This is a genomic window from Micromonospora aurantiaca ATCC 27029, assembly GCF_000145235.1.
Lineage (GTDB): Bacteria > Actinomycetota > Actinomycetes > Mycobacteriales > Micromonosporaceae > Micromonospora > Micromonospora aurantiaca.
Genome location: NC_014391.1, coordinates 894,353 through 951,510 on the forward strand (window position 1 = coordinate 894,353; position 57,158 = coordinate 951,510).

Below are 57,158 nucleotides of genomic sequence, written 5' to 3' on the forward strand. Positions count from 1 at the left end.
CGGCCCCTGCGTGGACGTGCCCGCGGTCCAGTGAGATGAGCGCCGACGAGATCACTGTGCGCCGGGCCCGCACCACCGACGTCCGCGGCATCCGGCGGCTGGTGGACACCTACACCGACGACCGGCGGCTGCTCAGCAAGGCGACTGTGACGCTGTACGAGGACGTGCAGGAGTTCCGGGTCGCGGTGACGTCTGACGGCACGGTGGTCGGCTGCGGCGCGCTGCACGTCATGTGGGAGGACCTGGCCGAGATCCGGACGGTGGCGGTCGACCCGTCCTGCCGGGGCCACAAGATCGGGCACCGGATCGTCGGCGGGCTGATCGACGCGGCACGGGAGCTGGGCATCGCCCGGATCTTCGTGCTGACGTTCGAGACCGGCTTCTTCGGCTCGTTCGGCTTCCGCGAGATCGACGGCGCGCCCGTGCCGCAGCCGGTGTACGAGCAGCTCCTGCGCTCGTACGACGAGGGTGTCGCGGAGTTCCTGGACCTGGAACGGGTCAAGCCCAACACCCTGGGCAACACCCGCATGCTGCTGCGCCTCTGACCGTGCGCGGGCTGCCGTAGGGTGGGCGCCGTGAGTGCGCGTGTGGCCGCCATCGACTGCGGGACCAACTCGATCCGACTGCTGATCGCCGACCTGCCCGAGGCGTCGGCCGGGGACTCGTCGCCGCTGCGCGACGTCAGCCGGCGGATGGAGATCGTCCGACTGGGGCAGGGCGTCGACCAGACCGGCATGCTCGCGCCGGAGGCCATCGAGCGGACCCGCGTGGCGCTCGCCGACTACGCGGCGGAGATCGAGAAGTCCGGCGCCGAGCGGGTACGCATGTGCGCCACCTCGGCCTCCCGCGACGCCTCCAACGCCGCCGACTTCCGCACCATGGTCGAGCGCACGCTCGGCGTACCGCCCGAGGTGGTGACAGGCGACGAGGAGGCACGCCTGTCGTTCACCGGCGCGGTGCGCGGCCTGCCTGCCGATGCAGAGCCGCCGTACCTGGTGGTCGACATCGGCGGCGGTTCGACCGAGTTCGTCGTCGGCACCCGCGCCGACGGGGTGCGCGGCGCTATCTCGGTGGACATCGGCTGCGTCCGGATGACCGAACGGCACCTGCACGACGATCCGCCGACAGCGGCGCAGATCGCCGCCGCCGAGTCCGACATCGCCGCCGCCGTCGACCGCGCGCTCGCCGCCGTGCCCGGCCGCGAGGCCGCCACGCTGGTCGGGCTCGCCGGTTCGGTCACCACAGTGGTCGCCCTGGCGCAAGGGCTCCGGGAGTACGACCCCAGCCGCATCCACCACGCCCGCGTCTCGTACGAGCAGGTGGCCGAGGTGACAGCCGACCTGCTCGGCAAGAGCAGTGAGCAGCGGCTGGCGTACCCGGTGATGCACCCCGGGCGGGCCGACGTGATCGGCGCCGGCGCGCTGGTGCTGCGAGTGATCATGGAGCGGGCCGGGATGCCGTCGGTGGTCGCCTCCGAGCACGACATCCTCGACGGCATAGCTTGGAGCCTCGCCTAGCCCTCATCTTCTCGCCCGCCCCTTCGGCGGTGATCAAGGAGTTTGTGTCAGATCCGGACGCCTCCGGGTACGCAAAGTCCTTGGTCGACGGGACGGGCGGGGTTAGTCCGTCGCCAGGTCGGGGCGGTGTTCCCTGATCCACTTCTCGACGTCGGACTTCCGCCAGATCTGGCCCATCCGGAGCACCTGATAGGGCGCGGGGAAGTCGCGTCGCGAAGCGACCACTGACGCGCGGGCACGCGAGACGCCACCGAGCATGTCTCGGATCTCAGCGATTCCCACGAACTCGACCACCTCTTGACGGTAGGTAGCAGCGATTGACTCGCGATCGGTAACAGCGATCGGAGTTGACGATCGGTAACAGCGCGAGCACGATCGGGGGATGACCGTGAGGAACTGTTCTCCCGTACCCGATCGCAGTCGCCGTGTCGTGCGGCCGCACGTGCCGATGCGGCCCCTCTGGTTGTGCCGGGTGTGCGCGGCACCCTGGCCGTGCCAGCCGGCCCGCCTGTTGCTGCTGCTGGACTACCGGCGCGACCGCGTCGCCCTGTCCATCCACATGGCGGGCTGCCTGTTCGACGCCACCGCCGACCTGATGGCCGCCAACCCGAACCCGGCCGACCTGTTCGACCGTTTCATCGGGTGGACCGCCCGTCCTTCCTCCCGGTGAACAAGGCCGGGCAAAGTGCTGTGTGATTGACGGTAGTGTGGATTGCGCACTAGTGTGCGGAGCGTGGATACCACGCAGCTCCTCAAGGGCGTGCTCGACCTGGCGGTGCTCGCCGTGCTCAAGGACGAGGACGGATACGGCTACGACATCCTGCGGCGGCTGCGTGAGGCCGGCCTCACCGAGGTCGGCGACGCCTCGGTCTACGGCACGCTGCGCCGGCTGTTCGCCGCAGGCCTGCTCACCACGTACGTGGTGCCGAGCGAGTCCGGGCCGCACCGCAAGTACTACTCGCTGAACACGGCCGGGCGTGACCAGCTCACCCGCTCCGGCAAGACCTGGCGCTCGTTCGCCACCACCATGGACGCACTGCTCGACGATCGGGGGATGGCGGCATGACCGTCACTGGGCAGGAGATCACGGACTACGTCGACCGGGTACGCGCGGCGCTCGCCGACCTGCCGCCGGGGGTCCGCGACGAGCTGACCGAGGACCTGCCGGAACACCTCGCCGAGGTGGCCGCCGAGGGCGAGGGCGCGCTCGTGGACCGGCTGGGCACCCCCGAGGCGTACGCGGCCGAACTGCGTGCCGCCGCCGGCGCCGGGGAGGGGCGGCGACCGGCGCGCTTCCACCGCCTGGCCGAGGCGCGGGATCAGGCGGCCACTCAGATACGTCTGCTGGATCGTCAGCTCGGCCCGGTGCTGGGGCACGAGACGGTGAGCGACTTCCTGCGCCCGCTGCGCCCGGCCTGGTGGCTGGTGCGTGGCTGGCTGGCCGCGCTGCTGATCAGCGTCATGGTGGACGGTGGCCGGCCCGGTCTGCTGCCCCGGCCGAACGACAACGCGTCGGCCGGCCTGCTGCTGCTCATCGGCGCGGTGGTCGCGTCACTGTGGCTCGGCCGCCGTTCCGCGGGCTTCACCGGCTGGCCGCGCCGCCTGCACCGGCTGGGTACGGCCGCGCTGCTGCTCTTCGGCTTCGCGGTGCTCGTCGATGTGGACCGGAACGCCAGCTCCGACGTCTACAGCGGCTACGAGCAGACGTCGGTGGACCGGCGGTACGACCGGATCGAGGACGTCTTCGTCTACGACCAGCAGGGGCGGCTGATCCGCGACGCGCAGCTGTTCGACCAGAACGGCGTGCCGATCCGGCTCGGCTGGCCGAACTGCCTGGACTCGTCCGGCGCCGTGCCCGCGCCCCGCAACGCCTACCCGTACTGCCCGGAGCTGGCACCGTTCGGCGCACCGGCCTCCCCGTCGATCGCCCCGCCCGCACCCGCACCCACAGGCAGCGCCACCCCGACCGCGCCCGCCACGCCCGCGCCCAGCACCAGCGCTTCCCCGGAACCCACGTCAACGCGATAGAGCGCGCGCGATCCCGCGAGATCTTGGTACGAAACGGCCCTCATAGGGGCCGGAATCCTCCAAGATCTCGCGGGATCCGCTGTCAGGCGATGGCGGCGATGTCACCGTCGTCGAAGTAGATCGCCTGGTGGAGCCGGCCACCCAGCGCCGCGGCGAACCGGGCCACCACTTCCTGTCCGGAGATCTTTCCCTGCTCGATCTGGGAGACCCGTCCCTTGGTGACGCCCATCCGGTCGGCGACCTGCTGCTGGGTCAGGCCGCGCGCTCGCCGTACCTCCGCGAGGCGGTGACCGATGACCTCGGCGAGGAGTTCCTGCTTACCCGCGTCGACCGCATCTTCCCCGCCGACCCGGGCGACGTGGTCGGCGCGGATGTCCTGCCACCGGGAGTAGTCGCTCATGCCTTCCCCTCCTCTCGTGCCCGGTCCTTGAGGTAGAGCTCGTAGCGGTGCTCGGCGACGGGAATGGCCTCCTGATACCACGTCTTCCACCGGCCGGACTTGTCGCCGGCGACCAGGAGGATGCTCGAGCGCCACGGGTCGAACGCGAAAAGGATACGCACGGTGCCCGGCCGGAGCTCCTTCAAGTTCGCCATCGACGAACCGTGGATGGTGTCGACAAGGGGTCGTCCGAGTCCTGGTCCGTGCTCGGCCAGGAGGTCGATCGCCTGCACCACTCGCGCATGGGCGGACGCGTCGAGAGTGTCGAGCCACTGCCGCACCTCGTCGACCAGGTAGACGTCCCAGTCTCCAGCCACCACGGGGCTAGTTTAGCAATCGCTATACCCAGCGTGTGTGCCTGTCCGGCGGTTCAACAGGAGGTGAATGCCACTGTTGTTCCGTCTTCCCCGCGCCGGTGACCGCGTGGCACGCTACCGGCACGTATCAGCCAACTGGGCGACCAGCCAATGATGACTGACCGCTAGGAGGACGGGCCCATGGGCGAGATGGTGAGCTTCACCGGCAACGGGGGGACGAGCGAGGGGTATCTCGCGATACCCTCCGGCGGTGCGGCCAGCCCGGCGGTCATCGTCATCCAGGACTGGTGGGGACTGGTGCCCCACGTCCGGGCCGTGGTGGACCGCTTCGCCGAGGCCGGCTTCGTCGCCCTCGCGCCCGACTTCCGGCACGGCGGGCCGGCCGTGAAGCCGACCGAGCCGCGGCTGATGCTGAACAGCTCCCAGATGGACGAGGCGGCCAGCGACATCGCCGCCGCCGCCGAATACCTGGCGAGCCGGTCCGAGGTCGCCGGCAAGGTGGGCTGCGCCGGGTTCTGCGCGGGCGCCAGCCTGGCGCTGTGGTCCGGCACGTTCTCCGAGCGCATCGTGGCCACCGCCGGGTTCTACCCGCGCCTGCCCTGGGAGGGCATGGCCACTGGCGCGGCGGACAACGCCGGCCGCACGGGCGCGGCGGACAACGCCGGCCGCACCGGCGCGGCGGACAACGCCGGCCGCACCGACTGGGCCGGCTACGCCGGCAAAGCCGCGCTCATCCACTGCTCCGAGGCGGACGGCCTGTCCGCCGCCGACGGGGTGCAGAGCGTACGCCGGTCCATCGAGTCCGCCGGTGGCACCTGCCAGACGTTCGACTACCCGGGCACCGCGCACGCGTTCTTCAATGAGGACCGGCCCGAGCACTTCGACCAGCGGGCGGCCGCCACCGCCTGGGCCCGCACGCTGGAACTGTTCCGGGCGAAGCTTGGCTGAGTCGCGTACCCCGCAGGACGTGGTCGCCCGCGCCGCGCGGGCGGCCGACCTGGCCGACCTCGACGGCGCGGTCAGCGACTGCTTCGCCTGCCCGCGCCTGGTGGCCTGGCGGGAGGAGGTCGCCCGGGTCAAGCGGGCCGCGTTCCGCGACCAGGACTACTGGGGACGGCCGGTGCCCGGCCTCGGGCCGGCGGACGCCCGCATCGCGATCCTCGGTCTGGCGCCGGCCGCGCACGGCGGCAACCGCACGGGCCGGATCTTCACCGGGGACCGGTCCGGTGACGTGCTGTTCGCCGCGCTGCACCGCGCCGGGCTGGCCAACCAGCCGACGAGCGTGTCCGCGGACGACGGCCTGACGCTGCGCGACACCCGCATCTTCGCGGCTGTGCGGTGCGCGCCGCCGGACAACAAACCCACCCCGGACGAGCGGGACACCTGCGCGCCGTGGCTGCACCGCGAGGTCGAGCTGATCCGGCCCACGCTGCGCGTCGTGGTCGCGCTGGGCGCGTTCGCGTGGGCCGCGTGGTGGCCGGTGCTACGCCAGGTGTACGGGCAGCGACCGCCCACACCGCGACCGGTGTTCGGTCATGGGGCACACTGGTCCGGCGAGTCGGTGCCGGCGTTGCTGGGCTGCTATCACGTCAGCCAGCAGAACACGTTCACCGGCCGGCTCACACCGGCGATGCTGGACGACGTGTTCACCCGGGCGAAGGACCTGGCCGGGGTGGACTGAGGAACACCTGAGGCGGTGGGATGGATTTCGGCGTACTGCGCAGGTGGTGGCCGGTCGCCGCGGTGACGGTGCTGCTCGCGCTCGCCGCGTTCGCCGCCGGTCACTCCGCCATCGGGGCCAGCCGGATCCCGCCCGCCGCCGACACCATCCCGTACGTGCCGGACTACCCGTCGCCCGAGGCGGTGCCGTCGATCCCCGTCGAGCCCCGGGACGTGGGCGAGTCCACCTCGGGCGGTGTGCCCGGCTGGCTGGCCACCGCCGCCGTGGTGTTGCTGTCCGCGGCGGTGCTGGCCGCCGTCGGGTACGTCCTGTGGAACGTGCTGCGGGGCGCGCTGCGGCGCACCACTCGCGCGGTGCCGGTGCGGCGCACCAGGCGTACCGCCGAGGGGACCGCCCGCGAGGTGGTGGCCGCGCTCGACGCCGGGCTCGTCGAACTGGACGACCGCTCCACCGACCCGCGGACCGCTGTGATCGCCTGCTGGGTACGCCTGGAGGAGGCCGCCGAGGACGCGGGTGTGCCCCGGCACACCGGTGACACCCCGACCGACCTGGTGGGCCGGCTGCTGCGCGGCGACCCGGCGGCGGGCATCCCGGCGATCGCCAGCGCCGACGTGCTCGACGGTTTCGCGCACGTCTACCGGGAGGCCCGGTACGCCACGCACCCGGTCGACGAGCACACCCGGGACCAGGCCCGCGCCGCGCTGCGCCGGTTGCGCGGCGAGCTGACCAGCCTGGCGGGGGAGGTGTCGTGAGCACCAGCATCGACGACCTGCTGTCGTTCGGTGAGGAGCCCGCCGGGGAGGACGTCCGGCCCTCGGGCGGCGGCCGGGCGCGCCTGCTGCTGCGGACCGCCGCGGTCACCGCCGCCGTCGTCGTGGTGGTCGTGGTCGGGCTGCGCGCGGTCGGCCTGAAGGTGCCGATCTGGATCATCGTGGCGGGGGTGCTCGCCGTGCTCGCCGTACGCCGGGTCACCACCGCGCTGTCACCCCCGCCGCCGCCCCGCGCGGGTGCCCGGACGCCCGCCGGTGAGGAGCCCGGCACCTGGAACTGGTCCGCGCGGGACGCACTGCGCACCGCGATCAACGGCTGGGAGCGCCCGCTGGACTGGTGCGCCGGCAACCAGGAGCGGTTCACCGAGCGCATCCTGCCCCGCCTCGGCGAGCTGGCCGACGAACGGCTGCGCCAGCGCCACGGCGTCACCCGTGAGTCCGACCCGGCCCGCGCCCGGGCGGTGCTCGGCGAGCCACTGTGGACGTTCCTCGCCACCCCCGCCCGCCGCCCTCCGTCGCCGCGCGACCTCGCGGCGATCGTCGCCGAACTGGAGAAGATCTGATGAACGACGTGGACCGGAGCATGGCCCCCGCCGAGGTGGGCCGGCTCGCCCGGGCCGTCCTGGAGGCGGTCGGCACCGTCGTGGTCGGCAAGCGGGACGCGCTGGAGCTGGTGCTGGCCGGCATCCTCGCCGGTGGTCACGTGCTGCTGGAGGATCTGCCCGGCCTGGGCAAGACGCTCACCGCGCGCTGTTTCGCGCAGGCGCTCGGACTGGACTTCCGGCGGCTCCAGTTCACCCCGGACCTGCTGCCCGCCGATGTGACCGGCTCGTTCCTCTACGACCAGAGCAGCGGTGACTTCGCCTTCCGGGCCGGCCCGGTGTTCACCAACCTGCTGCTCGCCGACGAGATCAACCGGACGCCGCCGAAGACGCAGTCGGCGCTGCTGGAGGCCATGCAGGAGAAGCAGGTATCGGTCGAGGGCGTGACCTACCGCCTGGACGAGCCGTTCCACGTGCTCGCCACCGCCAACCCCATCGAGTACGAGGGCACGTACCCGCTGCCGGAGGCGCAGCTCGACCGGTTCCTGCTGCGGGTGTCGTTCGGCTACCCCACCCACGACGAGGAGTGGGACGTGCTGCGGCGCCGGATCGCCCGCCGCCGCGAGGAGGCGGAGATCAAGCCGGTGGTGGACGCCGCCACGCTGCGCGCCATGCAGGCCGCGCTGGAGGACGTGGTGGTCGAGGACTCGATCGGCCGGTACATCGTGGCGCTCACCGCTGCCACCCGGGAGCACCCGTCGGTGCTGGTCGGCGCGTCCCCGCGCGGCTCGCTGGCGCTGCTGCTGCTGTCCCGGGTGCGGGCGGTGCTCGCCAACCGGGACTACGTGGTGCCGGAGGACGTCAAGGCGGTGGCGGCGCCCGCGCTGGCGCACCGGATCACGCTGCGGCCGGAGATGTGGCTGCGCCGCGTCGACCCGTCGTTCGTGGTCGGCGAGGTGCTGGAGTCCACGCCCGCCCCGGCGAGCGGCGCGCTGCCCAGCTACGCCGCCGGACGCTGATGGACCGGGCCGACGCGGCAGGCGGCTGGGCGCCCACGTGGGCGCTCGGCCGGGCCGTGCTGCTCACCGGTGTGCTGCTCGTCGCCGCCGTCCTGCTCGGCCGCATCGACCTGGTGGTGCTCGCCACGCCGTTCGCGCTCGGGACCGCGTACGCGCTGCGCCGCCGCCCCGCCGCGCTGCCCGAGCTGGAACTCGGCGTCGGGGACACCCACCTGGTCGAGGGCGCGCCGCTGGCCGCCACCGTCGCGGTGGCCAACCCCGACCTGGTCGGGTACGACCTGGCGGTGGTCCGGACCCGGATGTCGCGCTGGCTGCGGGTGGAGCAGGTCGGCTTCGGCGGCACCGGGCTGGACGTGAGCCGCTCCGGCGGGGCGGACCGCCCGTTCGTCACGTCCGTACCCCGGGGCAGCGCCGTCGACCTGGAGCTGACCGGCACCGCCCTGCGGTGGGGACGGCACCCGATCGGGCCGGCCGGGGTGCGGGTCGCCGCCGCCGACGGGCTGCTGGTCTCCCGCGCGGTGATCACCGACCCGATCCGGGCCCGGGTCTATCCGCGTACCGAGCCGTTCGACGCGGTCGAGGCGATGCCGCGGGCCGCCGGGCTGGTCGGCGCGCACCGCTCGCGGCGGCCGGGCGAGGGCGGCGAACTGGCCGGGGTACGCGTCTTCGCGCCCGGCGACCGGCTGCGCCGGATCGACTGGCGGGTGTCGCTGCGGGCCCGCCAGCTGCACGTCGCGGCGACGCTCTCGGACCGGGACGCCGAGGTGGTGGTGCTGCTGGACGTGCTGGCCGAGGCGGGCCGCTCCGGTGGCGTGAACGGGACCGCGTCGGTGCTGGACACCACCGTGCGGGCCGCCGCCGCGCTCGCCGAGCACTACCTGCACCGCGGCGACCGGGTGTCGATGCTGGAGTACGGGCCGGCCGCTCGCCGGCTGCGTCCGGCCACCGGGCGGCGGCAGTACCTGACAGTGCTGGAGTGGCTGCTCGACGTGCAGGCCGAGTCGTCCCCGCACGAGCCGTACGACCAGGTCTTCGGCCCGCAGGTGCTCTCCTCGGACGCGCTCGTGGTGGTGCTCACCCCGCTGCTCGACGAGCGGTCCGCGCAGATGCTGGCCCGGCTGGCCCGGGGCGGGCGGTTCGTGGTGGCGGTGGACACGTTGCCGGCCGAGCTGCCGGTGCCGAAGGAACGCGGCTGGGCCGAGGTGGCGTACCGGCTGTGGCGGCTGGACCGGGACACGATGATCGGCCAGCTCCGCGAGCACGGGGTGCCGGTGGTGCGCTGGGCCGGCGCGGGCAGCCTGGACGAGGTGCTGCGCGACGTGGCCCGGCTGGCGACCGCCCCGAAGGCGGGCATGAGATGACGGACGCCCTGGTGGAGCGGGTGCGGGCGCTGCGGTTCGCCGCCGCCCGGGTCAGCCCGCTGCCGCTGCTCGTACGCGGCGGCATCTTCCTCACCGTGCTGGCCGGTTTCCTGCTCGCGTACCCGGTGCAGGCCCTCACCCCGCGCTCGCTGCTGGCCATGACGGTGGCCGCGGTGCTCCCGGCGGCCGGGCCGCGCCGGATCTGGCCGACGTTCACCGCGCTGGTGACAGTCGGCGGCTGGCTGCTGGCCACGCTCGGCTTCGACCGGCCACCGGCGCTGTGGCGGCTGCTCGCCGTGGCGACGCTGCTCTACCTGGCGCACTCGCTGTGCGCGCTCGCCGCGCTGCTGCCCTACGACGGGCTGATCGACCCGGACGTGGTGCTGCGGTGGCTGGGCCGGGTGGGTGGCGTGGTGCTCGCCAGTGCCGTGCTCGGCGTGGTGCTGGCGTGGCTCGGGGGAGTGGGCGGCACCGACGGCTCACAGGCCGCGACTGTGGTGGGACTGCTGGTGGCGGTGGGTCTGAGCGCCCTGCTGGGCTGGCTGCTCCGGCGCAGGTGACGCACCGTTCCGGGGACGTTGCGCAGGTCACACGGGTTGTGCTCCGTCACAGAAGGGGGTCTCGCGCGGGATTACCCGAAGCACCCGGGGAAAGATAGATGACGTGAACCCGAAGCGGATCCTTGTCGTGGGTGCCGGTCACGTGGGCCTGTACGCCGCTCTGCGCCTGTCCAAGAAGCTGAGCAGGCGTGAGGCCGAGGTCATCGTCGTCGACCCGCAGCCGCACATGACGTACCAGCCGTTCCTCCCGGAGGCATCGGCGGGCAACATCTCCCCTCGGCACGCCGTGGTGCCGCTGCGGCGGGAGTTGCGCAAGTGCACCGTGGTGGCGGGCACCGTCACCCGGATCGACCACGACCGCATGACCGCCGTGGTGCAGCCGATCAGCGGCCCGGCCCGGGAGATCCAGTACGACCACGTGGTCGTCGCCCCCGGCTCGGTCTCCCGCACCCTGCCGATCCCCGGCCTGCACGAGAACGGCATCGGGTTCAAGACCATCGGCGAGGCCATCTTCCTGCGCAACCACGTGCTGGACCGGCTCGACGTGGCGGCCTCCACCACCGACCCGGCGGTCCGCAGCCGCGCGCTGACGTTCGTCTTCGTGGGCGGCGGCTACGCCGGCATCGAGGCGCTCGCCGAGATGGAGGACATGGCCCGGGACGCGCTGCGCTACTACCCGGAGCTGAAGCCGGAGGACATGCGCTGGGTGCTCGTCGAGGCGACCCAGCGGGTGCTGCCCGAGGTCGACCGGGACATGGGCGCCTACACGGTGCAGCAGCTGATGAAGCGGGACATGGACATCCGCCTGGACACCCGGCTGGAGTCCTGCGTCGACGGCGTGGTGAAGCTCTCCGACGGCGACAGCTTCCCGTCCGACACCATCGTCTGGACCGCCGGCGTGAAGCCGTCGCCGATGCTCGACGCGACGGACTTCCCGCGTGACGAGCGCCGCCGGGTCACCTGCCGGCCGACGCTGCAGATCGTGGACGGCGACCGGGTGGTCGAGGGCGCGTGGAGCGCCGGTGACTGCGCCGCCGTACCGGACCTGACCAAGGAGCCGGGTAACTTCTGCTCCCCGAGCGCCCAGCACGCGGTGCGGCAGGCGGCGCGGATGGCCGACAACATCGCCAACGTGATCCGCGGGCGCGAGCCGGTCGACTACAAGCACAAGCACGCCGGCAGCGTGGCGAGCCTCGGGCTGCACAAGGGCGTGGCGCAGGTCTACGGCATCAAGATGACCGGCTGGCCGGCGTGGTTCATGCACCGGACGTACCACATGTCGCGGATCCCCTCGTTCAACCGCAAGGTGCGCGTGGTGGTCGACTGGACGCTGGCGTTCTTCCTCAAGCGTGAGGTGGTCGCGCTGGGCCAGCTGCACGACCCGCGCGAGGAGTTCGCCGAGGCGTCGGCCCCGCCGGTCGCCGCGCGCGTCTGACGCGTTTCGCGTAAGGGCCCTTCCCGTACGGGAGGGGCCCTTTCGCCGTGTCCGGCGGCGGAACCGGTGTCCGGCGCCTCAGAACCGCCAGGTCCAGGCGTCGGCGAGCCGCACCCCCGGCCGCCCGTAGAGCTGCTCCAGGGTGCGCCGCAGCATCTCCGCGTGCGGCGTGTCGTCGGTCACCGCCATGCACGAGGCGCGCCAGAACTCGACGTCCCGGGCGGCCTGGCGGCGTTGCCGGTCACCGATCGCGGGTGCCACGCCGCGGCGGGCCACGTCGGCGAGCAGCGCCGAGGTGGGACGCTGCCAGGTGCCCATGGTGGCCGAGCCGTGCGGGCCGTACGGGCCGATGAAGAAGCCCTCCGGCATGGCGAACGCGACGCCGGTGGCGGTGGCCCAGCGCATCGGCCAGGGATCCTGCGGGGTGGCGGTGGGCACCGGTACCAGCACCCCGCCGGGGCGTACGCACCGCTGCCAGTGGCCGCCGGTGACGAACTCGGGCAGCGGCGGCCGGTCCATCGTGGGCAGCGGTGTGGGGAAGACGCTGAGCAGCGCCGCGCCGACCGCGAACGGGACGACCCGGCGGGCCCGGCCGGGTTCGGCGAGCGCCCGGTGCACGGCGAGCGTGAGCACTGTGCCGACGAGCGGCAGCACCGCCAGCGCGAAACGCGTCGGCAGCGCGCCGTCCACCACCGGGAGCCCGGCCAGCAGCGCGTACGGACCGGGGATCCCGGTCCGCTCACCGCCGGCCACCACCTCCGGGCCGAGCGCGAGTGCGGCCATCGTCAGCGCGGCGGCCACGACCGCCACCACCGGGGCGCGCCGGCCCAGCCGGACCGCGCAGGCGGCGGCTACCAGCAGCAGCGGCCAGCCCAGGAAAGTGGTGAACTCGGACGGACCGGTGGTGAGCCGTACCGCCTCCGGGCTGCCGAACACCGTCAGCGCGGACAGGCGGGTCCAGGCGATCAGGTCGGCGGAGAAGTAGGCGGGTGGGAAGATGCCGTCCGCGACGCCCTGCGGGCCGGCGAACTGCACCCACAGCGGGTACGCCAGCACCGGCAGCGCCAGCCCGGCGGCGACGAGCAGACCACCGGCGAACCCGGAACCGGCCCGGCGCAGCAGGCCCCGGTCGGCCAGCCCGTACGCGACGGCGGTCACCGCCAGGGTGAGCGCGGCGAGGAACAACACCTCCTCGCCGACGAATACCTGCACGGTGACGACCGCGGCGAGCCCGGCCGCGGAGGAGGCCGTCCGGCGGCGGTCCGGGCCGTCCGGCCGACTCGCCGGGTCGGCGGCGCGCAGCAGCCGGAGCACGAGCCAGACCAGCACCGGGACCAGCCACTGCGCGGTCATGTGCAGGTGGCCGTTGCTCTGCGAGACCATGCCCGGCCCGAAGCCGCAGAGCGCCGCGCCGAGTACGGCAGCGAGCCGGCGGGCCCGCAGGACGCGGGTGAACAGCAGGTACCAGGCGAGCGCCGTACCGGCCATGTTCGCGGCGACGAGCAGGGCGAACGTCACGGGCGCCCCGAACGCCAGCGTGACCGGGGCGAGCAGCACACCGAGCGCCACGATCGACGTGTTGGCCATCAGGTTGACCCCGTCCGGCGCGTTCAGCCGGCCGGTGACCAGGCTCAGCTCGCCCCGCAGGGCACGCGCGTCCAGCGCCAGGAACCACTCGTACAGCGTCTGGTCGGCCGGGTTGAGGGCGAGTGCGCGCGTGCCCGGCGCCGGCCAGAGACCGTGGGTGAGCCATCCGGCGAGCGCGACGAACGCCAACCCGGCGAGCAGGTCCGCGCGGTGCCGCCGGACGGCGGCCGTCACCCGCCGCGTGACCGCCGCCGGGCGGGCCGCCCGGGCGTGATCGGGCCCGGGTGCCGTGCGGGCGGCGCTGGTCACGGCCTCGACCATAACGGCCGCACCCGTCGGGGTACGCCGCGTCGCGGCCGAGCCGCTACGGTGAGATCTGCACCGCCGCGTGTCGACGCGCCGGTGTCACCCGCCCGGGTGGTGGAACGGCAGACACGGCCGCCTTAAAAGCGGCTGCCGCAAGGCGTGCGGGTTCGACCCCCGCCCCGGGCACGTGAACTCTCAGCTTTCCCACAGCTAGCCGTAGCACGCGCGATTGCGGCCACGTCTACCCTGGAGTAGCACGTCTACGTGCGATCGACCCCCTGAGGGAGGCCTGAGAAGTGAAGACCTCGAACCCGGTGCTCGCCCGGCTCGGCCAGGCGGCAGAGCGTGAGCGGGCGGCCGGGTACGCCCAGCCCGGGCCGTACGGTCAGCCCGGATACCCCCAGCAGTACCCGCAGCAGCAGTACCCCCAGCAGCCCTACGCCCAGCCCTACCCGGGCGGCTACGGCCAGCCGGTGGCCCCGCCCACCGTGACCCCGATGACCCTCGACGACGTGGTCGTCAAGACGGTCCTCATGCTCGCCATCCTCGGCGCCTCGGCCGCGGCGGCCTGGGTGCTCGTGCCGGACTCGCTCGTCGGCGTCGCGTGGATCGGCGCCGCGGTCGTCGGCCTGGTGCTCGGCCTGATCATCTCGTTCTCGCGGATGGCCAACCCGGCGCTCGTCGTGGCGTACTCGGTCATCGAGGGCGTCTTCGTCGGCATGGTCAGCAAAGCGTTCGAGTCGCTCTACGACGGCATCGTGCTCCAGGCGGTCGTGGCCACGTTCGGCGTGTTCTTCCTGATGGCGATGATCTACAAGGCGCGGATCATCCGGGCCACGCCGAAGTTCGCCCGGATCATGGTGGCGATCATGGCCGGCCTGTTCGGCGTGATGCTGGTCAACCTGGTGCTGGCGCTGTTCGGCGTGAACACGCACCTGCGTGACGGCAGCCCGCTCGCGATCGGCTTCAGCCTGGTCTGCATCGTGGTGGCGTCGCTGAGCTTCGTGCTCAACTTCGCCGACATCGAGGAGGGGGTCCGGATGGGCCTCCCGCAGCGCTACTCCTGGACCGCCGCCTTCGGCATCGTGGTCGGCCTGGTCTGGCTCTACATCGAGATCCTGCGGCTGCTCAGCTACTTCCAGGGCGACGACTGACATCACGCCCTCCCCGACGACGCCCGCCTGCCGCATCCGCGGCGGCGGGCGTCGCCGTTTCCCCGTCCCCGCCGGACCGCCCGGGGCAGAGTGGGATCCGGGTACGTGGGCGGGAGGTGGTCACGGTGCGCAGTGCCAACCCGGTGCTGGACCGGCTGGACGACGTCGGCCGCGCCGAGCGGCAGGTGCTCGGCGTTGGGACCGCCGACACGATGACGGTGGCCGACGTGATCAGCCGGACCGTGGGACTGCTGCTGATCACCGGCGTCACGGCGGCGGTGTCCTGGGTGGTGGTGCCGCAGGCCGCGTGGATCTCCGCCGCGCTCGCCGGGAGCGCGCTGGCCAGCCTCGCCCTGGTGCTCGTCATCTCGCTGAAGCAGATCACCAGCCCGCCGATCATCGTCGGGTACGCGGTGCTCCAGGGCCTGCTGCTCGGGGTGGCCAGCCGCGCCTTCGAGATGGTCTACCCGGGCATCGTGGCGCAGGCGGTGATCGGCACGTTCGGCGTCTTCCTCGGCATGGCCGTGCTCTACCGGGCCCGGCTGGTACGCGCCACCCCGCGCCTGGCCCGGCTGGTCATCGGCACGCTCGTCGGGATCGTGGCGATCGGCCTGGTCAACCTGGTCGCGTACCTGTTCACCGGGCGGCAGGGGGTGGTCGTCTACAGCCTCAGTGACCGGGTGGGCTGGTTGCCGTACCTGTTCTCGGTGGTGGCGATCATCGCGGGCGCGCTCAGTTTCATCCTCGACTTCGACCTGGTCGAGCGGTCGGCCGCGAACCGGCTGCCCCGCCGCTACGCCTGGTACTGCGCCTTCGGTCTGCTGGTCGGGCTGATCTTCCTGTACTGGCAGATCCTCCGCCTGCTCAGCTACGTACGCCGCTGACGTCGGCTGAGCACGCTCCGGCCTGGTGTCGCCGTAGACTCGGCGGCGATGAGCGCAGCGGAACTGGACCGGGCGGTGACCCTGCTGGTCCGACAGGTCGGGCACTGGCAGCAGCCGCGCTGGTCGGCCAAGGCGGACGGCGGCAACGTGTCCCGCGCCGACCTGGTGCACAAGCTGGTCCAGGAGATCGCCAACCTGGCCGCCGACGCGGCCGGTGAGCCGCGCCGCGAGGTGCCCCGCCTCCCCAGCGACCTGGCGCTGCCCGACCAGCTCCGCGTGGTCACCGCCGACCTGACGCTCGCCGACCCGCCCGAGCCGGTGCTCACCGAGGCCACCGCCCAGGTAACCCGAACCCGCACCGCCCTCTGACCCCCGCCCTTAGCCGGGTTGATCATGAAGTTGGCGGCGACAAAACGGACGCGGATCCCCGTCAACTTCATGATCGACGGAGTGGGGGACGGTCAGGGCTTCAGCCAGCGGCGTACCTTGCGGTGTCTTGACCGGTCGCGGGCCCGCAGGACCGCCGGGCGGTCGTGGCCGGCGGCCTCGGCCTGCCTCGCGTGCAGCAGGCCGTAGGTGAACGTGTTCTCGCCGTCGGCGTACGCCTGGAGCGCCTGCCGTCGCAGCACCTCCCGCGTGACCACCGAGTCCTGGTGGGTGCCGAGCAGATCCTGGAGCGCCTTGAACCGCTTCACCAGCCGGGCGGCCCGCTTGCCGGCGGCCGGCTCGCGCACCTCCACCGCGTAGCGGGCGGCCTTGAGCTTCTTGCGTGCCTCGTGCAGCGCGGCGTCCCCGTCCGGCCCGGTGGTGGCGAGCGCCCGGTCCAGCCGGGTGTCGGCGCGGCGCACCGCCTTGCGGATCCGGCGGTCCGTCCAGCGCCGGCCGACGTCGGCGGGCGGGGCGTCGGCCAGCCGGTCGAGGCGGGTCAGCAGGGCGGGATAGCGGTCGGAGTCCAGCGCGGACCGCAGCGCGGTGGTCGCCTCGGCCAGGTCGGCGGCGAACCGTTCGCCGATCCGCGCCGCGACCGGGCCGAGCACCAGCTCGTCCGGCAGCTCGTGCACCGCCTCGGTGAGCCGGGCGGCCATCACCTGGGTGTCGCGGACCCGGCCCAGCTCGCCGCCGAGGCGGCGCAGCTCGGCCCGGACCGCCTCGCTCTCGCGGCGGTCCCACAACCCCCGGAAGGTACGCAGCGTCGCCCGCAACCGGCGGGTCGCGACGCGCATGTCGTGGACCGCGTCCTCGTTCCCCTGGTACGCGGCCGCGTGGTTGCCGACGATCGCGTCCCGCTGCACCCGGACGTACGCGAGGACCGGCGCCGCCGGGCCGTCCGGTTCCCGGTCGTCGAAGCGCTCGATCCGGCCGGCGACGGCCCGGTGCGACTTGCTGACCGTTACCTCGCGGGCGCCTGCCGCGCGAAGCTGCTCGCCGAGCGCGTCGAGCAGCTCCTCGTCGCCCTCGACCAGCTCGATCTCGATCTCGTGCCAGGTCCGCGCGGTGCCGTCCACCAGGTCCTCGGATCGGACGTCGTCCTCGGCCACCTCGGCAAGCACCCGGCCGTCCGCGTCGAGCAGCCGGTGTTCCCGGCGGCGGTTGACGACCCGGGCCGCCGGTGCCACAGGCCGGCCGCGCGACGCGCCCCGGATCAGCGCGACCAGCTCGGGCGGCGGGCCGTCGTCGGACGCCCCGGCCGGGAACTGGTGCTCGACCCGGGCGCCACCGACCGCGCCCACCTTGAGGTGCCAGCCCGCGTCGTGCCCACCGGTACGCCGGCGCAGCGCGTGCCCGCTGCGCAGCAGGAGCAGGTCGTCGGTGTCCCAGTAGACGGCGTCCAGATCCGAGACGGTGGCGTCGGACATGGTCACGACGCCACCGCACCCGGTCAGGTCGGGCAGCCGGAAACCCTCGTCGCCGGAGTACTTGCGCTCACGTTCCACGACGGTCGCCATGCGGCCTCCCGTACCCGGCCCGCGCACCGGCGAACCGGTCTCAGCTCAGTCGTTCGAGCACCATCGCCATGCCCTGGCCACCGCCGACGCACATGGTCTCCAGGCCGATGGTCTTGTCGTGCCACTCCAGCGCGTTGAGCAGCGTGCCGGTGATCCGGGCACCGGTCATGCCGAACGGGTGACCGACGGCGATCGCGCCACCGGCGACGTTCAGCTTCTCCTCCGGGATGCCGAGCTGCCGGTACGAGGGGATCACCTGGGCGGCGAACGCCTCGTTGATCTCGACCAGGTCGACGTCGTCGATGGTCATGCCGGCCCGCTTGAGCGCCTGCTTCGACGCCTCGACCGGGCCCAGACCCATGATCTCGGGGGAGAGCGCGGTGACACCGGTGGAGACGATCCGGGCCAGCGGGGTGAGCCCCAGCTCGGACGCGCGCTGCGCGCTCATGATCACCACGGCGGCGGCGCCGTCGTTGAGCGGGCAGCAGTTGCCCGCGGTGATCCGGCCGTCCGGGCGGAACACCGGCTTCAGACCGGCCACCGCCTCCAGTGTCACACCGGCACGCGGGCCGTCGTCGGTGCTGACCACCGTGCCGTCCGGCGTGGTGACCGGGGTGATCTCACGGGCCCAGAAGCCGTCAGCGATCGCCTTCTCGGCGAGGTTCTGGCTGCGGACGCCGAACGCGTCCATGTCCTCGCGGGTCACGTCGTACGCCTGGGCCAGGTTCTCCGCGGTCTGCCCCATGGCGAGGTAGATGTCGGGGAGCTGCCCGGCCTCGCGCGGGTCGGTCCACACCTCGGAGCCGCCCTGGGCGCGGGCCGCGGAACGCTCCCGGGCCTCGGCGAAGCGCGGGTTCTCCCAGCCGCCGCCGACGAGGGCCTGCGCCTCCGGCGGCAGCGTGTCCGAGTTGCCCCGCGCGTACCGGGAGACCATCTCCACACCGGCGGAGATGAACACGTCACCCTCACCGGCCCGGATCGCGTGCATCGCCATCCGGGTGGTCTGGAGCGAGGACGCGCAGTAGCGGGTCAGCGTGGCGCCGGGCAGGCCGTCCAGGCCCATCAGGGTGGCGACCACCCGGGCCATGTTGAAGCCCTGCTCGCCGCCGGGCAGACCGCACCCGAGGTAGAGGTCGTCGATGGTGGTGGGATCGAGCGCCGGGACCTTGTCGAGGGCGGCCTGGACGATGGTGGCGGCGAGGTCGTCCGGGCGGACCTCGCGGAGGGAACCCTTGAACGCGCGGCCGATGGGGGACCGGGCGGTGGCGACGATGACGGCGTCGCGGGGCGACTCAATCGGCATGAACCAACGTTAACGCGCGAGTAACATGCCCGGGAAGCCGCGAGGCGGGCGGGAAATGTCACCCCGTGGGCGGTCGCCGGTGGTGCCGGAACGCGACGGCCGCCGCGGCCTCGACCGCCGGGAGCAGGGCGTGCGCCCAGACCCGGTACCCGTCGGCCGACGGGTGGAAGCCGTCGTGGCAGAGCGTGCCCGCGTCCGCGCGGAACACCGGACCGGTCTCGGTGCCCAGGTCGACGACGGTGCCGCCGGCGTTCAGCACGGCCGCCGTCTGTGCCCGCGCCATCCGCCGCCCGGACCAGCCGAGCACCTGACGCAACGGTGCGGCGACCGCGCGTACCGCGCCGAGATCGGGGCACGTGCCCACCACCACCTCGACGTGCGCCTCCCGCAGACGGCGTACCGCCGAGCCGAGATAGGCCGCCGCGTCGCCGGGCCGGGACATCGCGGTGGCGTCGTTCGCCCCGATCAGCACCACAGCCACGTCCGGCCGCTCACCGAGCAGCGCCCGGGCCACCTGGGTGGCCAGGTCGGTGGCGCGCGAGCCGGAGACCCCCACGCTGGACAGCTGCACCCGGCGGCCGGTCGGCCCCTCGGCGAGCAGGTTGGCGAGCTGACCGCCGATGGTGTCCTCGAACCGGTCGACGCCCACGCCGAGCGCCGACGAGTCACCCAGCAGCACCAGCCGCAGCGGCGGCGCGTCGGCGCGACCGACCGTCGCGCGCAGCACCAGACCCAGCTCGGGCTGGGCGTACTCGCGGGTGCGGGCGGCGATGGCCTGGCCGGCGAGGACCGCCGCGCCGCCCACCGTCCCGGCCAGCAGCGACAGGGCCGCCGCCCGGCCCCACCGGGCCACCTCGTTCCGCTCGCTCATGACGTCACTCCGCTTCGCTCCGTGCCGCCATGAGGCACCTTCGCGCTGAGCCGGCTGATTCGCTCGCTGCGCTCGCTCATGACGTCACTCCGCTTCGCTCCGTGCCGCCATGAGGCACCTTCGCGCTGAGCCGGCTGATTCGCTCGCTGCGCTCGCTCATGACGTTCCCTCCAGCGTTGCCGAGTCGGCGGCGCTGCCGGTCGGTGGCACCGCGCCGACGCCGAAGAAGGCCCGCCGGCGAAGCTGCGCCCACCGCCCGCCCGGTCCGCGGTCGCGACCCCGGAGCTGGGCGCCGCTGACCTCCGTGCCGGCGTGCCGGGCCGCCTGGTGGGCGGCCTCCGGGAGCGACCGTACGCCTTCCACGCCGGGCAGGACAGGCCTGCGTTCCGGGACCGCGCCCAACGCGGACAGCACCGTGGGCAGCAACGCCGCCGCGGCTATCGCGTACCCCTCGGCGGAGGGGTGGAACCGGTCCCAGGCGAACATCCGCCCGGGCTCGGCGGCGAACCGCGGCCCGAGCATGTCGCCGAGCGAGACGGCACGGCCGCCGGCCTCGACCACGCCCACCGTCTGCGCGGCGGCGAGCTGGCGGCTCCAGCGCCGGGCCAGCCAGCGCAGCGGCGGCTGGATCGGCCGGATGGTGCCCAGGTCGGGGCAGGTGCCGACGACCACCTCGCAGCCGGCCGCCCGGAGCGTACGGACCGCGTCGACCAGGTAGCGCACCGCTACCGAGAACGGTGAGCGGTTGGTGACGTCGTTGCCGCCGACCAGGATCACGGCCACGTCCGGCTCGACCTCCAGGGCGGATTCGACCTGCGGCTTCAGCCCTGAGGACAGCGCACCGACCACGGCGAACCGGTGCAGCCGGACCGGCCGGTGCAGGCGGCGGGACAGCCCGGTGGCCAGCAGCGAGCCCGGTGTCTCCCGGCGCCTGTGCACGCCGTACCCGGCCGCTGAGGAGTCGCCCAGGATGACCATGGTGATCGGCGGGCCGGGCAGTCTCGCGCCGTACACACCGTCGCAGCGCGGCGGCGGGGCCTGCGCCATCGGGATGGTGCGGCGGGCCTGACGGGCCTGGCCGAGCAGCACCCCGCCGGTGGCGGCGGTGGCCGCCACCGTGGCGCCCGTGCCGATCGCCGCGAGGCGGGCGATCTGCCGGGCGCGCTGCCGGCGGACCGGCGCGACGGAACCAGCGTCCCCCATGAACCGACAGTATCGCGCCGGTACGACCACTGCTGTCCTTGATCGGATGGCTGGGCGGTGCCCGGATCGGGTACCGATGGGTGCAGCGGACGCGGGCTTGCCACCGGGCCGCACCATGGTCGGGCGGAGACGCGGGCTTGCCACCGGGCCGCACCATGGTCGGGCGGAGAGGGGCGAAATCATGGGGAAGATGTTGAAGCGCAGTGCCGCGTTCGCGGCGCTGGCCCGGGCGCTGGCGGCGGGCACGCGGGGCGGGCCGTCGCTCGGGGCACGGCTGGCGGCGCTGCCGCGGATGATCCGCGCGACCACCAGGGGCGAGTACGACGGTGGCCTGCGCCTGGCGCTGATGGCCGGGGCGACGGCGTACATCGTCTCCCCGATCGACCTGCTCCCGGAGATCCCGCTGGCGATCTTCGGGCTGGCCGACGACGCGGTCATGGTCACCTGGCTGGCCGGCAGCGTGCTCGCCGAGACCGAGCGGTTCCTGGAGTGGGAGGCACGTCGCAGCTCCGTCATCCCCGGGCATGTGGTGCCCTGACGGCACGTACGCTGGTCGGCGAACTGACGGCTGACCGACCGCCCCACGACGGCGGCGCGACGAAGGGCACAACGAGGTGCAGTACTACGACAACGTCGTCGAGCTGATCGGCAACACCCCGCTGGTACGCCTGCGCAACGTCACCGAGGGCATCCAGGCCACCGTGCTGGCGAAGGTGGAATACGTGAACCCGGGCGGCTCGGTCAAGGACCGGATCGCGATGCGCATGGTGGAGGACGCCGAGAAGGCGGGCATCCTGCGGCCGGGCGGCACGATCGTGGAGCCGACCAGCGGCAACACGGGCGTCGGGCTGGCCCTGGTGGCCCAGCTCAAGGGCTACCGCTGCGTCTTCGTCTGCCCGGACAAGGTCAGCCAGGACAAGCAGGACGTGCTGCGCGCGTACGGCGCCGAGGTGGTGGTCTGCCCGACCGCCGTCGCGCCGGAGGACCCGCGCTCCTACTACAACGTCTCCGACCGGCTGGCCCGGGAGATCCCCGGCGCGTGGAAGCCCAACCAGTACAGCAACCCGGCCAACCCGCGCTCGCACTACGAGACCACCGGTCCGGAGCTGTGGCGGCAGACCGAGGGGAAGATCACCCACTTCGTCGCGGGCGTCGGCACCGGCGGCACCATCTCCGGCATCGGCCGCTACCTCAAGGAGGCGTCCGAGGGCCGGGTCAAGGTGATCGGCGCGGACCCGGAGGGCTCGGTCTACTCGGGCGGCACCGGCCGGCCGTACCTGGTCGAGGGTGTCGGTGAGGACTTCTGGCCGGAGACGTACGACCGGGGGATCGCCGACGAGATCGTCGAGGTGTCGGACAAGGAGTCCTTCGAGATGACCCGCCGACTGGCCCGCGAGGAGGGTCTGCTGGTGGGCGGCTCCTGCGGCATGGCAGTGGTGGGCGCGCTAAAGGTGGCCCGCAAGGCCGGCCCGGACGACGTGATCGTGGTGCTGCTGCCGGACGGCGGCCGGGGCTACCTGTCGAAGATCTTCAACGACAAGTGGATGGCCCGGTACGGCTTCCTTGATGACTCGGGCACCGAGCCGACCGTCGCCGACGCGCTCACCGGCAAGCCCGGTGGCCTGCCCGAGCTGGTGCACGTGCACCCGACCGAGACGGTCCGCGACGCGATCGACTACATGCGCGAGTACGGGGTCTCCCAGCTCCCGGTGCTCAAGGCCGAGCCGCCGGTGGTGACCGGTGAGGTGGCCGGCTCGATCGCCGAGAAGGACCTGCTCGACGCGCTGTTCACCGGCCAGGCCCACCTGCACGACACGATCGAGCGGCACATGGGCGAGCCGCTGCCGATGATCGGCGGCGGTCAGCCGGTGAGCGAGGCGGTCGGACTGCTGGAGAAGGCGGACGCGGCGCTGGTGCTGGTCGACGGCAAGCCCAAGGGCGTGCTGACCCGCCAGGACCTGCTGGCCCACCTCGGCGCCCGCTGACCCTGCGGTGTAAGGAAGGGCCCCCTTTTAACACTCGGTGTTAAAAGGGGGCCCTTCCTCTACCGGAGGCGTTAAGAAGGGGCCCTTCCTTACAAGCGGCGGGCGTAGCGGAGCTGGGGGACGAGCACCCGGCCGATGTGCTCGTCCCGCTGTTCACCGGTGGCGGTCCAGCCGCCGCGCTCGTAGAACCCCCGCGCGACGGCGTTGTCCCGCAGCACCCACAGCACCGCGCGCGTCCATCCCCGGGCCCGCATCGCGTCGAGCGCGTCCACCATCAGCGCCCGCCCGGTGCCCCGGCCGCGCTCGGACGGCTCCAGGTGGATCGCGTTGAGCAGCCCGCTCGCCGGGTCGCCCTCGTCGTCCGGCCCGAGGTAGCTGAAGCCCACCAGCCGCCCGTCCCGCTCGGCCACCGTCATCCGGTGGTCGGCGCCCTCCCAGGTCAGCCGCTCCACCCAGTAACGGCCCATCGCCTCGGGCGTCGGGTCGGCCAGCGCCTCGGGCGGCAGGAACGACGAGTACGCCGCCGTCCGTGAACGCTGGTGCAGGGCGCCGACCGCCATCAGGTCGGCCTCGGTCGCGGAACGTAGGGAGATCGTCACCCGGGCGACGGTACCCGCCGGGGCGGCACCTGCACCGTCTGGAGATCCTCGGCGATCACCAGATCACCGGAGAAGTGCTCCCGGGCCTCGTCGTGGAACCGGCGCGGGTCGGCGTACCGCTGGGAGAAGTGGGTGAGCACGAGCGTGCGTACCCCCGACTCGGCCGCCACCCGCGCGGCCTGACCGGCGGTGAGGTGCCCGACCTCGGCGGCGAGCGCCGCCTCCGACTCCAGGAACGTCGACTCGATCACCAGCAGGTCGGCGTGCTCGGCCAGCGCGTACACGCCGTCGCAGAGCCCGGTGTCCATCACGAACGCGAACCGCTGCCCCGGCCGGGTCACGCTCACCTCGTCCCGGGTGACGCGGCGTCCGTCGCGGTCCAGGTGCCCGTCGCGCAGCAGCCGCCCCACGTCCGGACCGGCGATGCCGTACGCGGCCAGCCGCTCCGGAAGCATCCGGCAGCCGTCCGGCTCGACCAGGCGGTACCCGTACGTCTCGATCGGGTGCCGCAGCCGGCGGGCCTCCAGCGTGCCGATGCCCAGCGTGATCCGCTGCCCGTCGGCGTCGATCGGCTCGACGGCGAGTTCGGCGGTCTCGTAGAAGCTGGAGGCGTGGCGCAGCCGGGCGAAGTACTCGGCGCCGCCGGCCGGGAAGTGCACAGCCACCGGGCGCGGTACGCGGTCGAGCGAGAGGCGCTGGATCATGCCGGGCAGGCCGAGGCAATGGTCGCCGTGGAAGTGGGTGACGCAGATGCGGGTCAGGTCGGTGGCGGTGACCCCGGTGTGCAGCATCTGCCGCTGGCTGCCCTCGCCCGGATCGAAGAGGATCACCTCGTCGTCCCAGCGCAGCAGGTAGCCGTTGTGGTTGCGTTGCCGGGTCGGGGCCTGGCTGGCCGTACCGAGCACCACCAGCTCACGCATGGACACGGCATCCTCCGGAAGGCAAAAAGCGACCCCCGGGGCTTCCGCGCTCACGCGCGGGCCGGCTGGACTGGGCCGGCACCCCGGGGGTCGGGTGGCTGTCGTGGTTTCGCCGCACCGCTGCCACACGGTCTCGACGATCGTGCATGCCCGCCTCGCGGCGGACGAGTTTTCACTGTCGAGGACAGCGGCTAGCGGACAGCCACCTCACGAGTCCGATTGCTATACAAGTCTGGACCACCTCCTTTCCCGTGTACCGCCACGCTATCCACTTCCCGGCGGCCGCGGCAACGGATTTCGATCACAGGCGTCAGTCCAGGCCGATCGGGCCCTCGCGCGGGCCCTCTTCATTCGCCGGTTGCACTGCGAGCGACGGGAAGTCGGCCAGGTCGCCCTCCGGCTCGGCGTCCCACTCGGGGAAGACCAGCGGGCTCTGGAGGTAGAGGCAGAGCAGCTGGGTGAGCTGGTGCAGACCGTCGAGGTGGGTGCGCTCGTGGCCGTGGGTGGCGTCCACGCCGAAGCCGAGCAGCGCCACCCGGGCGTGCGCCCCGGCCTCGACCGCGGCGGCCACGTCCGAGCGGTAGTAGTCGAACACGTCGCGGACCAGGTCGACGCCGTGCTCCTTGGCGATCGAGGCGAGGTTGCGGGTCAGGTGGTAGTCGAACGGGCCGACCCCGTCGCCCATCGCCAGCGTCGCGGCGGTCTCCCGGGACTGCTGGCCCGGCGCGACCACAGCCGCGTCCACCGAGACGATCTCCGCGACGTCCGGGTCCAGCCCGTGGCTGGCGCCATGACCGATCTCCTCGGTGACGGTGACCAGCAGGTGCGCGGTGACCGCCGGGGTGACACCGGCGTCGACCATCGCCTTGAACGCGGTCAGCACCGCCGCCACGCCCGCCTTGTCGTCCAGGTGCCGCGACTTGACGTACCCGTTCGGGGTGATGGCCGGGTTGGGCAGGAACGCGACGAAGTCCCCGGCGTCGATGCCCAGCGCCCGCAGCCCGGCCTCGTCGTGTACGGGCTCGTCCACCCGCACCTCGACCAGTTCCCAGCCGACGCCCTGGAGGTCGACCGCCTCGTTGTAGCGGTGGCCGCTCGCCTTCAGTGGCAGCGCCTGGCCGGTGACCACCCGGTCCAGGTCGTCGGTGAAGATCCGCACGTGGGCGCCCTCGGCGAAGCGGGCGCTGTGCGTACCGATCGGGTTGACCTCCAGCCGGCCGTTCTCCTTGAGCCGCTTCACCATGCCGCCGATGGTGTCGGTGTGCACCACCACGGCCCGGTCGGCGCCGGTCGACCGGGGGCCGGGCAGACAGGCGCTCAGCGCCCCGCGACGGGTCAGCGTGGAGCTGATCCCGATCGCGGAGAGCCGCTCGCCCACGTACTGCTGGATGTGGTCGGTGCGCCCCGACGGGCTGGGGATCTCCAGCAGCTCCACCAGCACCTGGCGGAGGTAGTCGAGGTCGAGCTTGAGCGGTTGGGGTTTGCGTGCGGTCATGCCCCAGAGCCTGCCGCACCGGCCGGCGACCAGAGTCGCTGCGGTGCCCGGGTACCCGGGAAGAGCAGGTCGACGAAGCGCTCGGCGGTCGGCTGCGGCTCGTGGTTGGCCAGTCCGGGCCGCTCGTTCGCCTCGATGAACACGTGTTCCGGCCGGTCGGGGGCGGGGACCAGCAGATCCAGCCCGGTGACCGGGATGTCCAGCGCCCGGCTGGCAGTGACGCACGCCTCGGCGATCGCCGGGTGCAGCTCGGCTGTCACGTCGTGGATCGTGCCGCCGGTGTGCAGGTTGGCCGTCCGCCGGACCGCCAGCACCTCGCCCTCCGGGAGCACGTCGTGCATCCGGTACCCGGCCTCCGCCACCACCTCACGGGTCATGTCGTCGACCGGGATGCGGGACTCACCGCCGGTGGCCGCCGCCCGGCGCCGGCTCTGCCGCTCGATCAGCTCGGTGATGTCGTGCACGCCATCGCCCGTGATCTGCGCGGGCCGACGCACCGCGGCGGCGACCACCTCGTGGTCGATCACCACGACCCGCAGGTCCTCGCCCGCGCGCAGCTCCTCGATCAGCACGTCCGGGCAGAACCGGCGGGCCAGCTCGACGGCCGCGGTGAGGGCCTCCGGCGTACGCACGCCGACGGTGATGCCGTTGCCCTGCTCGCCCCGCGCCGGCTTGACCACCACCGGACCCACATCGTTCAGGAACGCCACGTCGTCGGGCTCACCGGTGGCGGTACGCCCGCGCGGCACCGACAGCCCCGCCTCGGTGAGGATGCGCCGAGTCACCCGCTTGTCGTCGCAGCGGCTCATCGCCACCGCCGAGGTCAGTTCCGACAGCGACTCGCGGGTGTGGATGGTCCGGCCGCCGGTGGTCAGCTTCAGCTCACCCCAGTGCGGGTCGGTCACCTCGACCCGGATGCCGCGGCGCATCGCCTCGTCCGCGACGATCTTCGCGTACGGGTTCAGCTCGTCGTACCCCTCGGGCATGGCGGGCAGGAACAGGCGCTCGTTGATCGGGTTCTTCCGCTTCACGCAGAGCGTGCCGGTGCGGTGGAAGCCGAGGCGCTCGTACAGCCGGATCGCGCCCGAGTTCTCGGCGAGCACGGACAGGTCCACGAACGCCCGGCCGCGCTCGTCGAGCCGGTCGGCGAGCGCGGTGAGCAGTGCCTGCCCGGTGCCGGGCGGGGCGGTGTTGAAGTCGACTGTGAGGCACCACAGGCTGGCGCCCTTCTCCGGGTCGCCGAAGACCGCGACGTGGTCCACGCCGGTGATGGTGCCGACCACCTCACCCGTGGTGTCCTCGGCCACCAGGTGCAGGAACCGGTCCGTGCCGGCGTTGTCCACCAGCACCTCGACCGGTGCGGTGACCATGCCGTTGCGCGCGTAGATCCGGTTCACCGCCTCGGCGTCGGCGGCGTCGCGCAGCGGCCGGACGGTCAGCCCGGGGACCTCGCCGCCCTCGGTGGCGGCGGGCCGCTTCTCGCCCAGCGGCAGCCGGTACGTCAGCGACGGGTCGATGAACAGCTCGTCCGGCAGCCGGGACACCAGCACGTGCGGGTCGCGCAGGTAGATGCAGATGTCCCGGGCGCCGACCGCCTCGGAGCGCAGCACGTCGGCCACGTGCACCTGGTCGTCGAACGTCTGCCCGAACACCAGCCGGCCCCAGCCGCAGTCCAGCACCACGCCCGAGGCGTCGGCGGACGCGGTCTCCGGCTGCCGAGGCTCCGGCGTACCCGGTGCGACCGGGTCACCGCCGGGGCCGGTGAGTTCCCGGCGCCGGCCCAGCACCCGTTCCCGGTCGGTACGCGCCGTTCCGGTGGCGAGGGTGTCCGTCACGGTCAGTCGATTCCGTGGCTCTGGAGCCACATTTCCAGGAGTCCCAGTTGCCACAGCTTGTTTCCGTTCAACGGGGTCAGTTCGGCGTTCGGGTCGGCGAGCAGCGCGTCGACGTAGTCGGCGCGGAACAGGTCGCGACGGCGCGCCTCGGGCGCGGTCAGCGCGTCGCGTACCCGGTCGAGGAGCTTGCCCTCCAGGTGGGTGAGTCCGGGCACCGGGAAGTAGCCCTTGGGTCGGTCGATGACCTCGTGCGGCAGGACCCGGCGCCCGATCTCCTTGAGTACGCCCTTGCCGCCCTGGGCCAGCTTCAGCTCCGGCGGGCAGCTCGCGGCCAGCTCGACGAACTCGTGGTCGAGGAACGGCACCCGGGCCTCCAGCCCGTGCGCCATGGTCATGTTGTCGACCCGCTTCACCGGGTCGTCGGTCAGCATGACCTGGGTGTCGATCCGCAGGCCCGCGTCGACGGCGGTCTGCGCCCCCGCGCGGCCCAGGTGCGCGGCCACGAACTCCCGCGCCGGGTCGCCGTCGGCCAGCCACGCCGGGTTGAGCACCCGGGCCAGTCCGGCCGCGTCGCGGTCGAAGAACGCCTTCGCGTACGTCTCGAGCGCCTGCTCCCGGTCCACCCCGGCGAGCGGCGGGTACCAGTGGTAGCCACCGAGGATCTCGTCCGCGCCCTGGCCCGACTGCACCACCTTGACGTGCCGCGCGACCTCCTGGCTGAGCAGCCAGAACGCGACGCAGTCGTGGCTGACCATGGGTTCGCTCATGGCCGCGACGGCGGATTCCAGCGGCGGCAGCAGGTCACCGGTGGGCACCCGGATCTGGTGGTGGTCGGTGCCGAACGTCTTCGCGACCAGGTCGGAGTAGACGAACTCGTCGCCCTCCCGGCCGCCGACCGCGTCGAAGCCGATGGAGAACGTGGCCAGGCCGGACCGGGCCTGCCCCTCGCCGGCGAGCAGCGCGACGACCAGGCTGGAGTCGAGGCCGCCGGAGAGCAGCACGCCCACCGGCACGTCGGCCACCATGCGGCGGCGTACGGCTGTGGTCAGCGAGTCGAGCAGCGCGTCCTGCCAGTCCCGTTCGGACCAGCCGGCCCGCTCGGCGGCGCGGCTGAACGCCGGATCCCAGTACACCCGCTCGTGGGTGGAGCCGTCCGCCTCGTACACCCGGACCGTGGCAGGCGGCAGCTTGGTGACGCCGGCCAGGATCGTGCGCGGCGGCGGCACGATGCTGTGGAAGCTCAGGTAGTGGGCGAGCGCCACCCGGTCGATGGTGGTGTCGATGCCGCCACCGGCGAGCAGCGCCGGCAGGGTCGAGGCGAACCGCACCACGCCGGGGCTCTCGGCCAGGTAGAGCGGCTTGATGCCGAGGCGGTCCCGGGCCAGCACCAGGCGGCCGGTGTCGCGCTCGCTGATCGCCACCGCGAACATGCCGATCAGGTGGTCGACGAAGTCGAGACCCCACTCGGCGTACGCCTTGACCACGACCTCGCTGTCGCCGGACGAGAAGAACCGGTGGCCCTTGGCCTGCAGCTCGGCGCGCAGCTCTCGATAGTTGTAGATGCAGCCGTTGAAGACACCGGTGAGCCCGGCGGCGGCGTCCACGATGGGTTGGCCGCTCGCCGCGGACAGGTCGATGATCTTCAGGCGCCGGTGTCCCAGCGCGGTCGGGCCCTGCGACCAGACGCCGCTGTCGTCGGGCCCTCGGTCACTCATCGTGGCCGCCATCCGCTCCACGGCCGAGACGTCGGCGCGTGAACCGTCACGGCGGAACTCTCCCGCAAGTCCGCACATACGAGCCAATGCTGCCAGAGCTTGTTGCAGTTCGCCTGTTGAGACGATGACGAACGTGTGACAGCTTGCTACGATGCGCCGTCACGCAGGGTGGTTGCCTGTCACGCCTTCGGTTCCTGCCTCGCTCCCCCCGATGTCGGAAATCGGCTCCGGCGAGGCTGTGAGGAACGCCGCAGAGACGGGCGCCGGCGGCTGGCCCACGGTTCGTCGCCGATCTTGCAGTTCGGGCCCCTGGGTTGCCCCTTCTGCGAGCCTCGGGGGGCACCGAACTGCAAGATCGCGCGAGCGTGGGTGCCGCCGGCGCGCGGTGGGGCTAGCCCGAGGTGCGGGCCACTCCGACCGGGCAGCTCAGCCCGTTCGGACCGTGGTTGCAGTAGCCGTTCGGATTCTTCGTCGGCGCCAGGTACTGCTGGTGGTAGTCCTCGGCGAAGTAGTAGTCACCGAGCGGGGCGATCTCGGTGGTGATCTCACCCTTGCCGGCCCGGGCCACGATCGGCGCGAACGCGTCCCGCGACGCCTTGGCCGCGGCCAGCTGCTCGTCGGTGGTGGTGTAGACGGCCGAGCGGTACTGGGTGCCCACGTCGTTGCCCTGGCGCATGCCCTGGGTCGGGTCGTGGTTCTCCCAGAAGACCTTGAGCAGGTCCTCGTAGGCGATCTTCGACGGGTCGTAGACCACCTGGACCACCTCGGCGTGCCCGGTCATGCCCGAGCAGACCTCCTCGTACGTCGGGTTGGTGGTGTACCCGCCCGCGTAACCGGCCGACGTGGTGATCACGCCGGGGAGGGTCCAGAACAGCCGCTCGGCGCCCCAGAAGCAGCCCATGCCGAAGACGGCGACCTGCGCGCCCTCGGGGAACGGACCCTTCAGCGAGGACGGCAGCACCTCGTGCCGGTCGGCGATCGGCATCGCGATCGGGCGGCCCGGCAGGGCCTGGTCAGGAGAGATCATTTCGGCCTTCATGCGGCGGAGGAACACGGTGGGACTCCTCTCTTGGCTTTCCCAGCGTGTGCAACATCGTCGGCCCCGGGTTCCTTACCCGCCCACGTCGGCGTCAGGCCAGCGCCGCCGAGATCCGCCCGGCGAACTCCGTCGCCTCGGCGTCGTCGGCGTACCGGGTGCGCGGCCAGAAGAAGCCGCGCAGCCCGTCGCCCTTGGTCCGGGGCACCACGTGGGTGTGCAGGTGCGGTACGGACTGGGACACCCGGTTGTTCATCGCCACGAACGTCCCACCGGAGCCCAGACCGGTCTCCACCGCCACGGCGATCCGCTGCACCAGCCGGAAGTAGCCGGGCAGCGCGTCGGCCGGCAGGTCGGACAGGGTGACCAGGTGGGTGCGGGGCACCACGAGCACGTGGCCCTTGAACACCGGCCGGGTGTCGAGGAACGCGACCCCGTCCGGCTCGTCGGTCACCCGGAACGCCGGTACCGCGCCCGCCACGATCCCGCAGAACACACACCCGCTCACGAGCTCACCCTAGGCCCCACCCGGTCGACCCACCTCCGGGCGAGTGTGATCATGAGGTTGGCGGCGACAAATCGGACCGTGACCGCCGTCAACCTCATGATCGACGAGAAGCCGGCAGTGGGGCGAGGTCGGGCGGTCGCCGCTCCCACAGCTGGATCACCCGGCGCGCGGTCAACTGTCGAATACGAGGCCAGTCCTGGCGGAGCAGCGCCTCGGTCGTACTCACCGGACCAGTATGGCCGACCACCCCGACACCTTCGCGGTTGTGACTCGCGCCGGGTTGACGAGAGCGGGAGCGGGCGGGGGGCTAACGTCTGCGGCATGAGCCACGGCTTCGAGACACTCGCCATCCACGCCGGTCAGGACCCGGAGGCCCGCACCGGTGCGGTGATCCCGCCGATCTACCAGACCAGCACGTACGCCCAGGACGCCGTCGGCGCGCCCCGCGAGGGCTACGAGTACAGCCGCTCCGGTAACCCCACCCGCGACGCGCTCCAGGAGTGCCTCGCCGCGCTGGAGGGCGGCCCGGTGGCGCTCGCCTTCGCCAGCGGCCTGGCCGCCGAGGACACGCTGCTGCGGACCGTCTGCAAGCCGGGCGACCACGTGGTGATCCCGGACGACGCGTACGGCGGCACGTACCGGCTGTTCGCCAAGGTGGCCGAGCGCTGGGGCCTGTCGTACACCCCGGCGAAGGTCTCCGACCCGGACGCCGTGCGTGCCGCGATCCGCCCGGGCACCACCAGGATCGTCTGGGTGGAGACGCCGACCAACCCGCTGCTCGGCATCGCCGACATCGCCGCGCTCGCCGCGGTGGCGCACGACGCCGGCGCGTTGCTGGTGGTCGACAACACGTTCGCCTCGCCGTACCTTCAGCAGCCGATCGCGTTCGGCGCGGACGTGGTGGTGCACTCCACCACCAAGTACGTCGGCGGACACTCCGACGTGGTCGGCGGCGCGCTCGTCGCGGCGGACCGCACGCTCGGCGAGGAGCTGCGCTACCACCAGAACGCGATGGGCGCGGTCAACGGGCCGTTCGACGCCTGGCTCACCCTGCGCGGCATCAAGACCCTCGGGGTACGGATGGACCGGCACTGCGACAACGCCGAGCGGATCGCGGCCTACCTGGACGGACACGCCAAGGTCGCCCAGGTCGTCTACCCGGGCCTGCCCTCGCACCCCGGCCACGAGGTGGCCGCCAAGCAGATGCGCCGGTTCGGCGGCATGATCTCGTTCCGCGCGGCGGGCGGCGAGGAGCACGCCGTCCAGATCTGCAACCGGGCCCGGTTGTTCGTGCTCGCCGAGTCGCTGGGCGGCGTCGAGTCCCTGATCGAGCACCCGGGCCGGATGACACACGCAAGCGCTGCGGGCTCGCCGCTTGAAGTTCCCGGCGATCTCGTGCGACTGTCTGTCGGCATCGAGACGGTCGACGACCTGCTCGCCGATCTGGAGCAGGCCCTGGGCTGACCGCTGGTTGGGGAGGGTGGCAGTGCCGGACATCTTGCCGACGACCTGGGTCGGGACGACCGCGAAACAGATCGCCCGGGCGGTACGCCGTGGCGACGTCTCCGCCACCCAGGTCGTCGCCGACCACCTGGACCACGTCGCCCGGGTCGACGCCGAGCTGGGCGCGTTCCGCACGGTACGCGGCGGCGAGGCGATCACCGAGGCGGAGAAGGTCGACGAGCAGGAGGAACTGGCGAACCTGCCGCTCGCCGGGGTGCCGGTGGCGGTCAAGGAGAACACGCCGGTGGCCGGCCTGCCCACCTGGAACGGGTCGGCCGCGATGCGTACCGAGGTGGCGGAGGCCGACCACGAGGTGGTCCGGCGGCTGCGCGGCGCGGGCGCTGTCATCCTCGGCGTCACCCGGATGCCGGAGCTGGGCCTGTGGGCCCTCACCGACGACGACACCGCTGTGACCCGCAACCCGTGGGATCCGGCTCGTACCCCCGGCGGCTCGTCCGGCGGCGCGGCCGCCGCGGTGGCCGCCGGGCTGGTGCCGATGGCCCACGGCAACGACGGTCTCGGGTCGATCCGCATCCCGGCGGCCTGCTGCGGCCTGGTCGGGCTCAAGCCCGGCCGGGGCGTGGTGCCCTGCCAGCTCGGCGCGGACGACTGGTTCGGCCTCACCGAGCACGGCATGCTGACCAGCACCGTCGCCGACGCGGTGGTCGGCTTCTCGGTGCTGGCCGGCCGCCGGCCGGACAAGCTGGTCCCGCCGGAGCGGCTGCGGGTTGGCGTCTCGCTGCGCTCGCCGGTACGCGGCGTCTCGCCGGATGCGCCGAACCGGGACGCGGTCGCCGCCGCCGGCCGGCTGCTGGCCGCCGCCGGTCACGACACCGTGCCCGCCGACCCGGTCTACCCGACCCGGCTCGGCCTCCAGGGCATCGCCACCTGGTTCGCGGCGGCCGCCGCCGACGTGCGCGCCGCCGGAGTGGCGCCGCGTCAACTCCAGCGGCGCAGCCGCCGGCACGTCAGGCTCGGCGAGTGGGCGCAGCGCCGGGGGTACGTGCGGGAGGCCGACCGGGCCGCCTGGCGCGAACGGTCCGTGCACTTCTTCGCGGACAACTCGATCGACCTGCTGCTCACCCCGGCGCTGGCCGGGCCGCCGCCGGAGGCCGCCGGGTGGTCCGGCCGCTCCTGGCTGGCGAACATGTCGACCAACATCAGGTACGCCCCGTACGCGGCGCCGTGGAACATCGCCGGGCTGCCGTCGATCGTGGTGCCGGTCGGCCGCCGCCCGGACGGCCTGCCGGTGGGCGTGCAGTTCGTCGGCCCGCCCGGCTCCGAACTGCTGCTGCTCGGAGTGGCCGGCCAGTTCGAGTTGCAGGCGCCGTGGGCCCGGCACGCCCCCGGCTATCCCCGCGTCGGAACGGGGTCGCCGGCCGCCGGGTGATCGTCTAGCGTGTGCGCACCCCTGTCGCGCTCACCACCTCGGACGGTCCCCGATGCACTGCCAGACCTGCGGCGACGCCACGTCCCCGGCCTATGAGGAGTGCCGGCGCTGCGGCACCCGAGTCGGTCAGCCCGCGGTGAGCCCCGGCGTGCCCACGTACGGGGTGCGCGGCCTGGCCGTGGCCGGCGCGTCCGCGGTCGGTGCCGCCACCCTGTGCTATCTGCTCACCGCCCTGTTCCCGCTCGTGGGTGTGCGGATGGCCCGCTCGGCCGCCGAGCAGCTCGACCGGGACGTGCTGCTCGGCGCGGTGCTGGCCGAGGTGCTGTTCTCGCTGCCCTACCTGCTCGCGCTCCTGACTGCGGGGACGCTCGTGGTGATCTGGACCTGGCGGGCCCGCAAGAACCTGGACGCGTTCCCGGGCGCGGTGCCGAACCTGAGCCCGGCGTGGGCGATCGCGGGGTGGCTGGTGCCGCTGGCCAACCTCGTCGTACCGGCCCGGGTGCTCGCCGACCTGCTCCGCAACAGCGTGTGGCAGCGCCGCCAGTCGTGGCTGGTCGGGGTGTGGTGGGCGAGCTGGCTGGTGTTCCTGATCGGCGACCGGTTCGTCGCGCGGGCCGAGCAGCAGCGCTACGACCGGCTGACCGAGCTGCCCCGCAACGACGCGGAGTTCGCCACGTACGTGCGCTTCTACGAGGACGCGCTCGCGCCGCGGCTGGTGCCGGCGGTGGCCTGCCTGGTCGCCGGGATCGCGTTCGTCGTGCTGGTCCGCCGGATCTCCGCCGCCCAGCAGGACCGGCTCTCCCGGGCCGTGCCCGTGTGGCCCGGGCAGCCGGTCTGGCCCGGCCGACCGGGCTGGCCCGCGCCCGCCGCGCCGATGCCGGTTGCGCCGACGTCGCCGCAGGTTCCGCCCACCCCGGGTGGCACGATCGGGGCATGACGGAACTGGTCGGTCTCGCCGACGTACAGGCCGCGCGGGAACTGCTCGCCGGTGTCACCCGTACCACCCCGCTGGAGCCGTCGCGGCCGCTCAGCGCCGCGCTCGGCGGGCCGGTCTGGCTCAAGTGCGAGAACCTCCAGCGCGCCGGGTCGTACAAGGTGCGCGGTGCGTACGTGCGGATCTCCCGGCTCTCGGCCGAGGAGCGGGCCCGCGGCGTGGTCGCGGCGAGCGCCGGCAACCACGCCCAGGGGGTGGCGCTCGCCGCCGGGCTGGTCGGCGCGCACGCCACCGTCTTCATGCCGGTGAACGCGCCGCTGCCGAAGGTCGCCGCGACCAAGGGGTACGGCGCGCAGATCGAGCTGGTCGGAAACACGGTGGACGAGTCGCTCGTCGCGGCGCAGACCTTCGCCGAGCGGACCGGAGCGGTGTTCATCCACCCGTTCGACCACCCGGACGTGATCGCCGGGCAGGGCACCGTGGCGCTGGAGATCCTCGAACAGTGCCCGGACGTGCGCACCATCGTGACCGGGGTGGGCGGCGGCGGCCTGGTCTCGGGCATGGCGGTGGCGGCCAAGGCGCTGCGTCCCGACGTACGCGTGATCGGGGTCCAGGCGGCGAGCGCCGCCGCCTTCCCGCCCTCGCTGCGGGCCGGCGAGCCGCTGCGGCTGCCCTCGTTCGCGACGATCGCCGACGGGATCGCGGTCGGCCGTCCGGGCGAGCTGACCTTCACCCATGTCCGCAAGCTCGTCGACGACGTCGTCACGGTCTCCGAGGAGGACATCTCCCGGGCGTTGCTGATGCTGCTGGAACGAGGCAAGCAGGTGGTCGAGCCGGCCGGCGCGGTCGGCGTGGCGGCGCTGCTGGCCGGCGCGGTGGAGGTGACCGCGCCGGTCGTCGCGGTGCTCTCCGGCGGCAACATCGATCCGCTGCTCATGCTCCGGGTGATCGAGCACGGCCTGGCGGCGGCGGGCCGGTTCCTGCGAATCACCGTGCGCTGCACGGACCGGCCCGGCCAGCTCGCCTCCCTGCTGAGCGAGATCGCCGAGCACCGGGCCAACGTGGTGGACGTGGTGCACCAGCGCGCCAACCCGCACCTGCGCCTCGGCGAGGTGGAGGTGGCCCTGTCCGTGGAGACCCGCGGGGTGGAGCACTCGGACACGCTGATCAGCGCGCTGCGGGCCAGCGGCTACCAGGTGGTCTTCACCGGCGAGGGCTGAGCGCTCGGCGGAACGCGAACGCCCCGGCCGGATGATCCGGTCGGGGCGTTCGGGTGTGCGGCTCGGGTCCGAGGAGGGCCTGTCAGCCTCGGTCGGGTTCGGGACCCGAGCCGTCCGGCGCGGGTCCGGAGGGGTCAGCCGCTGTACGGCTCGAAGGAGACGATGGTCACCTTGATATCGGCGCCGCTGGGCGCCGTGTAGGTGCAGGTCTGCCCTGCCTTGCCGCCGAGGATGGCCTTGCCGAGCGCGGACTCGGGGCTGTAGACCGTGAGGTCGGTGGTGGAGGCGATCTCCCGGGAGCCGAGCAGGAAGGTCTCGCTGTCGTCGGCGTCGTCGTCGAAGTAGATCTTCACGACCATGCCCGGCGACACCGCGTCGGTGTCCGGCGCCTCGCCGACCTTGGCGGTGCGCAGCAGCTCCTTGAGGTAGAGAATGCGGCCCTCGGCCTTGCCCTGCTCCTCGCGGGCGGCGTGGTAGCCGCCGTTCTCCCGCAGGTCGCCCTCCTCGCGCCGGGCGTTGATCTCGGCGGCGATGACCGGTCGGTTGGCGATCAGCTCGTCGAGCTCGGCCTGCAGACGGTCGTAGGCGTCCTGGGACAGCCAGGTGGCGGGCGCCTCGTTTCCATTTGTGGACACAGGCGGTCTCCTCGATTGGTGCGGACTGGCTGACAGGTGAACTTGCAAGGCTACCAGTGCGGGTCGCGTCGAGGTGTGATCAATCACCCCGGGTGCCGGCGGCGGGACCGGGGTGCGGTGGCCGGCGACTCGCCGGCGGTCCGGCTCAGCCGGCGGGCCGGCAGCGCAGGACCTCGCCGATGAACGGCCGGGCGCTCGTGGGGACCTCCTGCCGGGTCCGGATGTGGCGCTGGCCGGGCTCCGCGGTCACGGTGGCCTCGGCGCTGCCCACCTGGGCCCCGTCGTGGGAGCGGGCCCGCAGCAGACAGGTGGCGGAGCCGCCCGGCGGCACGGTGACCCGGAAGTCGACGATCACCCGGGAGTCGGTGATGTCGGTGTAGCTGATCATTTCGCCCTGGTACTCCGGGTCGCCGTACTGGTAGTAGAGCTTCGCCGCGCCCAGGCCGAGGACGGCGAGCATGACCGTCACCGTCAGGGCGAGCAGGACCGGCCGGCGGCGCCCCGGCTCCCGGCGGCGGCCGTAGCGGCCCGGCGGGAAGACCGGTGCCTTCGCGGCGACTGTGGCGTGCGTCTCGCTCACCGGCGGGTATCTCCTGGCGTTGTTGTCGGCGGCATCGGCAAGAATGGCTAGGTCCATCTTCCCAGCCCGGCGCTGAGTCAAGGATGGCAGGTCGGCCTGGACCGGCGGGCGTGGCCCTGGCCACTCCGGTGGCGGCCCCCGACCGGCCGTCACGGGGGCTTTCGCGGGCGCGGGGGGGAGATTCCGGCAGGTCAGCCGGCCGGCCCGGGGGTCGGTCGGCGGGCACAGACGAGGAGCGCCGAAGGTGGCAGAACAGCTGCGTCTCATGGCGGTGCACGCCCATCCCGACGACGAGTCGAGCAAGGGCGCCGCCACCATGGCGAAATACGTCGCCGAGGGGGTGGACGTCCTGGTCGTCACCGCCACCGGTGGCGAGCGGGGCAGTGTGCTCAACCCCAAGATGGACCGCCCCGACGTCTGGGCGAACATCGGTGACATCCGGCGGGCCGAGATGGACGCCGCCCGGGCCATCCTCGGCGTCGAGCAGGCGTGGCTCGGTTTCGTCGACTCCGGGCTGCCCGAGGGCGACCCGCTGCCGCCGCTGCCGGAGGGCTGCTTCGCCCTCCAGGACGTGGACGTCGCAGCCGCGCCGCTGGTGCGCCTGATGCGGCAGTTCCGCCCGCACGTCGTCACCACGTACGACGAGGAGGGCGGCTACCCGCACCCCGACCACATCATGACCCACAAGATCACTGTGGCGGCGTTCGACGCGGCCGGTGACCCGGACCGCCACCCCGAGCTGGGCGAGCCGTGGCAGCCGCTGAAGCTGTACTACGACGTGGGTTTCTCCCGCGCCAAGATCATGAGCCTGCACGAGGCGGTGCTCGCCGCCGGGCTCGAGTCGCCGTACGGCGAGTGGATGAAGCGCTGGGACGAGCGCCCCGACAAGGGCGCCCGGATCACCACCCGGGTCGAGTGCGCCGACTACTTCCCGGTCCGCGACGACGCGCTGCGCGCGCACGCCACCCAGATCGACCCGGACGGCTTCTGGTTCCAGGTGCCGATGGAGTTGCAGAAGCGCGCCTGGCCGACGGAGGACTTCCAGCTCGCCCGCTCGCTGGTCGACAGCCCGCTGCCGGAGTCCGACCTGTTCGCCGGCGTACGAGAGGCGTGCCGTGCCCACTGACCCGGCCGGGGTCTACCCTGGTGCTCAGTCGCACATCGGAGGAACACCATGCTGACCACCGTCGAGGTGCTCGCGCAGAACAACTTCGGTGACACCCGTACGGGTGGTCTGGCCGGTCCGATGGGCCTCTTCCTCATCGTCGCGCTGGCCACCGTCACCGTCCTGCTGATCCGCAACATGAACGCCCGGCTGCGCCGGCTGCCCGACCGCTTCCCGCAGCAGGGCACCCCCGGCCGGGCCGATTCCGCAGTCGCCGATCCGACAGACGGGCTCGTCGAGCAGGATTCACCGACGAATGCGCCCAACGGCTCCCAGCAGCACCGGAACAGCTGAACACCGCGTGAATCACGTCGAAGCCGGTTGTCGCCCCCTGTTGCGACCACCGGCTTTGGCTTAGCCTTCCGCCGGGGGGACCGTCAGGCCCCGGACCCTGCGCGGAAGGGGGACGCCGATGTCGAAGACAGCACCGGCCCCCGACCATGCCCCGGCCCGACCCGTCGACGGGGCGGCCCCGTGACCACCGAGCCGGCCGACCGTTCCCCCGACCGGATCGGCCTGCGCGGGACACCGGTGGGCGTCGTCCTGCTCACCGTCGCGGTCGCGCTGACCGGTCTGCTCGCCGCCGCGCTCGGCCTCACCGTCCCGTCCCACCTGCCGGCCGACCACCCGCTGCCCGGTCCGGCACGCTTCGGCATCGCCATCGTCGCGTTCGCGGTGGCCCAGCTCGCCCGGCTGCGCTTCCGTACCGCCTCGGGCATGGTGAGCATCACCTGGGGCGAGGCCGCGCTCGTGGTCTGCCTCTGGCTGGTGCCGGCGGGCTGGCTCCCGGCCGCCGCACTGCTGGGCGTGGGCGCCGCCTGGACCGTGATGTCGATGGTCTCCGACCGCCGTCCGGCGCTGGAACTGGTGGCGATCGCCGGTTCGCTCACCGCCGCCACCGCGCTCGCCGCCGCGGTGGCCACCGCGCTCGGCCCGCCGCTGCTCGCCGCGCCCACCCCGGAGCTGGCGCTCACGCTCACCGCCGCCGCGGTCACGTACCTGCTCACCACCGCCTTCCTGGGCGCCGTCACGCTCGCCCTGCGGCACGGCATCGCGATCGGTCCGCCGCTGCTCGCCGCGCTGCGCGGCAAGCTGCTCATGTTCGTCGGCAACGTGGCGGTCGGCCTGGTGGTCGTCGCGCTGCTCGAACTCGACGCGCGCTGGCTGCTGCTCCTGCCGCCGCCGCTCTGGCTGCTCCAGCAGACCTACCGCCACCGGCTCCGGGCCGACCAGGAGCGGCGTACCTGGCGGGCGTTCGCCGAGGCCACCGCCGCACTCAACCAGCTCGACGAGCGCGGCGTGGCGACCGCCGCGGTGACCGGCGCGCTCACCCTGTTCGGCGCGGAACTGGTCGAGGTCGACGTGGCCCGGGGCGAGGGACGCTGGCGCCGCTACCGGGCCGACCGCGGCGGGCAGGTACGCGACCGGGAGGTGGAGCCGTCCGCCGGTGCCGACGCGGGGGAGCACGAACTGGTGCGCCGCCTCGCCGTGGGATCCGCCGACGTCGGCCGCTTGCGGGTGCGGTTCGCCCGGTCCGCCCCGCCGAGCGCCCGGGAACGCGACGGCGTGGCGGCCTTCGGCGACGCGCTGGCCGCCGCCCTGCACGACGCCGCCACGCACCGGGAGCTGCGGCTGGTCACCGCCCGCTCGTCGTACGACGCGGTGCACGACCAGCTCACCGGACTGCTCAACCGGGCGGCGCTGCTGGCCAAGGGGGACCAGGCGCTGCGGCAGCGCGCGCACGACCACCCGGTGGCCCTGCTGCTGCTCGACGTGAACCAGTTCAAGGAGGTCAACGACACGCTCGGGCACTCGGCGGGCGACCAGTTGCTGCGGCCCACCTCCAACCGGCTCGCCGCGCTGACCCGGCCGGGTGACCTGCTCGGGCGCCTCGGCGGCGACGAGTTCGCGCTGCTGCTGACCTCGGTGCCGCTGGTCGAGGACCGGACGGCCCCGCTGGCGTACGCGCTGCGCCAGGCCCGGGAGGTCGCCGAGCGCCTCGCCGCACCGACCGAGGTGGCCGGGGTGCGGATGTCCGTGGAGGTCGCGGTGGGCGTCGTGGTCGCCGACGCGGGCGCGGCCGACCTGACGGAGCTGCTGCGGCGCGCCGACATCGCCATGTACCAGGCGAAGGAGGGCGGCGGCAGCGTCGCCGCGTACGACAGCTCCCGCGACGCGGCGAGCACCGACCACCTGGCGCTGCTCGCGGAGATGCGGGAGGCTCTCGCCGCCGACGACCAGCTGGTGCTGGCGTTGCAGCCGGCGGTGGACCTGGCGACCGGCGCGCCGACCGGGGTGGAGGCGCTGATCCGGTGGCGGCACCCGCGCCGGGGCTGGCTCGGTCCGGCCGACTTCATCCGGCCGGTGGAGAACAGCGAGCAGCTCGGCAGCTTCACCCGGTACGTGCTGGACAAGGCGCTGGAGGTCGCCTCCGGATGGGCGCGGGACGGGCTGGACGTCCCGATCTCGGTGAACCTGTCCGCGCGCAGCCTGCTCGACCCGCGGCTGCCCGCCGAGATCGAGGAGGCGCTGCGCCGCCACCAGGTGCCGCCGCACCGGCTGGTCCTGGAGATCACCGAGACGGTGGTGATGAGCGAGCTGGAGGTCATCGACGAGGTGCTGGCCACGCTGCGTGGCATGGGCGTGCAGCTCGCCGTGGACGACTTCGGCACCGGGTTCTCGTCGCTGACGTTCCTCACCCGCATCGCCGTCGACGAGTTGAAGGTGGACCGCTCGTTCGTGCTCCGGATGGCCGACTCGCCGGAGGCGGCGGCGATCGTCCGGACCACCGTCGGGTTGGCCCACGAACTGGGCCTGCGGGTGGTGGCCGAGGGTGTCGAGACCGCCGAGCAGCGCACCGCGCTGGCCGAGCTGGGCTGCACCGCCGCCCAGGGCTACCACTTCTTCAAGCCGATGCCGGCTGACAAGATCGCCGCGGTGCTCGCGTCGCTGCGCGACGCGGCCCGGGGCAACGTCTTCCCGCTGCGCGCCGACGGCGCCTCCTGACCGGTCCGTCCGCGGTGGACGGGGCAGCGGAGGACGCCCGGCCGGTCCTACGCTGCTGGCACGGCGGGCGCGACAGGCGTCCCCGCTGACGTCCACACGGGGAGGACGACGATGAGACGTTCCTGGCGACGGATCCTGCTCGCTTCGACCATGGCGTTGACCACCGGCGCCGCCGGCCTGGTCATGCCCGCGCCGGCGCAGGCCCGGCCGGCGGAGTCCTGGTCGTTCGCCGTCACCGGCGAGCCGGGTGATCCGATCACCGCCGGCAACTCCTACTCCTACAGCTCCGCCGCACCGACGCCGGGCGACGAGATGAACGCGTGGGGCCACGACCAGCAGCACTTCGGGATGGAGTTCTGGAGCGACGCCGACAACACCTGGCGTCTGGAGATCAGCGCCCCGGCCGGCCAGCCGCTGAAGGCGGGTGACACCTACCAGAACGTCGGCCAGCCGGACGGGAGCGGCACGGCCGGCATCCGCCTCTACAACGGCGGTTGGGGGCGCTCCTGCGCGCAGAGCACCGGTTCGTTCACGGTCATCGACGCCGCGTGGGGGCCCTTCGACTACGTCGAGCGCTTCGACGCCACCTTCGAGATCCGGTGCGAGGGCGCGACCGGCGGTCTGCGCGGCCAGGTCCACATCGGCAACCCGCCGCCGCTGCCGGCGCTCGACGTCACACTGACCGTCGATCCGGTCGCGACGGTGGACAACAAGGGCATCGCCACCGTCCGCGGCTCGATCACCTGCACCCGGGCGGACTCCTTCTCCATCGCGGGCGAACTCGTCCAGGAACAGAAGAAGGCGGGCATGGTGCGTGGCTACTTCTCACCCCACATCCCGTGCGTTCCGGGCCAGGTGGTGCCGTGGTCGGCCACCACCTACCCGGCCGACGTCAAGTTCCAGCGCGGCACCGCCCAGGCGGTCAGCGAGATCCTGGTCCGCGACTTCGAGTACTGGAACGAGTTCACCGTGCGGGACACCTCGACGCTCACCCTGACCCGGTGAGACGGCGGCCGGGCCGGGACCACGACCCCGGCCCGGCCGCCGCACTCGCGCCGCACCGGCTCCGCGCGCTCGCTAAGGTCGGGTGGTGAACCGACTCGCCGAGGCCACGTCGCCCTACCTGCTCCAGCACGCCGACAACCCGGTCGACTGGTGGCCCTGGTGCGACGAGGCGTTCGCCGAGGCGAAACGGCGGGACGTGCCGGTGCTGATCTCGGTCGGCTACGCGGCCTGCCACTGGTGCCACGTCATGGCCCACGAGTCGTTCGAGAACGAGGCAGTTGCCCGGCTGATGAACGACGACTTCGTCTGCGTCAAGGTCGACCGCGAGGAGCGCCCCGACGTCGACGCGGTCTACATGACCGCCACCCAGGCGATGACCGGGCAGGGCGGCTGGCCGATGACCGTCTTCGCCACGCCGGACGGCACCCCGTTCTTCTGCGGCACGTACTTCCCCCGCGCCAACTTCATCCGGCTGCTCGGCTCGGTCGCCACCGCCTGGCGCGACCAGCGCGAGGCGGTGCTGCGGCAGGGCACCGCAGTGGTCGAGGCGATCGGCGGCGCGCAGGCCGTCGGCGGCGTCACCGCCCCGCTCACCGCCGAACTGCTCGACGCCGCCGCGAGCCGGCTCGCCGGGGAGTACGACGAGACGAACGGCGGTTTCGGCGGCGCACCGAAGTTCCCGCCGCACATGAACCTGCTCTTCCTGCTCCGGCACCACCAGCGCACCGGCTCGGCGCGCAGCCTGGAGATCGTCCGGCACACCTGCGAGGCGATGGCCCGCGGCGGCCTCAACGACCAGCTCGCCGGTGGCTTCGCCCGCTACTCGGTGGACGGCCACTGGACCGTGCCGCACTTCGAGAAGATGCTCTACGACAACGCGCTGCTGCTGCGGGTCTACACCCAGCTCTGGCGGCTCACCGGCGACCGGCTGGCCCGCCGGGTGGCCCGCGACACCGCCCGCTTCCTCGCCGACGAGCTGCACCGCGCCGGTGAGGGCTTCGCCTCCGCGCTCGACGCGGACACCGAGGGCGTCGAGGGGCTCACCTACGTCTGGACGCCCGACCAGCTCGTCGAGGTGCTGGGGGAGGACGACGGCCGCTTCGCCGCGGACCTCTTCGAGGTCACCGCCGACGGCACGTTCGAGCACGGCACCAGCGTGCTGCGGCTGGCCCGGGACGTCGACGACGCCGACCCGGAGGTGCGGGCCCGCTGGCAGGACGTGGTGGGCCGGCTGCTGGCCGCCCGCGACACCCGGCCCCAGCCCGCCCGCGACGACAAGGTGGTGGCCGCCTGGAACGGGCTCGCGATCACCGCCATCGCGGAGTTCCAGCAGGTTGCCTCGCTGCTCGTGTCGCCCGACGACGAGGACGCGAACCTGATGGACGGCGTGCTCATCGTCTCCGACGGTGCGATGCGGGACGCCGCCGAGCACCTGGCCACCGTGCATCTCGTGGACGGCCGGCTGCGCCGCGTCTCCCGGGACAAGGTCGTGGGTCAGCCGGCCGGGGTGCTGGAGGACTACGGCTGCGTCGCCGAGGCGTTCTGCGCGATGCACCAGCTCACCGGCGAGGGGCGGTGGCTGACGCTGGCCGGTGAGCTGCTCGACGTGGCGCTGGCCCGCTTCGCCGGCCCGGACGGCGCCTTCTACGACACCGCCGACGACGCCGAGCGCCTGGTCACCCGGCCCGCCGACCCGACCGACAACGCCACCCCGTCGGGCCGGTCGGCGATCGTCGCGGCGCTCGTGGCGTACGCGGCGCTGACCGGCGAGACCCGCTACCGGGAGGCGGCCGAGAAGACGCTGACGACGGTCGCGCCGATCGTCGACAGGCACGCCCGGTTCACCGGGTACGCGGCCACCGTCGGCGAGGCGCTGCTGTCCGGGCCGTACGAGATCGCTGTGGCGACCGGTGACCCGGAGGGCGACCCGCTGGTGGCCGCCGCCCGGCGCCACGCCCCGCCCGGCGCGGTGGTGGTGGCCGGCGCCCCGGACCAGCCCGGCGTGCCGCTGCTGGCCGGGCGGCCGTTCGTCGACGGGAAGCCCGCCGCGTACGTCTGCCGGGGCTTCGTCTGCCAACGCCCGGTGACCGGCGTCGAGGAGCTGATCGCGCAGCTCGGCTGAGCGGAGTGGGCCGGGCCGCCCTCACGGTCCGGCCCGGCACCGGCCCTTATAGGCTGGCGGCGCTATGGACTCCCGTACCGGTCTCCCCGTCGTGGGCATGGTGGGTGGCGGCCAGCTGGCCCGGATGACCCACCAGGCCGCCATCGCTCTCGGCCAGTCGCTGCGCGTGCTGGCGCTCGCCCCGGACGACGGTGCCGCGCTGGTCGCTGCCGACGTCCAGTACGGCGACCACACCGACCTGGCCGCGCTGCGGACGTTCGCCAAGGGCTGCGACGTGGTCACCTTCGACCACGAGCACGTCCCCAACGAGCACATCCGCACCCTGACCGACGAGGGCGTGAAGCTGTTCCCGCCGGCCGAGGCGCTGGTGCACGCGCAGGACAAGCGGGTGATGCGGGAACGGCTCGGCGAGCTGGGCGCGCCGAACCCGGCCTGGCGTCCGGTGGAGTCCCCGGCCGACCTGATCGCCTTCGGCGAGGAGACCGGCTGGCCGGTGGTGCTCAAGGCCGCCCGGGGCGGCTACGACGGGCGCGGCGTCTGGATGGTCGACGACGCCGGTCAGGCCGGTGAGCTGGCCGCCACGCTGCTCGCCGGTGGCACGCCGCTGCTGGTCGAGGAGCGGGTGGCGCTGCGCCGTGAACTGGCCGTGCAGGTGGCGCGCTCGCCGTTCGGGCAGGTCGCCGCGTACCCGGTGGTGGAGACGGTGCAGCGCGACGGCATCTGCGTCGAGGTGCTGGCGCCCGCGCCCGACCTGCCCGAGGAGCAGGCCGTGGCCGCGCAGCAGCTCGCCATCGACCTGGCCACCGCGCTCGGCGTGGTCGGCCTGCTCGCGGTGGAGCTGTTCGACACGCCGTCCGGGCTGGTCGTCAACGAGCTGGCGATGCGGCCGCACAACTCCGGGCACTGGACCATCGAAGGGGCCCGGACCTCCCAGTTCGAGCAGCACCTGCGGGCGGTGCTCGACTACCCGATGGGGGACACCTCGCTGACCGCGCCGGTCGTGGTGATGGCGAACGTGCTGGGTGGCGCGCCGGGCGGCAAGTCCATCGACGAGCGGCTGCACCACCTGTTCGCCGCCGAGCCCGGGGCCAAGGTCCACCTGTACGGCAAGCAGGTCCGTCCGGGCCGCAAGATCGGGCACGTCACCGTGCTCGGCAACGACCTGGACGACGTACGGGCCCGGGCCGCGCGTGCCGCCCGCTGGCTCCAGGAGGGGCACTGATGAGCACCGTCGGGCTGATCATGGGCAGCGACTCGGACTGGCCGGTCATGAAGGCCGCCGCCGAGGCGCTCGACGAGTTCGGCGTGCCGTACGAGGTTGGTGTGGTCTCGGCGCACCGCACCCCGGTCAAGATGATCGAGTACGGCCGGGCCGCCGCCGGACGTGGTGTCCAGGTGATCATCGCGGGCGCGGGCGGAGCGGCTCACCTGCCCGGCATGGTCGCCTCGGTCACCCCGCTGCCGGTGATCGGTGTCCCGGTGCCGCTGAAGTACCTGGACGGCATGGATTCGCTGCTGTCGATCGTGCAGATGCCGGCCGGGGTGCCGGTCGCCACCGTGTCGATCGGCAACGCCCGCAACGCCGGCTTGCTCGCGGTACGCATCCTGGGCGCCTCCGACCCGGTGCTGCGCGACAGGATGGCCGCCTACCAGGCGAGCCTGGAGGACCTGGTCGCGGAGAAGGATGCCGCGCTGCGCGCCTCCCTGATCTGACCGTCTCGTCACTCTCTGGTTCCCAGCTGTCTGGTCGCTCAGCGTGACCGGCCGGGCCGACGCGTGTCTGTGCCCTCCGCCGACTTTGCTCTGCAGCCATCGGCGCAGCACGGCTCTGACCTGCAACCCGGCCTCCCGTCCCCAAACGGCTCGGCGGCGGCCGTCGTCACGGTTGGTGACTGTTGCGTCAGTGGGTGCAGAGCAAAGGCGGCAGAGGGGCATCATCCCCGCCGCAGCCCGTCGACACGGAGCGTGACCTGATCAGTCGCGCCCCGGCCCCGCGACCGGGACCGGCTCACCGCATGCCGCGCAGGGCGGTCTGGAGGCGCTCCTGGGCACGGCGGCGGCGTTCGTTGCTCGCACCGAGCACCAGCAGCACGATGCCGACCGGGATCAGGACCAGCCACGGGCCGAGGCTGAACAACGCGTGCACGGCCGCGATAGCGGTCACCGTCGCGCCGACGATCACCGGGGCCTGCTGCCGGCTGGTCGAGCCGAAGATCAGCACCGCGACGGCGCCGAGCAGCAGCAGCACCTGACGCAGCATGCTGGATTCGGTCGCGATCACGATCGCCAGCGTGGGCAGGAACGCGGTGACCAGCGCCGGCCCGTACGCCACCCAGCTCGACAGGTCGGGCCGGTGCCGCAGTTGCAGGACGCCGACCAGCAGGGCCAGCGCGGCGAACGGCAGCGTGTACGCCTCCGGCAGCGCCACGTCGGCCACCCGCATCAGGATCCACCAGGCGCTGATCTCGCAGGCCACCACCGCCCAGAACAGCAGGTTGCGTTCCATCGGACGGCGTCCCGGACGGCTGGCCGCCACCCCGAGGACCGCGCCCCAGGCGGCCAGCAGCGCGGCGATGTGCCGGGGCGAGTCGTACGCCAGCGCCAGCGCGATGAGCGCCGCCCCGTAGCCGCTCCACTCGACTGTGGCCGCCTCCCGGTACGCCTCGGGACGGCGCAGCCGGGGCAGCGTGGCGGCGAACACCTGCAACGCCGCGCCGACGGCGAGCACCCCGAACGCGGACCAGACGGCCGCCAGCCCGGACTTCAGGCCGATCGTGAGCACGAACAGCTGAGCCATCACCGAGCCGAACAACCAGCCCAGGATGCGCGCCCGCTGGGTGGTGCCGAACAGCGCGGCGACAGCACCCACGCCGACCGCCCCGCCGAGCGTGAACACGGTCAGGTCGCTCGTGGCGAGGCTGCCGGCCAGCCCGGCGCCACCGGCGGCCAGCCCCAGCGCGAAGACCAGCACCCGGGCAACCCGGATCGACCGGCCCGGCTCGGCGATCGCCGGTGGCGGGGTCAGCGCCAGCCCGAGCATCGAGATGGTGAACACCGCGAGCGCGGCCAGCGCGGTCACCGGCCAGCCCCGCCCCAGCGCCACCGGCGTGATCAGCAGGGTGATCGCCGCGCCGGGCAGGATCACCGGCACCGCCCGGGACCGCCGGCCGCCGCTGAACCCGGTGGCGGCCAGCGCCGCGGTCACCGTCAGCAGCAGCGCGGTGAGCACGTGCGTGGGGTTGACCGCCTCCGGCGGCGGGGTCAGCAACTCCGGTGGTGGCCCCTGCCACACCCGGCCCAGCACCGCGAACGGCGAGAACAGCGCCACCACGAGTGAGGGCGCCAGAGTGGCCAGCGCCAGTGCGGTGGGCAGCGCCGCGGCGGCGAGCGCGCCGGCCGCCGGGCTGACCCGCCAGCGCAGCTCGGGATCGTCCGGGGCACGTCGTAGCGCCCCGTTGAGCAGCACGGTCCAGCGGCGTACCGGCCGGCCCGAACCGGCGGGCGGGACGGTGGCGGCCCGTACCAGTTCGGCGAGCACACCGAGCAGCGCGGCGGCGGCGGCGAACACGCCCGCCGGCAGGCCGACAGCGAGCGCCGCGGCGGCGGTCACTGTGGCCGCGCCGACCACCGCGACGCTGGCGTACGGAAGGTATTGCGGCACCTGCCGGCGTACCGCCGCGATCGCGGCCAGCCCGATGCTGGCGGCGGCGAGCGCGGCGGTGAGCACCACCTGCGGTGGGCGGCCGTACTCGACTGCCAGCGCGGCCACCGCGCCGGGCAGCGCGAGCAGTGCGGCTCCGGCGCCCGCGCCGCCCACCTGCACCAGGTGCGGCGGCATGCCCTCGCTGCGGATGTCGTCGACGAGGGAAGGCGCGAGCGTGCGGGCCACTGCGGCCACCGTCGCACCGATCAGCGCGATGCTGCCCAGCGCCAGCGCTGTCGTCCACGGCCGTACCAGCCCGGCCCCGGCCGCGTGCAGAGCCACCACCCCGGCCACTGTGGCCCGGGACAGCGCGGCCCGGGGATCGACAGCGGCCGCGGCGGCCATGCCGTAGACGGTGGCCACCATGCAGCCGACCAGCACCGGGGACCACCAGGGCAGGTCGAACGCGGCCGGTGCGCCCACCGTGGCGAGCACGGCGGCCAGGCCGGAGACGTCGTACTTCCACGGCGGCGGCAGCAGGATCGCCGCGGTCACCCCCAGCAGCGCCAGCGCGACCGGGGCCTGCCAGGTCGACCCGCCGGTCGGCGCGGCCGGCCAGCCGGACAGGTCACCGGCCCAGATCGGGCCGGGGGTGGCCAGCACGCCGAGTCCGCCGCGCAACGCGCTCCAGGCGGCGATCAGGCCGATCAGCGTGCCACCGGCGGCGATGCCGAGAATCGGGCCGCGCCGCCACTCCTCGGGCAGCGCGCGGGCGGCCACCGCCACCAGCAGCACCAGCGCGGAGGCCACCACGAGCTGACCGCCGGGGGCGAGCACCGCGGCGATCCGGGCCAGCGTGGCGACGAGCGCCACTGTGGTGGCGGCGAGCGCCAGGTCGGACCCGTCGAGGGACATGTCCGCGCGGCGGCCGGCGTCGATGCGCGGGGCGAGCGCCAGCAGCGCGGCGGCGACCAGGAGCAGACTCCCCACCCACGCGTCGGCCGAGGTCGCGCCCGGCGCGCCGAACGCGGCGGCGGCGACCGCCACCGCGCCGAGCACCGTACCGAGCGCGTGCGGCATGCTCAGGTGCCGCTGCGCCACCTGCACCAGGGCGGCGTAGCCGAGCGTGACGCAGACGGCGAGGAAGCTCGCCGCGAGGATCGGCACGGTGATCTCGCGCAGGTTCGCCGGTGTGGCGACCGGCGGCGTCGGCACCGTGGCCGCCACGAACGCGGCGACGGCACCGGGCAGGGCGAACGCCGCGCCGCCCGCGGCCCAGGAGCAGACCGTCTCCGTCGCGGCGGCGGCGAGCCGGACCCGCGGGGCGAGGGACACCAGCGCCCCGGCCAGGAACAGAACAGTCAGCGCGGCGGCGGTGAGCGCCGGGCGGGCGAGCGAAGCACCCGCGCCGACCAGGCCCAGCCCGGCCGCTGTCACCGCGTGCGCCACAGCGGACCGTTCGGTGCGTGCGGTCAGCCCGAGCACGCCGACCGCTACCGCTGTGAGCAGCATCGGCCAGCAGGCCGCCGCCCAGCCCAGACCGAGCGACGCGGGTACGGCGAGCGCGGTGAGCGCCGCGCCGACCACCGCGAACTCGCGCCGGATCTCGGCCGGCAGCGCGATCACGGCGGCGATCGTGAGCAACGACGCGCTGGCCGCGAGCTGCCAGCCGGTCGGGCCGACCGCCCGGGCCAGCTCGGCGTGCCATCCGGTCAGATCCGCCGACCACGCCGGCAAGGCGGCCCGGACCGGGGCCAGCCCGGCGCGCAGCGCGCCACCGGCCACCACCAGGCCGCTGACCGTGAGCGCCACCGCGGAGGCGATCTGCGGGCCACGCCGGGCCGTCTCCGGTACGGCCCGGACGGCGAGCCCGGTCAGCGCGATGACGGCGGAGATGAGCAGCAGGGACCGGCCGGGCAGAGCCACCGAGGCGACCCGCCCGAGAGCGCCGATGACCGCCAGCGTGAGGATGCCGGCGCCCACGTCCGGCAGCGGCGGCCGGCGCAGCACGAGCGTCCCGGCCAGCGCGACCAGGGCGGCGAGCAGCAGCACCGTGCCCGCGGCGGCGGCCGGCGGCACCGTGGTGGCGCGCAGCAGTCCGGTCACCGCGTACGCCAGCGCGACAGCGACCGCCACGCCGTGCAGCAGCCAGGTCAGCTCGGGCAGCCACGGCACCGGCCGGGCGGTGGCGGTGGCGGCCGGACCCGGTGGTGTCTCACCGCCCAGCACCTCGGCGGACTCCTCCGGCGCCGACTCGGGCCGGTCGTCGTCGGCGCGCTGCCGGGGCGGGACGGGAGGTGCCGGCTCGGTGACGGGCAGGTCCCGCCGGACGGGCCGCTCGCGTACCACCGCCGAGCGCGCGAGCGCCAGGTCGAGCACTGCCACCACGGTCAGCACCAGCGCCCAGCCGACCGGCCCGGTGATCCGCTCGTACGCCAGCAGCGGCAGCACCGGCTGGGCGGCCAGCACTGTGGCGAAGCGTGGCGCGCGCAGACCCGTCCCGTACGCGTACCCGAGAGCGACGAGCGTGGTGACCAGGAAGATCGTCCCGGCGAACGCGGCACCCGACGAGCCGCCGCCGATCCGGTCCACGGCCCAGAGCGCGTACCCGGCCAGCGGCACCAGCAGCAACCCGACCGCGGCGATGGTCTCGGCGGTGGAGGTTAGCCCGCGCCGGGCCAGCACCGGCGGGGCGAGCAGCATCAGCGCCGTCGCCACCAGCAGCACGCCGAGGCGGGCCAGCGCGTCCATCGAGCTGGTGGCGACCGCGGCGAAGACCACCGCAGCGACGCCGAGCAGGAGCGCGCCCAGCCCGAGCGGGATGTTCTGCACCTCGCGCGAGGACGCCTCGGGCGGGTGCTCCGGGTCGTCCGCGTCGAGCCAGCGGGGGCGGCCGCGCGGCGGCGACGGGGGCAGGTCCTCCGGCGGGCCGGGCGGCGGCGTGCCCTGACGGGGCACCCGGGGCGGCGCGCCGGTGGCGGCGGTGGGCGGGCGGCGGCCGGGCCGGCGGCGCAGCACCCGGCGCGGCCGGGTGGCCTGCCGGATCCGTTCCTCACCGGCATGCGCCAGGATGTCCCGCTGGAAGAGGGCGGCCTGCATCTTCGCGGCGATCTGCCGCTGCTCCCGGGCGATCTCGGCGTCGCGGGCCTTCATCTCGGCGATCGAGCGCTCGATGTCGGCCAGGTGCTCGGCCCACTGCGGCTGGTGCGCGCCGCAGTGCGGGCAGACGACGGCGGGCTTGATGTCCTGCCCGCACGAGGCGCACCTGAAGCTCTCCACGACAGTCTCCCGTCCGCCCGTGCCCCCGCACTGTGGACCTCCCAGAGGCAGCATGCCTTGAGTGGGCCGGGATTTCGACAGTTGCCGCCGCGTTCGGGACAACAAAAACGGACCGGCCGCCGGGAGACGTTCCCCGGCGGCCGGTCCGCGCGCTCAGCGGATCAGGGGCGACCCATGCCGCGGTACTCCCAGCCGGCCTGCGTCCACAGTGTGGAGTCGAGGCAGTTGCGCCCGTCGACCACCTTGCGGCCGTTCGCCAGCTCGCCCAGGGCCACCGGGTCGGCGTTGCGGAACTCGGCCCACTCGGTGAGCACGCAGACCAGGTCGGCGCCGCGGACGGCGTCGTTCATCGTCTCCTCGTACGTCAGCTCGGGCACCGCCCGGCGCGCGTTCTCGACCCCCTGCGGGTCGAACACGTGCACGTCGGCGCCGGCCTTGCCGAGCAGCGAGGCGACCGCGAGCGCCGGCGCGTCGCGTACGTCGTCGGTGTTGGGTTTGAACGTGGCGCCGAGCACCGCGACCCGCGTGCCGGACAGGTCCGGGCCGGCCGGCCCGGAGCGGCGGCCGAGCAGTTCGGCGGCGAGCTGCACCACGCGGCTGCGGCGGCGCTGGTTGATCAGGTCCACCTCGTGCAGGAAGCGCAGCGCCTCACCGGCGCCCAGCTCCTGCGCGCGGGCCTGGAAGGCGCGGATGTCCTTGGGCAGGCAGGCGCCGCCGAAGCCGAGCCCGGCCTGGAGGAAGCGGTTGCCGATGCGCGGGTCGTAGCCGATCGAGCGGGCGAGCTGGGTGACGTCGCCGCCGGCCGCCTCGCAGACCTCGGCCATCGCGTTGATGAAGGAGATCTTGGTGGCGAGGAACGCGTTCGCGGCGACCTTGACCAGCTCGGCGGTGGCGAAGTCGGTGACCACCAGCGGCACCTCGCGGTCCTCGGTGGCGGCGAGGTCGAAGACGCCTTTGTGGGCGGCGAAGAGCATGCCGTTGGCCCACTCGCTCTTGACGCCGACCACGATCCGGTTCGGACGCAGCACGTCGTCGACGGCGAAGCCCTCCTGGAGGAACTCGGGGCTCCACGCCACCTCGACGCCGAGGTCGGCCGGGGTGTGCTTGCCGACGAGCTGCTCCACCCACTCGGCGGTGCCCACCGGCACGGTGGACTTGCCGACGATCAGCGCCTTGCGGGTCAGGTGCTGGGCGAGGCTGGTCACGGACGCCTCGACGTACGACAGGTCGGCGCCCATGCCGTCGGCCCGCTGCGGGGTGCCGACGCAGATGAAGTGGACGTCGCCGAAGTCGGCGGTCTCCTGGATGTCGGTGCTGAACCGCAGCCGGCCGGCGGCCAGGTTGCGCCGCAGCAGCTCGTCGAGGCCCGGCTCGTGGATCGGCACCTCGCCCGCGTTCAGCTTGGCGATCTTGTCCGCGTCGACGTCGAAGCCGAGCACCTCGTAGCCCAGCTCCGCGTAGCAGATGGCGTAGGTCGCACCGAGGTAGCCGGTGCCGAGGAAGGTCACCCGCGGGCGGGCGGCGCCGGACGGCGGGGTCACCGCGGCGATGGCGGGCATCGGCTGGGTGTTCGGGTACGGAATCGTCACGCCTGTCTTCTCCGCTCGCACTGGCGGCGCTTCCACGCGTCGCATTCTGCTGGGGCGCCGAGGCCGGGCACCGAGGGAACTGGATGTCTGCTGTGAGGGTAATGGGGTTGGGCGGGCGAGGCTCGGGCGCGAGCCTACCCGCCGGTAAGGTTCGGCCGGGGCCGGTGGCTATTCTTCAGTTTGCGGCAGTCGTCGGCCCCCGGGCGGCACAGACTGCGCATGATAGCGGTGAAAGGGGAGGGCCGACATGGCCGCAGAGCAGTCGTTCGACGTCTACCGGTTGCCGGAGGAACACGAGGCGATCCGGGAGGCGGTCCGTGAGGTCTGTGCGGCCAAGGTGGCTCCGCACGCCGCCGAGGCGGATGAGACAGGTGAGTTCCCCAAGGCGTCCTACGAGGCCCTGCGGGCGGCCGACTTCCACGCCCCGCACATCCCGGTCGAGTACGGCGGCGCCGGTGCGGATGCGCTGGCCACGGCCATCGTGATCGAGGAGGTGGCCCGGGCCTGCGCGTCGTCCTCGCTGATCCCGGCGGTGAACAAGCTGGGCACCATGCCGCTGCTGCTGGCCGGCTCCGAGGAGCTCAAGCGCAAGTACCTCACCCCGGTCGCGGCCGGGGAGGGCATGTTCTCCTACTGCCTCTCCGAGCCGGAGGCGGGCAGCGACGCCGCCGCGATGACCACCAAGGCGGTACGTGACGGAGACCACTGGGTGCTCAACGGCGTGAAGCGGTGGATCACCAACGCTGGCGTTTCCGAGTACTACACCGTGTTCGCCGTGACCGATCCCACAGCGCGCTCGAAGGGCATCTCCGCGTTCGTGGTGGAGAAGTCCGACCCGGGCGTCAGCTTCGGCGCCCCGGAGAAGAAGCTCGGTATCAAGGGCTCGCCCACCCGTGAGGTCTACTTCGACAACGTCCGGATCCCGGCCGACCGCATGATCGGCGCCGAGGGCACCGGCTTCGCCACCGCGATGAAGACGCTGGACCACACCCGGGTCACCATCGCCGCCCAGGCCGTCGGTATCGCTCAGGGCGCGCTGGACTACGCCAAGGGCTACGTCCAGGAGCGCAAGCAGTTCGGCAAGCCGGTCGCCGACTTCCAGGGCATCCAGTTCATGCTCGCCGACATGGGCATGAAGCTGGAGGCGGCGCGGCAGCTCACGTACGCCGCCGCCGGCAGGTCCGAGCGCGGCGACGCGGACCTGACCTACTTCGGTGCGGCCGCGAAGTGCTTCGCGTCCGACGCCGCCATGGAGATCACCACCGACGCGGTCCAGCTGCTCGGCGGCTACGGCTACACCCGCGACTACCCGGTCGAGCGGATGATGCGGGACGCCAAGATCACCCAGATCTACGAGGGCACCAACCAGGTGCAGCGCATCGTGATGGCGCGCCAGCTGCTCAAGGGCTGACCGCAGGCGTTCGGGCGGGCGGGCCGGTACGTACCGGCCCGCCCGCGCTCGTTCAACGGCTCTCGGTGCCCTCCGGCCGGCCGGCGCCGCGCGGGGGCGCGGACCACGGCGACTCGCCGCCGGTGCGGCGGGGCAGGGGTTCGGTGGGGGACTCGGGGTACGCGAGCGTGAGCGGCGGCGTGTCGGGGTCCTTCGCCGGCGCCGGGGGCCAGTCGGTGAGCGCCGGCTTGTGCTCGACCGGTGTGACGGCCGGGGTCAGCTCCGCCTCGGCCGTCGCGGATGTGACGGGACGCCGCCAGCGGCTCGTGCTGAACACGGCCATCAGCAGCAGCAGGCCGATGAGGAACAGCGTGCCGTTGTCCAGCGGGTCGCGCAGCGGCAGCGGGTCACCGAGCAGCTTCAGGTCGTCCGGCACCCGGTCCCGCACGCTGAACGGCGCGACGAACAGCCCGAGGTACGGGACCGCGAGCAGCAGGCCGGCCACCAGCGGGCCGAACGGCGAGAAGCGCAACGTGCCGAGCAAGCCGAGCAGGATGCCGGCGACGCCCAGATAGACGGCCGGCTCGATCAGGTTCGGCGTGCTGTACGTCCCGATCTCCACCCAGCGGTCGACGGTCCGCTCAGATCCGTCCTGACCGAGCGTGACGAGCACCCAGGTGACGGGCGCCACCGCCAACCCGGCGAGGAAGCTCCAGAGATGTCGCATCCGCGCACCGTACCGTTTTCGGCATGACAGATCATCCCGCGGTCCCGCCGGGTAAGCCCACGTCGTACTCCCGCGTCACGCTCAGTCGCATCATGACCGCGGTCGATGTCAATCTGTACGGGACCGTGCACGGTGGGGTACTGATGAAATTCGTGGACGACGTCGCCGGCGCGGCGGCGGCGCGGCACAGCGGCGGCACCGCGGTGACTGCGTCCATCGACGAGATCGTCTTCTCCGAGCCGGTCCGGGTGGGCGATCTCGTGCACGCGCACGCGCAGATCAACTGGACCGGACAGACCTCGATGGAGGTCGGGGTGAAGGTGGTCGCCGAACGCTGGGACTCGGCCGAGGAGGAACCGGTCCGGGTCGCCACCGCGTACCTGGTGTTCGTGGGCGTCGACGTGGGTGGCACGCCCCGGCCGGTCCGTCCGGTGCTGCCCGAGACGCCGGAGGACGAGCGCCGCTTCCGGGAGGCCGAGATCCGGCGCGCGCACCGGCTCGCCCGGCGCCGCGCGATCCAGGCCCACCGCGCCGGCTGAGGTGTAAGGAAGGGCCCCTTGTTAACGCCTGCGGTAGAGGAGGGGACCCCTGTTAACACCCCCCCCGGGCCTACCCGCGCCGCCTCCACCGGCGGCGGACACCCGCGGAGGGCGAGGTGTTAACAAGGGGCCCTTCCTCTGCACGAGGCGTTAATAGGGGGCCCTTCCTTACACGCGGGCCACATGGGGTGGGGGTTCGGGGTGTGGGCGGGGCACGCCCCGTACGGCGTACCCGGCGCGGACAATGGCGGCACGAGGTAGGGCAAGATGGCGCCACGGCCCCGGCACACCGTCGTGGCGGGCCCAGGGGAGGGTGGAACAGTGGCTGACGTGCTGTGGACGCCGCCGGCGGACGTGCGGGAGCGGTCCCGGATCGGTGACTACCTGCGCTGGCTGGCCGAGCACCGCGGGCTGGAGTTCGCCGACTACGACGCGCTGTGGCAGTGGTCGGTGACCGACCTGGACGCGTTCTGGCGCTCGATCTGGGACTACTTCGACGTGGTCGCGCACACCCCGCCGACCGCCACGCTCGCCGACCGGGCCATGCCGGGCGCGCGCTGGTTCCCCGGCGCGACGCTCAACTACGCCGAGAACGTGCTGCGCATGCCAGGGCTGGGCGACGACGACCCGGCGGTGATCGCGCACGGTCAGACCCGCGCGCCGGAGACGCTCACCGCGGCCGAGCTGCGCGAGCGGGTCCGCCGGGTGGCCGCCGGGCTGCGCCGCCTCGGTGTCGGGCCGGGCGACCGGGTGGCCGCGTACGCGCCGAACATCCCGGAGACGTACGTCCTGCTGCTCGCCACCGCCAGCCTGGGCGCGATCTTCTCCTCCTGCGCGCCCGAGTTCGGCACCCGCAGCGTCACCGACCGCTGGCAGCAGATCGAGCCCACGGTGCTGGTCGCCGTGGACGGCTACCGGTACGGCGACAAGCCGGTCGACAGGCGCGCCGAGGTGGCCGCGATCCGGGCCGCGCTGCCGTCGCTGCGGCACACGGTCGCCATCGCGTACCTCGATCCGGACGGCCCGGCCCCCGACGGCGCGCTGCCGTGGGCGGAGCTGGCGGCGGCGACGGACGAGCCGTTGACGTTCACCCCTGTCGCCTTCGACCACCCGCTCTACGTGCTGTACTCCTCCGGCACCACCGGCCTGCCCAAGCCGATCGTGCACGGCCACGGCGGCATCCTGCTGGAACACCTCAAGATGCTGGCGCTGCACCACGACCTGGGCCCGTCCGACCGGTTCCTGTGGTTCACCACGACCGGCTGGATGATGTGGAACTTCCTGGTCTCCGGCCCGGCGGTGGGCGCGGCGATCGTGTTGTTCGACGGCAACCCGGGCCACCCCGACCTGGGCGCGCTGTGGCGGCTGGCCGCCGACACCGGCACCACGTACTTCGGTACGTCCGCGCCGTTCCT

The 57,158-nt window shown here is 73.3% G+C and carries 53 protein-coding genes and 1 tRNA gene (2 of these 54 running past the window's edge); 34 read left to right on the forward strand and 20 right to left on the reverse strand.

All coding sequences use genetic code 11. From position 1 onward, the window contains the following. The 3 genes in view from MICAU_RS04450 to MICAU_RS04460 are tightly spaced (at most 42 nt apart) and all read left to right on the forward strand, a layout consistent with a single transcriptional unit that may run on beyond the window. A protein-coding gene (locus MICAU_RS04450) for a DUF501 domain-containing protein (protein WP_013284095.1) crosses the window boundary here: on the forward strand, positions 1-34 show its 3' portion. 524 nt of this gene lie to the left of the window's left edge; the window shows 34 of its 558 coding nt (coding positions 525-558); the start codon falls outside the window, past its left edge; the stop codon is at positions 32-34. A gap of 1 nt (position 35) precedes the next feature. Then, positions 36-545 (forward strand): amino-acid N-acetyltransferase, encoded by a 510-nt coding sequence (locus MICAU_RS04455; protein ID WP_013284096.1) that lies wholly within the window; start codon positions 36-38, stop codon positions 543-545. 42 nt (positions 546-587) lie between these two features. Next, entirely contained in the window at positions 588-1,517 is a 930-nt protein-coding gene (locus MICAU_RS04460; protein WP_013284097.1) for a Ppx/GppA phosphatase family protein, read from the forward strand. 102 nt (positions 1,518-1,619) lie between these two features. Here MICAU_RS04460 and MICAU_RS04465 read toward each other — a convergent pair whose 3' ends face one another. Further along, positions 1,620-1,811 carry a hypothetical protein gene (locus tag MICAU_RS04465; protein WP_222947856.1) on the reverse strand — a complete coding sequence of 64 codons (192 nt, stop codon included), beginning with the start codon at positions 1,809-1,811 and terminating at the stop codon, positions 1,620-1,622. Between the two features lie 178 nt (positions 1,812-1,989). Between MICAU_RS04465 and MICAU_RS04470 the strand changes: the two genes are divergently transcribed. The 3 genes from MICAU_RS04470 (at position 1,990) to MICAU_RS04480 (ending at position 3,545) form a co-directional block, all read left to right on the forward strand. Beyond that, a complete protein-coding gene (locus MICAU_RS04470) occupies positions 1,990-2,187 on the forward strand; it encodes a hypothetical protein (protein WP_230651275.1) in 198 nt (65 codons plus the stop codon). Positions 2,188-2,250: 63 nt separating this feature from the next. Then, a complete protein-coding gene (locus MICAU_RS04475; protein WP_041798804.1) occupies positions 2,251-2,583 on the forward strand; it encodes a PadR family transcriptional regulator in 333 nt (110 codons plus the stop codon). Further along, entirely contained in the window at positions 2,580-3,545 is a 966-nt protein-coding gene (locus MICAU_RS04480; protein ID WP_013284101.1) for an HAAS signaling domain-containing protein, read from the forward strand. Before MICAU_RS04475 ends, MICAU_RS04480 begins: the two co-directional genes overlap by 4 nt. A gap of 82 nt (positions 3,546-3,627) precedes the next feature. Here MICAU_RS04480 and MICAU_RS04485 read toward each other — a convergent pair whose 3' ends face one another. Together MICAU_RS04485 and MICAU_RS04490 are read right to left on the reverse strand one after the other, a co-directional pair. After that, a complete protein-coding gene (locus MICAU_RS04485) occupies positions 3,628-3,945 on the reverse strand; it encodes a helix-turn-helix domain-containing protein (RefSeq protein ID WP_013284102.1) in 318 nt (105 codons plus the stop codon). Next, positions 3,942-4,304, reverse strand: coding sequence for a type II toxin-antitoxin system RelE/ParE family toxin (locus MICAU_RS04490; protein WP_013284103.1), 363 nt, complete (start codon positions 4,302-4,304; stop codon positions 3,942-3,944). Before MICAU_RS04490 ends, MICAU_RS04485 begins: the two co-directional genes overlap by 4 nt. Positions 4,305-4,481: 177 nt before the next feature. Between MICAU_RS04490 and MICAU_RS04495 the strand changes: the two genes are divergently transcribed. The 8 genes from MICAU_RS04495 to MICAU_RS04530 all read left to right on the forward strand — a co-directional run bounded on the left by MICAU_RS04495 (position 4,482) and on the right by MICAU_RS04530 (position 11,669). Next, a complete protein-coding gene (locus MICAU_RS04495; RefSeq protein ID WP_013284104.1) occupies positions 4,482-5,249 on the forward strand; it encodes a dienelactone hydrolase family protein in 768 nt (255 codons plus the stop codon). Between the two features lie 19 nt (positions 5,250-5,268). Continuing rightward, a complete protein-coding gene (locus MICAU_RS04500) occupies positions 5,269-5,982 on the forward strand; it encodes a uracil-DNA glycosylase (protein WP_013284105.1) in 714 nt (237 codons plus the stop codon). Positions 5,983-6,002: 20 nt separating this feature from the next. Next, the gene (locus tag MICAU_RS04505) at positions 6,003-6,734 is read left to right on the forward strand and encodes a DUF4129 domain-containing protein (protein WP_013284106.1); all 732 of its coding nucleotides are present in this window, start codon (positions 6,003-6,005) and stop codon (positions 6,732-6,734) included. Then, positions 6,731-7,315 carry a hypothetical protein gene (locus tag MICAU_RS04510; protein ID WP_013284107.1) on the forward strand — a complete coding sequence of 195 codons (585 nt, stop codon included), beginning with the start codon at positions 6,731-6,733 and terminating at the stop codon, positions 7,313-7,315. Before MICAU_RS04505 ends, MICAU_RS04510 begins: the two co-directional genes overlap by 4 nt. Then, positions 7,315-8,313 (forward strand): AAA family ATPase, encoded by a 999-nt coding sequence (locus tag MICAU_RS04515; protein ID WP_013284108.1) that lies wholly within the window; start codon positions 7,315-7,317, stop codon positions 8,311-8,313. The genes MICAU_RS04510 and MICAU_RS04515 overlap by 1 nt, the downstream gene beginning before the upstream one ends. Continuing rightward, complete coding sequence (locus tag MICAU_RS04520) at positions 8,313-9,674, forward strand: DUF58 domain-containing protein (RefSeq protein ID WP_013284109.1); 1,362 nt, start codon at positions 8,313-8,315, stop codon at positions 9,672-9,674. The genes MICAU_RS04515 and MICAU_RS04520 overlap by 1 nt, the downstream gene beginning before the upstream one ends. Then, positions 9,671-10,234 (forward strand): hypothetical protein, encoded by a 564-nt coding sequence (locus MICAU_RS04525; RefSeq protein ID WP_013284110.1) that lies wholly within the window; start codon positions 9,671-9,673, stop codon positions 10,232-10,234. Before MICAU_RS04520 ends, MICAU_RS04525 begins: the two co-directional genes overlap by 4 nt. 103 nt (positions 10,235-10,337) lie before the next feature. Then, positions 10,338-11,669, forward strand: a complete 1,332-nt coding sequence (locus tag MICAU_RS04530; RefSeq protein ID WP_013284111.1) for an NAD(P)/FAD-dependent oxidoreductase — start codon at positions 10,338-10,340, stop codon at positions 11,667-11,669. A gap of 78 nt (positions 11,670-11,747) precedes the next feature. Here MICAU_RS04530 and MICAU_RS04535 read toward each other — a convergent pair whose 3' ends face one another. Next, entirely contained in the window at positions 11,748-13,577 is a 1,830-nt protein-coding gene (locus tag MICAU_RS04535; RefSeq protein WP_013284112.1) for a DUF6311 domain-containing protein, read from the reverse strand. Positions 13,578-13,667: 90 nt separating this feature from the next. On the opposite strand from MICAU_RS04535, the gene MICAU_RS04540 reads away from it, so the two are divergent. The 4 genes from MICAU_RS04540 (at position 13,668) to MICAU_RS04555 (ending at position 15,969) form a co-directional block, all read left to right on the forward strand. Next, positions 13,668-13,748: transfer RNA gene (locus MICAU_RS04540), tRNA-Leu, on the forward strand. A 110-nt stretch (positions 13,749-13,858) separates the two neighbouring features. After that, complete coding sequence (locus tag MICAU_RS04545) at positions 13,859-14,716, forward strand: Bax inhibitor-1/YccA family protein (protein WP_013284113.1); 858 nt, start codon at positions 13,859-13,861, stop codon at positions 14,714-14,716. A gap of 125 nt (positions 14,717-14,841) precedes the next feature. After that, positions 14,842-15,600: a Bax inhibitor-1/YccA family protein gene (locus MICAU_RS04550; RefSeq protein ID WP_013284114.1), complete on the forward strand. Its 759-nt coding sequence runs from the start codon at positions 14,842-14,844 to the stop codon at positions 15,598-15,600. 48 nt (positions 15,601-15,648) lie between these two features. After that, the gene (locus tag MICAU_RS04555; protein WP_013284115.1) at positions 15,649-15,969 is read left to right on the forward strand and encodes a hypothetical protein; all 321 of its coding nucleotides are present in this window, start codon (positions 15,649-15,651) and stop codon (positions 15,967-15,969) included. 92 nt (positions 15,970-16,061) lie between these two features. Here MICAU_RS04555 and MICAU_RS04560 read toward each other — a convergent pair whose 3' ends face one another. The 4 genes from MICAU_RS04560 to MICAU_RS04575 form a co-directional block, all read right to left on the reverse strand. After that, on the reverse strand, positions 16,062-17,546 hold the full coding sequence (locus tag MICAU_RS04560) for a CYTH and CHAD domain-containing protein (RefSeq protein WP_013284116.1): 1,485 nt from the start codon (positions 17,544-17,546) through the stop codon (positions 16,062-16,064). Positions 17,547-17,586: 40 nt separating this feature from the next. Next, a complete protein-coding gene (locus MICAU_RS04565) occupies positions 17,587-18,849 on the reverse strand; it encodes an acetyl-CoA C-acetyltransferase (RefSeq protein WP_013284117.1) in 1,263 nt (420 codons plus the stop codon). Positions 18,850-18,907: 58 nt separating this feature from the next. Further along, positions 18,908-19,720: an SGNH/GDSL hydrolase family protein gene (locus MICAU_RS04570; protein ID WP_013284118.1), complete on the reverse strand. Its 813-nt coding sequence runs from the start codon at positions 19,718-19,720 to the stop codon at positions 18,908-18,910. Positions 19,721-19,876: 156 nt separating this feature from the next. Then, positions 19,877-20,923, reverse strand: a complete 1,047-nt coding sequence (locus MICAU_RS04575; RefSeq protein ID WP_041798807.1) for an SGNH/GDSL hydrolase family protein — start codon at positions 20,921-20,923, stop codon at positions 19,877-19,879. Positions 20,924-21,104: 181 nt separating this feature from the next. Between MICAU_RS04575 and MICAU_RS04580 the strand changes: the two genes are divergently transcribed. Continuing rightward, complete coding sequence (locus MICAU_RS04580) at positions 21,105-21,461, forward strand: YkvA family protein (protein WP_013284120.1); 357 nt, start codon at positions 21,105-21,107, stop codon at positions 21,459-21,461. A gap of 76 nt (positions 21,462-21,537) precedes the next feature. Further along, positions 21,538-22,908 (forward strand): cystathionine beta-synthase, encoded by a 1,371-nt coding sequence (locus tag MICAU_RS04585; protein WP_013284121.1) that lies wholly within the window; start codon positions 21,538-21,540, stop codon positions 22,906-22,908. 89 nt (positions 22,909-22,997) lie between these two features. Here the strand turns inward: MICAU_RS04585 and MICAU_RS04590 are convergent, their stop codons facing one another. The 7 genes from MICAU_RS04590 to MICAU_RS04620 form a co-directional block, all read right to left on the reverse strand. Next, on the reverse strand, positions 22,998-23,507 hold the full coding sequence (locus tag MICAU_RS04590) for a GNAT family N-acetyltransferase (RefSeq protein WP_013284122.1): 510 nt from the start codon (positions 23,505-23,507) through the stop codon (positions 22,998-23,000). Then, positions 23,504-24,433, reverse strand: a complete 930-nt coding sequence (locus MICAU_RS04595) for a ribonuclease Z (RefSeq protein WP_013284123.1) — start codon at positions 24,431-24,433, stop codon at positions 23,504-23,506. The genes MICAU_RS04590 and MICAU_RS04595 overlap by 4 nt, the downstream gene beginning before the upstream one ends. Positions 24,434-24,737: 304 nt before the next feature. Then, positions 24,738-25,922 carry an osmoprotectant NAGGN system M42 family peptidase gene (locus tag MICAU_RS04600; protein WP_013284124.1) on the reverse strand — a complete coding sequence of 395 codons (1,185 nt, stop codon included), beginning with the start codon at positions 25,920-25,922 and terminating at the stop codon, positions 24,738-24,740. Then, positions 25,919-27,757 (reverse strand): N-acetylglutaminylglutamine synthetase, encoded by a 1,839-nt coding sequence (gene ngg, locus MICAU_RS04605; RefSeq protein WP_013284125.1) that lies wholly within the window; start codon positions 27,755-27,757, stop codon positions 25,919-25,921. Before ngg ends, MICAU_RS04600 begins: the two co-directional genes overlap by 4 nt. Positions 27,758-27,759: 2 nt before the next feature. Further along, positions 27,760-29,550, reverse strand: a complete 1,791-nt coding sequence (locus MICAU_RS04610; RefSeq protein ID WP_013284126.1) for an N-acetylglutaminylglutamine amidotransferase — start codon at positions 29,548-29,550, stop codon at positions 27,760-27,762. Between the two features lie 313 nt (positions 29,551-29,863). Beyond that, positions 29,864-30,526: a peptide-methionine (S)-S-oxide reductase MsrA gene (gene msrA, locus MICAU_RS04615; RefSeq protein ID WP_013284127.1), complete on the reverse strand. Its 663-nt coding sequence runs from the start codon at positions 30,524-30,526 to the stop codon at positions 29,864-29,866. Between the two features lie 76 nt (positions 30,527-30,602). Beyond that, positions 30,603-31,016, reverse strand: coding sequence for an HIT family protein (locus MICAU_RS04620; RefSeq protein WP_013284128.1), 414 nt, complete (start codon positions 31,014-31,016; stop codon positions 30,603-30,605). A 321-nt stretch (positions 31,017-31,337) separates the two neighbouring features. Here MICAU_RS04620 and MICAU_RS04625 point away from each other — a divergent pair, with 321 nt between their 5' ends. From MICAU_RS04625 to ilvA, 4 genes are all read left to right on the forward strand, one after another. Further along, positions 31,338-32,480 (forward strand): cystathionine gamma-synthase, encoded by a 1,143-nt coding sequence (locus MICAU_RS04625; protein ID WP_013284129.1) that lies wholly within the window; start codon positions 31,338-31,340, stop codon positions 32,478-32,480. A gap of 16 nt (positions 32,481-32,496) precedes the next feature. Beyond that, positions 32,497-33,909: an amidase gene (locus MICAU_RS04630; RefSeq protein WP_030271225.1), complete on the forward strand. Its 1,413-nt coding sequence runs from the start codon at positions 32,497-32,499 to the stop codon at positions 33,907-33,909. Positions 33,910-34,057: 148 nt separating this feature from the next. Continuing rightward, complete coding sequence (locus MICAU_RS04635; protein WP_244879721.1) at positions 34,058-34,846, forward strand: DUF4328 domain-containing protein; 789 nt, start codon at positions 34,058-34,060, stop codon at positions 34,844-34,846. Next, positions 34,843-36,063, forward strand: coding sequence for a threonine ammonia-lyase (ilvA, locus tag MICAU_RS04640; RefSeq protein ID WP_013284132.1), 1,221 nt, complete (start codon positions 34,843-34,845; stop codon positions 36,061-36,063). The genes MICAU_RS04635 and ilvA overlap by 4 nt, the downstream gene beginning before the upstream one ends. A gap of 134 nt (positions 36,064-36,197) precedes the next feature. Here ilvA and greA read toward each other — a convergent pair whose 3' ends face one another. Both greA and MICAU_RS04650 read right to left on the reverse strand, forming a co-directional pair. Continuing rightward, positions 36,198-36,698, reverse strand: coding sequence for a transcription elongation factor GreA (gene greA / locus MICAU_RS04645; RefSeq protein ID WP_013284133.1), 501 nt, complete (start codon positions 36,696-36,698; stop codon positions 36,198-36,200). Positions 36,699-36,843: 145 nt separating this feature from the next. After that, entirely contained in the window at positions 36,844-37,278 is a 435-nt protein-coding gene (locus MICAU_RS04650; protein ID WP_013284134.1) for a DUF4307 domain-containing protein, read from the reverse strand. A gap of 244 nt (positions 37,279-37,522) precedes the next feature. On the opposite strand from MICAU_RS04650, the gene mca reads away from it, so the two are divergent. The 7 genes from mca to purE all read left to right on the forward strand — a co-directional run bounded on the left by mca (position 37,523) and on the right by purE (position 46,289). Continuing rightward, complete coding sequence (gene mca, locus MICAU_RS04655) at positions 37,523-38,404, forward strand: mycothiol conjugate amidase Mca (protein WP_013284135.1); 882 nt, start codon at positions 37,523-37,525, stop codon at positions 38,402-38,404. A gap of 48 nt (positions 38,405-38,452) precedes the next feature. Further along, positions 38,453-38,737, forward strand: coding sequence for a hypothetical protein (locus MICAU_RS04660; protein ID WP_013284136.1), 285 nt, complete (start codon positions 38,453-38,455; stop codon positions 38,735-38,737). Between the two features lie 216 nt (positions 38,738-38,953). Continuing rightward, positions 38,954-41,449 (forward strand): putative bifunctional diguanylate cyclase/phosphodiesterase, encoded by a 2,496-nt coding sequence (locus MICAU_RS04665; protein ID WP_174361764.1) that lies wholly within the window; start codon positions 38,954-38,956, stop codon positions 41,447-41,449. Positions 41,450-41,560: 111 nt separating this feature from the next. Next, a complete protein-coding gene (locus MICAU_RS04670) occupies positions 41,561-42,454 on the forward strand; it encodes a hypothetical protein (RefSeq protein ID WP_013284138.1) in 894 nt (297 codons plus the stop codon). Positions 42,455-42,539: 85 nt separating this feature from the next. Further along, the gene (locus MICAU_RS04675) at positions 42,540-44,576 is read left to right on the forward strand and encodes a thioredoxin domain-containing protein (protein ID WP_013284139.1); all 2,037 of its coding nucleotides are present in this window, start codon (positions 42,540-42,542) and stop codon (positions 44,574-44,576) included. Between the two features lie 64 nt (positions 44,577-44,640). Then, positions 44,641-45,798 (forward strand): 5-(carboxyamino)imidazole ribonucleotide synthase, encoded by a 1,158-nt coding sequence (locus MICAU_RS04680; RefSeq protein ID WP_013284140.1) that lies wholly within the window; start codon positions 44,641-44,643, stop codon positions 45,796-45,798. Then, positions 45,798-46,289, forward strand: a complete 492-nt coding sequence (purE, locus tag MICAU_RS04685; protein ID WP_013284141.1) for a 5-(carboxyamino)imidazole ribonucleotide mutase — start codon at positions 45,798-45,800, stop codon at positions 46,287-46,289. The genes MICAU_RS04680 and purE overlap by 1 nt, the downstream gene beginning before the upstream one ends. A 295-nt stretch (positions 46,290-46,584) precedes the next feature. Here purE and MICAU_RS04690 read toward each other — a convergent pair whose 3' ends face one another. Beyond that, complete coding sequence (locus MICAU_RS04690; RefSeq protein ID WP_013284142.1) at positions 46,585-51,498, reverse strand: SCO7613 C-terminal domain-containing membrane protein; 4,914 nt, start codon at positions 51,496-51,498, stop codon at positions 46,585-46,587. A gap of 161 nt (positions 51,499-51,659) precedes the next feature. Then, positions 51,660-53,087 carry a UDP-glucose dehydrogenase family protein gene (locus MICAU_RS04695; RefSeq protein WP_013284143.1) on the reverse strand — a complete coding sequence of 476 codons (1,428 nt, stop codon included), beginning with the start codon at positions 53,085-53,087 and terminating at the stop codon, positions 51,660-51,662. A 247-nt stretch (positions 53,088-53,334) separates the two neighbouring features. Between MICAU_RS04695 and MICAU_RS04700 the strand changes: the two genes are divergently transcribed. Next, positions 53,335-54,498 (forward strand): acyl-CoA dehydrogenase family protein, encoded by a 1,164-nt coding sequence (locus MICAU_RS04700; RefSeq protein ID WP_013284144.1) that lies wholly within the window; start codon positions 53,335-53,337, stop codon positions 54,496-54,498. Positions 54,499-54,550: 52 nt separating this feature from the next. Here MICAU_RS04700 and MICAU_RS04705 read toward each other — a convergent pair whose 3' ends face one another. Next, entirely contained in the window at positions 54,551-55,204 is a 654-nt protein-coding gene (locus MICAU_RS04705) for a hypothetical protein (RefSeq protein ID WP_013284145.1), read from the reverse strand. 23 nt (positions 55,205-55,227) lie between these two features. On the opposite strand from MICAU_RS04705, the gene MICAU_RS04710 reads away from it, so the two are divergent. Together MICAU_RS04710 and MICAU_RS04715 are read left to right on the forward strand one after the other, a co-directional pair. After that, entirely contained in the window at positions 55,228-55,743 is a 516-nt protein-coding gene (locus tag MICAU_RS04710; RefSeq protein ID WP_013284146.1) for an acyl-CoA thioesterase, read from the forward strand. A gap of 321 nt (positions 55,744-56,064) precedes the next feature. After that, a protein-coding gene (locus MICAU_RS04715) for an acetoacetate--CoA ligase (protein ID WP_013284147.1) crosses the window boundary here: on the forward strand, positions 56,065-57,158 show its 5' portion. 898 nt of this gene lie beyond the right edge of the window; 1,094 of the gene's 1,992 nt are visible here — the first part of the coding sequence; it begins with the start codon at positions 56,065-56,067; its stop codon lies off the right edge, out of view.

Excerpts from the sequence above, each read along its gene's own strand:
- MICAU_RS04575 (WP_041798807.1), bottom strand. The coding sequence starts at position 20,923 with ATGGGGGACGCTGGTTCCGTCGCGCCGGTCCGCCGGCAGCGCGCCCGG.
- MICAU_RS04570 (WP_013284118.1), bottom strand. The coding sequence starts at position 19,720 with ATGAGCGAGCGGAACGAGGTGGCCCGGTGGGGCCGGGCGGCGGCCCTG.
- MICAU_RS04525 (WP_013284110.1), top strand. The coding sequence starts at position 9,671 with ATGACGGACGCCCTGGTGGAGCGGGTGCGGGCGCTGCGGTTCGCCGCC.
- MICAU_RS04700 (WP_013284144.1), top strand. The coding sequence starts at position 53,335 with ATGGCCGCAGAGCAGTCGTTCGACGTCTACCGGTTGCCGGAGGAACAC.
- MICAU_RS04535 (WP_013284112.1), bottom strand. The coding sequence starts at position 13,577 with ATGGTCGAGGCCGTGACCAGCGCCGCCCGCACGGCACCCGGGCCCGAT.
- MICAU_RS04455 (WP_013284096.1), top strand. The coding sequence starts at position 36 with ATGAGCGCCGACGAGATCACTGTGCGCCGGGCCCGCACCACCGACGTC.
- MICAU_RS04670 (WP_013284138.1), top strand. The coding sequence starts at position 41,561 with ATGAGACGTTCCTGGCGACGGATCCTGCTCGCTTCGACCATGGCGTTG.
- MICAU_RS04580 (WP_013284120.1), top strand. The coding sequence starts at position 21,105 with ATGGGGAAGATGTTGAAGCGCAGTGCCGCGTTCGCGGCGCTGGCCCGG.
- MICAU_RS04480 (WP_013284101.1), top strand. The coding sequence starts at position 2,580 with ATGACCGTCACTGGGCAGGAGATCACGGACTACGTCGACCGGGTACGC.
- MICAU_RS04610 (WP_013284126.1), bottom strand. The coding sequence starts at position 29,550 with ATGTGCGGACTTGCGGGAGAGTTCCGCCGTGACGGTTCACGCGCCGAC.
- MICAU_RS04505 (WP_013284106.1), top strand. The coding sequence starts at position 6,003 with ATGGATTTCGGCGTACTGCGCAGGTGGTGGCCGGTCGCCGCGGTGACG.
- MICAU_RS04710 (WP_013284146.1), top strand. The coding sequence starts at position 55,228 with ATGACAGATCATCCCGCGGTCCCGCCGGGTAAGCCCACGTCGTACTCC.
- MICAU_RS04705 (WP_013284145.1), bottom strand. The coding sequence starts at position 55,204 with ATGCGACATCTCTGGAGCTTCCTCGCCGGGTTGGCGGTGGCGCCCGTC.
- MICAU_RS04660 (WP_013284136.1), top strand. The coding sequence starts at position 38,453 with ATGCTGACCACCGTCGAGGTGCTCGCGCAGAACAACTTCGGTGACACC.
- MICAU_RS04520 (WP_013284109.1), top strand. The coding sequence starts at position 8,313 with ATGGACCGGGCCGACGCGGCAGGCGGCTGGGCGCCCACGTGGGCGCTC.
- MICAU_RS04600 (WP_013284124.1), bottom strand. The coding sequence starts at position 25,922 with ATGACCGCACGCAAACCCCAACCGCTCAAGCTCGACCTCGACTACCTC.
- MICAU_RS04560 (WP_013284116.1), bottom strand. The coding sequence starts at position 17,546 with ATGGCGACCGTCGTGGAACGTGAGCGCAAGTACTCCGGCGACGAGGGT.
- MICAU_RS04495 (WP_013284104.1), top strand. The coding sequence starts at position 4,482 with ATGGGCGAGATGGTGAGCTTCACCGGCAACGGGGGGACGAGCGAGGGG.
- MICAU_RS04565 (WP_013284117.1), bottom strand. The coding sequence starts at position 18,849 with ATGCCGATTGAGTCGCCCCGCGACGCCGTCATCGTCGCCACCGCCCGG.
- MICAU_RS04515 (WP_013284108.1), top strand. The coding sequence starts at position 7,315 with ATGAACGACGTGGACCGGAGCATGGCCCCCGCCGAGGTGGGCCGGCTC.
- MICAU_RS04555 (WP_013284115.1), top strand. The coding sequence starts at position 15,649 with ATGAGCGCAGCGGAACTGGACCGGGCGGTGACCCTGCTGGTCCGACAG.
- purE (WP_013284141.1), top strand. The coding sequence starts at position 45,798 with ATGAGCACCGTCGGGCTGATCATGGGCAGCGACTCGGACTGGCCGGTC.
- MICAU_RS04485 (WP_013284102.1), bottom strand. The coding sequence starts at position 3,945 with ATGAGCGACTACTCCCGGTGGCAGGACATCCGCGCCGACCACGTCGCC.
- MICAU_RS04680 (WP_013284140.1), top strand. The coding sequence starts at position 44,641 with ATGGACTCCCGTACCGGTCTCCCCGTCGTGGGCATGGTGGGTGGCGGC.
- ilvA (WP_013284132.1), top strand. The coding sequence starts at position 34,843 with ATGACGGAACTGGTCGGTCTCGCCGACGTACAGGCCGCGCGGGAACTG.
- MICAU_RS04625 (WP_013284129.1), top strand. The coding sequence starts at position 31,338 with ATGAGCCACGGCTTCGAGACACTCGCCATCCACGCCGGTCAGGACCCG.